Consider the following 53742-nt stretch of genomic DNA (forward strand, 5'->3'; position numbering starts at 1 on the left):
AGCCAATCGACCTGCATCTTCAGCCGCCCAATCTCGCCATACAGCTTGTCTTCCGGGCTGCTTTCATCGACTGGCTTGGGACCACGCTTGGCATCAAACAAGGCTGCCGCGTTGTCCAGGATTTCCTTCTTCCATTGGCCAACCAGGACTGGATGTACGCCGTACTCCTGCGCGATCTCCGTCACCGTCTTCACCCCGCGCACCGCCTCAAGGCCCACCTTGCCCTTGAACTCCGCCGTGTGCACTCGCCGCTTTTTACCTTCACTCATTTGCTGTCATCCTTTCACGGACCACAGCTTAAACCATCGTCTCAAATTCGGGATCCACTATATAGTTAGGCAAGATGCTATTTTAGGCTTCGTCTGCTTCATATGGTTAGAATCTGATAGTCGTTAAAGCGAAAATGTCCCCCTGGACTGCGATAGCTCTCCAATGTGCCCTTTTATGAGAATGAGTGGGGACTGGAATGATCGACGTGACACTACCTGGGAAAATTAGACGCTGGCACATTTGTGACCGGTATAGGCACACGGGCGGCTGGTGTTTCTTGGACGTGGTCGAAAAGAGGATGGTGGAGAGACGGCAGCGCCTGTCCACGATGGTGCGCATTAAATTGACTTGATATGGAATGTCGCCATTGCGGCGGGCATCTCGGAGGCGTTCGACAATTCGATTTCGTGGCCTAGTGCAGCAAGTTTTGCTTTTGCACGATCGAACAGCACCATGGCCTGCTGTGTCGGCAGATGGCGGGACATGTACAGGAAGCCATCGACCTGTTGTGGATTGTTGAAGACGGCCAGCGCCCATTTCTGAGTTAAGTTGTAATCGCCCGATCCACTCAGGCCGGCGTGACCACCCATGCGCTTGAGCAGCGGACCGGCGAGGTCCATCAGATCGAGCGTGCCGGTGAAGCGGTGCACCCAGCGCCGGTCAATTTCTGATTGGGCAATGGAGAATGCACCGCGAACCGGAGCGGTATCGTGCAGCAGCGATTCTGCAAGCGCAACGTCGAAAGAGAGGCCAAGGTAGCAGCATGTGTATTCCGGTGAACTGGTACGCCAGCCTGGCGCATCGAAACGGTTGCCGCCGCTGGCGCCGAAAAAGGGTTCGCCGGTCTGATGGCCTGAGATCCTGACGAGCTCGGGAATCGTCATTCGGACAACGGGGATGGTGCTGTCCGTCGCAAGGGTTTGGTCTGGTTTGGTCAGCCGTTTCGCTGCCAATTAGGCCTCCTTGAACGCTTTGGCGGCGGCCATGACATCCGCAAACTTCCCTTTGCGCAAAGCCTCGAGCGGATTTTTTTTACTCAGCGAAAGACGTGGTGTTGTAAAGAATTGCCATTTGCTCGTACCAGGCAGGTGATTGAGTTCCTTGCATACGCTTGCCAACTGGTCGCGTTCCAGTCCCTGGTCGGCAAAGAAGGCCGGGTACAGCTTGTTGCGGCCGCCGGCGTCCAATGAAAACATCCGCAGGTCCCCAACGGCCTTATAGACGGCTTGAGGGGTCACACCGAGGCGCTCTGCCAGCTGCCGGGACTTGACCAATTCCCCAGTTTCGGCCAAGCGCTTGATAGAGGCGTTCTCATTTCTTGCGAACTGAGTCAAAAACGCCCTGTTTGCTTCAGGGGGCGCATTGCGAGCAATGTCCTTTGATTGGGGCGCACTTTTTGTGGTCGTTCCCTTTGGCTGTGCACCAAGAGGCATGAACAGACTGAGGATGTGTGCGATTTCGTCGTTTGGAACTGGTTTGATGCCAGGTAGCTTTTGAGGTCGCATTGGCACCAGTGGCCGCTCGCGTTCCACCGGGGCAGCGGTGTCGCCTTTAATCTCGATCAAATAAAAACCGTTACCGATATTGACGCCGCGATTGGCGATACCCTTGAACGCGGTGTTCAGGGCTTTGACCGCCGAGCTATTGCCCTTTGCGGCCGCCGCCCCCTTCTTTACTAGCTTGCTCATGATTGCCTCCATGTTCAAGCCTCATTCTACTGCAAACAACTAAAACAACCGACCGGGACTAGTAGAAGGGGCAGACGGGACGCCGAGTCCCGATGGCGAGCCGCTGGTGCCTTGAATGCGCGGCATCATGGCCGGATCATAGTAGAATGCTGTATATAAACACAGTGATCGCCGCGCCATGTCCTCCCCATTCCAGCCGCCGCCGCCAGCGCAGGGCCTGCCGGCCTACGCCGAGCTGTTCTGCCTGTCGAACTTCTCCTTTTTGCAGGGCGCCTCGCACGCCGAGGAACTGGTCGCGCGCGCCGCCAAGCTCGACTACGCGGCGCTGGCGCTGACCGACGAGTGCTCGCTGGCCGGCGTGGTGCGCGCCCACGCCGAGGCCAAGCGCTGCGATCTGAAGCTGCTGATCGGCGCCCATTTCCACCTGAGCAACCCGGACGGCGGCCGCGCGCTGAGCCTGGTGGTGCTGGCGCAAAACCGCAACGGCTACGGCAACCTATCCGAGCTGGTGACGCTGGGGCGCACCCGCGCCGCCAAGGGCAGCTACCTGCTGACGCCGGACGACCTGGCCGCGCCGCCGGCCGAACTGGCCCACCTGCGCGGCCTGCCGGACTGCCTGCTGATCCTGCTGCCGGCCTATCCGGCCCACCAGGCGGGCGACATCGACCGGCTGCACCGGCAGGCCGCCTGGCTGGCCGCCGCCGCCCCCGGCCGCTGCTGGGTCGGCCTGAACCTGCTGCAGCGCGCGCTCGACGAGGCGCACCGCCTCAGCATCGAGGAGGTGGCCCTGCAGCACGGCATGCCGGTGGTGGCGCTGGGCCACGTCTGCATGCACGTGCGCTCGCGCAAGCCGCTGCACGACACCTTGTGCGCGGTGCGCATCGGCAAGCAGGTGGCCGACTGCGGCTACGCCCTGGCGCAGAACGCCGAGCAGCACCTGCGCGCGCGCCTGCGCCTGGCCAACCTGTACCCGCCGCAGGCGCTGGCCGAAACGCTGCGCATCGCCGACCTGTGCACCTTCTCGCTCGACGAGCTGCGCTACGAGTACCCGGACGAGCTGGTGCCGCCCGGCCACACGCCGGCCAGCTACCTGCGCCAGGAGACCTACATCGGCGCCCACCAGCGCTTCGCCGACGGCATCCCGGCCAAGGTGCAGCAGCAGATCGAGCACGAGCTCGAGCTGATCGCCGAGCTGCGCTACGAACCCTATTTCCTCACCGTCTACGACATCGTCCGTTTCGCCCGCTCGGTCGGCATCCTGTGCCAGGGGCGCGGCTCGGCGGCCAACTCGGCGGTGTGCTACTGCCTGCGCGTGACCGAGGTGGACCCGGCGCGCGGCAACCTGCTGGTCGAGCGCTTCATCTCGCGCGAGCGGGCCGAGCCGCCCGACATCGACGTCGACTTCGAGCACCAGCGGCGCGAGGAGGTGATCCAGTACATCTACGCCAAGTACGGCCGGGCGCGCGCCGCGCTGGCCGCCGTGGTGATCAGCTACCGGCCCAAGAGCGCGCTGCGCGACGCCGGCAAGGCGCTCGGCGTCGACCTGGCCATCGTCGAGAAGGTGGCCAAGGCGCACCACTGGTTCGACGGCAAGCGCGACCTGCTGAACCGGCTGGCCGAGTGCGGCCTCGACCCGGAGTCGCGGCTGGCGCGGCAGTGGGCCACCCTGGCGCAGAGCCTGCTGGGCTTTCCGCGCCACCTGTCGCAGCACCCGGGCGGCTTCGTCATTTCACAGGGCAAGTTGTCGCGCCTGGTGCCGATCGAGAACGCGACGATGGCCGAGCGCAGCGTGATCCAGTGGGACAAGGACGACCTCGAGGAGCTGGGCCTGCTGAAGGTCGACGTGCTGGCGCTGGGCATGCTGTCGGCGCTGCGCCGCGCCTTCGACCTGGTGGGCGAACGGCGCGGCACGGTGTTCTGCATGCAGGACGTGCCGGCCGAGGACGGCGCCACCTACGACATGATGTGCGAGGCCGACACCATCGGCGTGTTCCAGATCGAGTCGCGCGCGCAGATGAGCATGCTGCCCCGGCTGCGCCCGCGCTGCTTCTACGACCTGGTGATCGAGGTGGCGCTGGTGCGGCCCGGGCCGATCCAGGGCGGCATGGTGCATCCCTACCTGCAGCGGCGGCAGAACCCGGCGCTGATCGACTTCCCGCCCGGCTTGGAGGTGGCGCTGGGGCGCACCCTGGGCGTGCCGATCTTCCAGGAGCAGGTGATGCAGGTGGCCATCACGGCGGCCGGCTTCACGCCCGGCGAGGCCGACCAGCTACGGCGCGCCATGGCGGCCTGGAAGCGCAAGGGCGGCATGGACAAGTACCACGACAAGATCATCGCCGGCATGACCAACAACGGCTACCCGGCCGAGTTCGCCGAGGCCATCTGTTTGCAGATCCAGGGCTTCGGCGAATACGGCTTCCCCGAGTCGCACGCCGCCAGCTTCGCCCTGCTGACCTACGCCAGCTCCTGGCTCAAGCGCCACGAGCCGGCCGCCTTCCTGTGCGCCCTGCTCAACAGCCAGCCGATGGGCTTCTACGGCCCCTCGCAGCTGGTGCAGGACGCCAGGCGCCACGGCGTGAAGGTGCGCGAGGTCGACGTCGCCGTCAGCGGCTGGGACTCGGCGCTGGAGGAATTGGATGAGCTGGCCGAGGAGGGCGGGGCCGACTGGACGGGTGCTGCGGCCGGCCAGCCGGCCGTGCGGCTGGGCCTGTCGCTGCTGCGCGGCATGCGCGCCGAGGCCGCCGAGCGCATCGAGACGGCGCGCGCGGCGCGGCCCTTCGCCAGCGTCAGCGACCTGGCGCGGCGCGCCCAGCTGGACCGCCACGACCTGCAGGTGCTGGCCGCCGGCAACGCCCTGCTGAGTCTGGCCGGCAACCGCCGCCAGGCCCTGTGGCAGGCGGTCGGCGCGGTGCCGGACAAGGACCTGCTACGGCCGACCTCGGCGCAGCAGGGCGAGGCGGTGCCGCTGCTGCGCCCGCCGTCCGAGGGCGAGGAGATCCTCGGCGACTACCGCGCCCAGGGGCTGACCCTGGGCCGCCATCCGCTGGCGCTGCTGCGGCCCCGGCTGCTCGAGCAGCGCTTCCTGCCGGCCAGCACCCTCAACGGCTACAAGAACGGCCAGCTGGCGCGCGCCTGCGGCATCGTCACCGTGCGGCAGCGGCCGGGCACGGCCAAGGGCGTGTTGTTCATCACCATCGAGGACGAGACCGGCAACGTCAACGTGATCTGCTGGCCGGCGCTGGTCGAGCAGCAACGCCGCGAGGTGCTCGGCGCCGACCTGCTCGGCGTCTACGGCGTCTGGCAGCGCGAGGGCAGCGTGCGCCACCTGGTGGCCAAGCGCCTGGTCGACCTGTCGCACCTGCTGGGGCGCCTGCCGACCATCAGCCGCGATTTCTGTTGAGGCGCGCGCGCGGCCCCCGGTGGATTCTGGCAAAATGCACAACATGGAAAATTTCACATTGAGAACGGCGCTCGCCACCGACGCGCCCGCCATCGCCGAGCTGATCGCCGACCTGCTGCCCTTCATGACGCTGGCGCCGGACGGCGCCGGCGCCGAACCGTTCATCGCCACCATGCGCGCCGAGGCGCTGGCCGGCTGCGTGCGGGACGCGCGCTTCCGCTACCAGCTCGGCTTTGTCGACGGCGCGCTGGTCGGCGCCGTCGCCGTGCGCGACAACGGCCACCTGTACCACCTGTTCGTCGCCCGCGCTTGGCATGGCCGGGGACTGGGGCGGCGCCTGTGGCAGGCGGCGCGCGCCGCCGCCGAGGCGGCCGGCAACGTCGACGGCTTCACCGTCAACTCGTCCCAATTCGCCCTGCCGATGTACCAGCGCTTCGGCTTCGTCCCGACCGGCCCGCGCACCGAGCACGCCGGCATCGCCTACGTGCCCATGCGCCTGGACCCGGGCGGCGCGGCGGCCTAGGCGCGCTGCGGCCGCGCAACGCCCGCCCCGGCCGGGGCGGACCGCCGTCCCTTGGCGGCACGGGCGCGAACTGGCCTCGGCTTGCGCTTTGCCAACGCGTTCCCTGCGCCATTGCCTACGCTGTAGGGTCGAGTCCCGCTAGCCTGTTTGTTTTCCCCACTTTGTCATATTCCCTCAGGAGTCCGCCATGCGCCATGTTCGCCTTGTTGTCTTGATCGTTTCCCTTTGCGCGAGCGGCGCCGCCGCCGCCGCCGCCGCCGAGCCCGGCAGCGGCGTCGGCAGCGAGGCGGCCTGCGCCGCCCTGCCGAGCCCGCAGGCGGCGCGCACGCCGCAGGAGCGCCAGGCGCTGGTGATCTGCCGCGATATCGAGCTGGTGCGCCGCGTCGCCACCTTCATCCACCAGGGCTCGGCGCAGCTGGAGAAGGGCACGCCGTCGGACCGCGAGATCAGCGAGGTGGTGCGCAAGGAGCTGCTGGGCGTGCGCGACGACTTGCGCACCACGCGCGGCCTGCTGGAAAACATCAAGCTGCGCGACGGCGACGGCTTGCTGTTGACGCCGTCGCACTGGGTCCGCGACCTCAACGGCGACGGCCGCGTCGCCACCTGGGAGCGCAACTTCTTCGCCATCCCCAAGCGCCACGACGGGCCGTTGAAGGTCGGCCTGGCCTCCGACGATCCAGGCTACTACCGCGACGAGTACCTGGCCGACGCCAGCTTCAAGGTCGACCAGTCGGACCTGACCTGGGCGCTGGGCTACCACTATTTCGCCGAGGCGCTGGTCGAGATGGTGCTGTCCTATTCGCTCGAGGGCGAGAACTACAGCGCCGACGCTATCGTGCTGGTCGACACCGCCGCCGCCAAGCGCGCCCACGCACTGCTGGTGGCCGGCTTCAAGAGCACCGAGCGGCTGCGCCGCACCCTGCTGGCGGAGAAGGACGACGCCGCCGAGTGGATCGCCAACCCGCGCCAGCGCAACAGCGTGTTCCCGCTGCACTTGGACGAGGGCGACTTCGCCGTCTGGGGCGAAGTGCTCAAGCAGGTGATCCCGCTGATGGAGGGCAAGACCTTGCTGGTGCCGGCCGCCAAGCAGGGCGGCATGCTGGGCAGCCTGGCCGGCCTGTGCCCGGCCGGCCAGGGTCTGAACGTGGTGCGCCTGTTCCAGCAGCCGCCCCGCCGTTTGCTCAGCTGGGGCGGGGCGGAGCAGCAGGGCCGCATGTGCCAGCGGGTCGACGCCGGCCATCCCAAGTCGCCCCTGTTCGAGCTGCTGGCGAGCTACGAGCGGCGCGCCACCAATGACAGCATGGCGGGCATGCGCATGCTGCGGCAGTTGCTGTGGGTGAATTGATCAATCTGCCCCTGCTTGTCGGGCCGCACGCCGCTTGATCTTCGCGTGGCCGGTAGTTTGCGCTTCAACACTGCGGAGCCTGCAATATGGATACGCCAATGAGTTCCGGGCTAGTTTTATCAGAAAAACGTGCTATATTTTCTGACATGCGAACCATCATGAAAGTACCCGGCGAACCCCTCCCGGCAAAGCCAATTCCTGCGGAAAAGCCTGGCAGCGTGGATGCTGCCATCCGAGCCGTGCTGAGCGCGGCGGGTGCGGGGCGGGTGTTCAGCCCGGTGGATTTTGCGCACTTGGGAAGCCGGGCCGCTATCGACAAAGTATTGTCGCGGCTAACGGCCAGCGGAACGATCCGGCGCGTGGCACGGGGACTGTACGACGTCCCGCGTACGCATGCGACCATGGGGCGGCTGTTGCCATCGACCGAGGAGATCGCCAGTGCAATCGCCAATCGGGGAAGCCTACGGCTGCAGCCATCCGGTGCCTATGCCGCCAACCTGCTGGGCCTGACCGAACAGGTGCCGATCAAGCTGGCCTTTTTGACGGATGGCAACTCGCGCACCATCGCTATCGGTAGTCAGACCATCATTCTCAAGCACACAACGCCGCGCAACATGGCGACGGCCGGGCGTATCAGTGGCATGGCGATACAGGCGCTGCGTCATCTGGGGCGTATCCATGTCGACGCGCAGGTCATCGCCAGGCTCAAGAGGCGGCTGACGCCAGAGGACAGGGCAGTGTTGCAAGACGACGCGGCGCTGGCGCCGGCGTGGATCGCCGACATCATGCGCCACGTCGCACAAGACGATGGGTAATCGAAGTGAAATGTTTAGCATTGCCCCGCCGACGTTTGATCAAGTGCTGGCGCTGGTCGAGCAATTCCAAACAGCATTCAACTTTCCCTGAAACCAGAGCTTCTATACGAATCGGCATAGCATCGGCGCCGCCGCCGGCCCCACAATCTTGACATGGCTCGGGGGCGGCGCGGCGCAGGTGCCGCCGTGCTGGCCCTAGCTCTGGCCGGAACGCTGCTCGGCCGGGTGCTGGTAGTAGTCGTGCACCTGCGCCGACCAGGCCTGGTTGGCCATGTCGGGCCAGTGCTCCGGGTCGAAGCCGGGCGCGCTGGCGATGCGCTCGCGGTCGATGTTGAGGGTGAAGCGGCGGTTGGCGGCGTCCAGCGTCAGCGCCTCCCACGGCACGGCGAACAGCTTGCCGCCCAGCGTCAGCAGGCCGCCGTGGGCCATGACGGCGTAGGCGATTTTGCCGTTGCGCATGTCGAGCATGATCTCCTTGATCAGTCCCAGGTGCTCGCCCCTGAGGTTGTGGACGTGGTCGCCGATCAGGCTGCCGGCACCCATCAGGGCCGGTCCCGGCCCCTGCGGGCCGGCGTCGACGTAGACGCCGTCGGCGTCCAGGCTGTGGTAGCTCATGTTGTCCTCCCTGGTTGAAAAGGCCATCTTGGCGCGCGGCGCCGGCGCGGTCGGTGCGCTGCGCCACATTGCCCTTGGATAGTTAATTCCGGACAGAAATAGATTAAGTTTCTGACTATTTTTCCATGCCCCGATAAGGGAATTTTACGCCCGTTAGCGGTTTTATCCCGGCGCAATGCTGAAGAATTAGCCGTTTTAGGATATAATTTCAATTTCCCGCACGTGCCGTTCGGCACCATCTGCAATGACCAAATTTGTCTTCGTCACCGGCGGCGTCGTGTCTTCCCTTGGTAAAGGGATTGCCGCCGCCTCTCTCGCCGCGATCCTCGAATCGCGCGGCCTCAAAGTCACCATGCTCAAGCTCGACCCGTATATCAACGTCGATCCTGGCACGATGAGCCCTATGCAGCACGGTGAAGTGTTCGTCACCGACGACGGGGCCGAAACCGACCTCGACCTCGGCCACTACGAGCGCTTCATCTCGACCCGCATGAAAAAGGTCAACAACTTCACCACCGGCCAGATCTACGAATCGGTGATCCGCAAGGAACGCCGCGGCGAGTACCTGGGCAAGACGGTACAGGTCATCCCGCACATCACCAACGAGATCCAGGACTACATCCGTCGTGGCGCCGAGGGCTACGACGTGGCGCTGTGCGAAATCGGCGGCACCGTCGGCGACATCGAGTCCTTGCCCTTCCTGGAGGCGGCACGCCAGCTGAGCCTGCGCGCCGGCCGCAAGAACACCGCCTTCGTCCACCTGACGCTGGTGCCCTTCATCGCCTCCGCCGGCGAACTGAAGACCAAGCCGACCCAGCACTCGGTGCAGAAGCTGCGCGAGATCGGCATCTCGCCGAACGCGCTGCTGTGCCGCGCCGACCGGCCGATCCCGGACGACGAGCGCGCCAAGATCTCGCTGTTCTCCAACATCGAAGAGCATGCCGTGATCTCGGTGTGGGACGTCGACACCATCTACAAGGTGCCGCAGATGCTGCACGACCAGGGCCTGGACGCGATCATCTGCGAGGCGCTGGACCTGAACCCGGCGCCGGCCGACCTGTCGGTGTGGAGCCGCCTGATCTACACGCTCGAGCATCCGAAGTCGGAAGTGTCGATCGGCATGGTCGGCAAGTACGTCGACCTGACCGAGTCCTACAAGTCGCTCACCGAGGCGCTGCGCCACGCCGGCATCCACAACGAGAGCCGCGTCAACATCGAATACATCGACTCGGAAGAGCTCGAGACCATCGGCTGCGCCGGCCTGGCCAAGTTCGACGCCATCCTGGTGCCGGGCGGCTTCGGCAAGCGCGGCGTGGAAGGCAAGATCATGGCGGCCCAGTTCGCCCGCGAGAACAAGATCCCCTACCTGGGCATCTGCCTGGGCATGCAGGTCGCGCTGATCGAATACGCCCGCCACAAGGCCGGCCTGACGAACGCCAACTCGACCGAGTTCGACCTCGACACCGACCAACCCGTCGTCGCCCTGATCGACGAATGGCAGGGCCAGGACGGCAAGGTCGAAAAGCGCGACGAGAACTCCGACATGGGCGGCACCATGCGCCTGGGCGCGCAGACCTGCGCCGTCAAGCCGGGCACGCTGGCCTCGGAGATCTACGGCGGCGTGGTGACCGAGCGTCACCGCCACCGCTACGAGGCCAACAACCACTACCTGCCGCGCGTCGAAGCGGCCGGCCTGGTGGTGGCGGCGCGCACCCCGACCGAGGACCTGTGCGAGATCATGGAACTGCCGCGCACCGGCGACAACGCCCACCCTTGGTACATGGGCGTGCAGTACCACCCCGAGTTCAAGTCGACCCCGCGCGACGGCCACCCGCTGTTCACCTCCTTCATCAAGGCGGCGCTGGCGCACCAGTCGGCCAACGGCAAGCCGGCGCTGCACGTGGTCGCCGACACCCCATTGCAAGGAGACGCAGCATGAAATTGTGCGGATTTGACGTTGGCCTCGACCAGCCGTTCTTCCTGATCGCCGGCACCTGCGTGATCGAATCGCGCCAGATGGCCTTCGACACGGCCGGCGCGCTGAAGGAAATGACGGCCGAGCTGGGCATCCCCTTCATCTACAAGTCCTCGTTCGACAAGGCCAATCGTTCCTCCGGTAGCACCTACCGTGGTCCGGGCATGGACAAGGGCCTGGAGATCCTGGGCGACGTCAAGCGCGAGCTGGGCGTGCCGGTGCTGACCGACGTGCACACGATCGAAGAGATCGCCGCCGTCGCCTCGGTGGTCGACGTGCTGCAGACGCCGGCCTTCCTGTGCCGCCAGACCGATTTCATCATCGCCTGCGCCCAGTCGGGCAAGCCGGTCAACATCAAGAAGGGCCAGTTCCTGGCCCCCGGCGACATGAAGAACGTCATCGACAAGGCCCGCGCCGCCGCGCGCGACAAGGGTCTGCCGGAGGACGTCTTCATGGCCTGCGAGCGCGGTGTCTCGTTCGGCTACAACAACCTGGTGTCGGACATGCGTTCGCTCGCCATCATGCGCGAGACCGCCTGCCCGGTGGTGTTCGACGCCACCCACTCGGTGCAGCTGCCGGGCGGCCAGGGCACCTCGTCCGGCGGCCAGCGCGAGTTCGTGCCGGTGCTGGCGCGCGCCGCCGTGGCGGTCGGCGTGGCCGGCCTGTTCATGGAGACCCACCCGACGCCGGCCACCGCGCTGTCGGACGGCCCCAACGCCGTGCCGCTGGGCCGCATGAAGGAGTTGCTGTCGACCTTGATCGAGCTCGACCGCATCACCAAGAAGGCCGGCTTCCTGGAAGCCAGCTTCAACTAGTTTTTGCCCGTTCGACCGAATCCGGCGTGTCCCCACGCCGGATTTTGTTTGTCCTACCCCTGACCCGCAAGACGCGCAACAGACGCGGCGAGCGACTTCGTTTTTCACCCTTTGGAGAATGTTATGAGTGCTATTGTTGATATTATCGGCCGTGAAATCATTGACTCGCGCGGCAATCCGACCGTGGAATGCGACGTTCTGCTGGAATCGGGCGTGATGGGCCGCGCCGCCGTGCCGTCCGGCGCCTCGACCGGTTCGCGCGAAGCCATCGAGCTGCGCGACGGCGACATGAAGCGCTACTTCGGCAAGGGCGTGCTGCAAGCCTGCGAGAACATCAACACCGAAATCTCCGAAGCCATCATGGGCCTGGACGCCAATGAACAGGCCTTCCTCGACCGCACCCTGATCGACCTGGACGGCACCGAGAACAAGGGCCGCCTGGGCGCCAACGCCATGCTGGCCGTGTCGATGGCCGTGGCCAAGGCCGCCGCCGAGGAAGCCGGCCTGCCGCTGTACCGCTACTTCGGCGGTTCGGGCGCGATGCAACTGCCGGTGCCGATGATGAACGTGATCAACGGCGGCGCCCACGCCGACAACAACCTGGACATCCAGGAATTCATGATCATCCCGGTCGGCGCGCCTTCCTTCAAGGAAGCCGTGCGTTACGGCGCCGAAGTGTTCCACACGCTGAAAAAGATCCTGCACAAGAAGGGCCTGAGCACGGCGGTGGGCGACGAGGGTGGTTTCGCGCCGTCGCTGGCCAACCATGAAGAAGCGATCAAGCTGATCATCCAGGCGATCGAAGAAGCCGGCTACGAGCCGGGCACCCAGATCGCCCTGGGCTTGGACTGCGCCGCCTCCGAGTTCTACAAGGACGGCAAGTATGAACTGGAAGGCGAGGGCCTGAGCCTGACCGCCACCGAGTTCACCAACCTGCTGGCGACCTGGTGCGACAAGTACCCGATCATCTCGATCGAAGACGCGATGCACGAAGGCGACTGGGACGGCTGGGCGATCCTGACCAAGGAACTGGGCAAGAAGGTGCAACTGGTCGGCGACGACCTGTACGTCACCAACACCAAGATCCTCAAGGAAGGCATCTCGAAGGGCATCGCCAACTCGATCCTGATCAAGATCAACCAGATCGGCACCCTGACCGAGACCTTCGCCGCCATCGAAATGGCCAAGCGCGCCGGCTACACCGCCGTCATCTCGCACCGCTCGGGCGAGACCGAGGACTCGACCATCGCCGACATCGCCGTCGGCATGAACGCGCTGCAGATCAAGACCGGCTCGATGTCGCGTTCGGACCGCATGGCCAAGTACAACCAGCTGCTGCGCATCGAGGAAGACCTCGGCGACGTCGCCAGCTACCCAGGCCGTGACGCGTTCTACAACCTGAAGTAATGCTAAGATGCGGCCGGATTGATGTCCGGCCGCAGTTTTTCGGCCCGCCCGTCGGGCCATCTCCTTTTCCGCCATACCGATGCGCTTGATTACCCTCGCACTGGCAGCCCTGCTGCTGTTGATACAGTACCCGCTCTGGCTGGGGAAGGGGGGCTGGCTGCGCGTCGCCGATTTCGAGGGCCAGGTTGACGTGGCCCACAAGAAGAACGCGGAGCTGATCGCCCGCAACGCCAAGCTCGACTCCGAAGTGCGCGACCTGAAGGACGGCACCGGCGCCGTCGAGGAGCGCGCCCGCTACGAGCTGAGCATGATCAAACAGAACGAGATCTTCATCCAGATCGTCGGCAAGGGCCAGGCCGAGCCGACCGTGCCGGCCGCCGTCGCCGCCGCGCCGGTCGATATCGCCCAGTAAGGCGCGTCGCGCGGTTCCGCCACACGGTTCCGCTACGCGCTTGCGCCACGTGCTTGCGCCGCGCGCTTGCGCCACGCGCCACGGGCACCTCCCGCAATTCCCCACATTTCACACTCCACAAACGACGACGGCAAACCGTTGCCGGTTTGCCGTCGTTGTTGCTGCTGTCGCCGCCGCCGTCGCGGCATTGCGCCTCAGGCGGCCTTGCGCAAGGACTTGCGCGGGGCGATCGCGTTGAGCGCGTCGAGCGGCTGGTACATGACCTTGCTGACGTCGCGCCCCAGGCGGTTGCCGCCGATGCCGCCGTCGCGGTAGTTGTGGTCCAGCGCGATCTTCTGCTGCAGGTCCTCGGCGTAGCCCTCCGGATACTGCGCCTGCTCCTCGGCCGGCAGCTCGGAAAAGTGCGCCAGCACTTCCTGGAAGAAGCAGGTGATCTTGCCGCTGCGGTTGTACTCGGCGTTCATGTCGGCCAGCATGCCGGCGCGCCACAGTTCGTCCTGGCGGTGCGGGTCGATCTCGGCGGCGACGGCGGAATACAGGTTGGTGGGGTGCGTCATGGTGAGCTCCAAGTGTGGTTGCCACTGTGCAATATTGTAGATTACCATAAATTGCCTTGCGCGTAACGACATATTGCGGAAAAAATAACTCGGCTCATGTGCTATTCTTTCGGCCCGGCCCCTAATTAGAAAGAGCACCGAATGAACATGGACGATTTGGATGGCGAATATTTCGACCAATGCCGCAACCAGATGCTGGCCGAACAGAGCCAGTCGCTGGCCGACACCAGCAACTGGGCCCACGTGGACCGCAAGCAAACCCACGCCGACTGGGACAGCCTGTACCGCGAGATCGCGCCGCTGATCGACGACCTGCTGCCCGGCGACGAGGCGGTGCAGGAGCTGATGGCGCGCCACTACGAGATCGCCAGCCGCTTCTACAAGCCAAGCCGCGAGGCCTACATCGGCATGGGCCTGTTCTACATGGACAACCAGGACATGCGCGACTTCCACAACGCCTACCATCCGAAGATGGCCGAGTTCCTCGGCGACGCGGTGTTCATCTACGCCCGCAACAGCATTTGAGGCGGCGCGGTCCGCGCGGCTAGAACGGCCCCGAGTTGGGGCGGATGTCGACGTAGCGGTCCCTGTCGCGTTTGCGGCGGTGGAAGGGCCAGTCGCACGACGCGCAATCGGCGCACGAACCCAATGTCTCTCCCAGCGACAGTTCGCACGTGGGAATCTCGCAGGGGAGGTCGCAGAAGCCGGCCTGCAGGCCGTGGCGCGGCGCCGCGCGCCGTGGCGCCACGACGCCCGACGTCTGTTGGGGCCGGTGGCGGCGGTGCTGCGCGCCGCAGGCGGCCATGCGCCGCCCGAGCAGGGCCAGGCCGGTGCCCAGGCCGTAACGTTCGATCACCCGCTGGCCGTAGGCGGAGCAGCTGTCGCGGCCGGTGTGCACGCGATACGCGCAGGAAAACCCTTTTCTGGGCGACAGGTGTCGGCGGTACAGCGCGATGGCGGCGAGGGCGATGCTTCTCATAGGCGAGTCGGAGGTTTGCATGGTTGTGCCGGCGCGGGTTTCGTGCGAGCATTAACTATTGATCAATCAAGGCAATTCGATAACAATCCACTATGCCCACCTTTTGCATATCGGTCAACGACAAGGCCGTCGCCACGGTCAACACCGACGGCTACCAGATCCTCTCGATAGGCGTCGGCGCCAGCCTGGACCGCGAGGAGCTGGCCACGCTCGATGTCAGCGGCGGCAGTTTCCCGGCGGACGGCGCGTCGACCTATCTGACCTGGGTGCCCGAGCTGCCCTTGTTGGCCGGCCAGCGGGTCGTCGTCGAGATGCGCGAGCACGGCGCCAGCAGCCACGCCGGCAAGACCGCCGCCGAGTTGTTTCCGGACGAGCCGCCCTGCAGCATCACCGATTTCACACTGACCGACTCGATGTTTGAGGAGTTGGCGCGCCTTCCTCTTTTTCGCGATAAATTGGCCTTCGAGTGTCTGTCGGTGGACGGCGACACGCGCACCGGCCGCACCGTGGCGGACGAACGCAACGTACGCTTCAACGTGTTGTGGAATTGGCTGGAGCCGGAGTGTGCCCGTGTCGCCGTGCGCAGCTATTCACTGGCCGATCTGCGCGCGCGGCATCTGGGCACCTGCCATATGGAGGAGCAGCTGCGTTGCGGCGGCGCGGTGTCGATGGTTTTTCTGCCGGAATAGGCGCGCCGCGAGGGGCCGCCCGGCCGCGGTTTCGTGAATAATTTTTATGCGATGGAGTTGGAAATGGATGTCGACCTGGCAGTGCTCACGCTGTACCCGTCAAAGAAGAAAATGCTGTGGATGATGTTGACCAGTTTCGCCTTTTCGGTCGGCGGGATGTTCATCATTCAAGACGGCGACGTGCTCGGCTACGCCTGCTTCGGCTTCTTCGGGCTGTGCACCTTGGTCTCAGGTTTGATGTTGATGCCCGGTGCGAACTATCTGACAATCCGTCCCGACGGCTTCACCTCTTGCACGGTGTTTCGAACGATCGACGTCAATTGGTTGGACGTGCTGGAGTTCCGCGTCTTGACCGTCGCCGGCACCAGCACGGTTGGCTGGATCTACCAGCCGCACTACCAGCCGAAGGCGAGGGCGCGCAAGCTGGCCGCCGCCATGAGCGGCGTCGAGGAGTCGCTTCCCGCCAACTATAGCGTTCCGGCGCAACAACTGGTGGCCCTGCTCGACAAGCGCCGCCGCATCGCGCTGGAGGAGGGCACGGCGGTGCGCTGGGCGGCCGGCGGCATCGACCTGCCGTCGCGCTGGCCCGCCGCGCAAGCACCGGCCAAGGGGGAGTGACATGCCGAACATGGACAAGGGCGAAATGGAACTGCAAGAACAGCAGCTGGCCGCCGTCGAGGAGCAGTTGCGCCGCGCCATGCTGGCGTCGGACGTGGCGCAACTGGACGCGCTGATCGCCGACCAGCTGGTCTTTACCGACCACACCGGGCGGCGCTACAGCAAGCAGGACGATCTGGCCGCGCACCGCTCCGGCGTGCTGCGCTTCACGGCGCTGGAGCCGTCCGAGCAGTTGCTGCGCATCGACGGCCCGGTCGCCATCGTCTCCGTGCGCATGCGCTTGGCCGGCAGCTTCGCCACGGCGCCGTTCGCCGCCGACCTGCGCTACACGCGGCTGTGGCGCCGGACGGAGCAGGGCGGCTGGCGCATCATCGCCGGGCACAGCAGCGCGGTGGCGGCCTAGGCTGCCGGGCCGGCGTGGCGGCGATATCATACGGCCCGAACATTTCCACTTGTAAATGAGAATCATTATTGTTAAGATGCGCTGTTGCCAGCCATCTTTGCCGCTCCACGTGTCCACGTTGTGCATGAGCCAGCCGTTCCCCACTCTCACACTTGGATCACTATGGCTGCTACCCACCAGGGCGCCCGGCATTCGGCCGCGCATACCCTCGCGTTCTCCTCCTCCCGCCAGACCATTCGCCCGCGCCTGTTGGCCTTGGCCGTCCAATCCGCGCTGCTGAGTCTGCTCGGCGCGCCGCTGCTGCAGGCCCAGGCGCAGAGTTCCACCCCCGCTGCGGCCCCGGCCCAAGCGCCGGCCGCCCCGGCCAAGGCCGGCGACGGCGCCAAACCGCGCACCGCCGCCGAGTTGTCCGAGATCGTCGTCAAGGCCAAGGCCGACGAGGCCGCCAGCCGCGCCGGCACCAGCACCGTCATCGGCGCCAGGGAGCTGGGCGCGCGCAACGTCGCCGACATGGCCGACATGGCCCGCTACGCGCCGCTGATCAGCGTGCCGGGCGCGGCCAGCGGCTCGGGCAACATCTGGGACGGCGCCGGCAACACCGGCTTCAACATCCGCGGCGTCGAGGGCAACCGCATCAGCCTGGAGGTCGACGGCATCTCGCTGCCGGACGCCGCACCGAAACCGGACGGCACCACCCTGGCCGGCTTCGGCGTGGCGCGCGACTACTTCGACCCGCAAACCTTCCGCGAGGTGCGCATCGGCTCCGGCACCACGCCGGCCGGCGCCGGCGCGCCGGGCCTGGGCGGCTCGGTGCTGTTCGTCACCAAGTCGCCCGACGACTACCTGAGCGACAGCGTCAGCCGCTACGCCGACTACAGCTTCGGCTACAACTCGGCCAACGCCAGCAAGATGCACGCGCTGACCGGCGCCGCCCAGCTGGGGCCGCTGCGGGCGCTGGCCGTGCTGGTGCACCGCGACGGCGCGCAGGCCGACAGCAAGGGCAGCGTCAAGGTCAATCCGGACGACTGGCACTCCGACTCGCAGCTGATCAAGTTCAACTGGGCGCTGGCCACGGGCCACAAGCTCGGCTTCACCATCGACAACTTCGACACCAAGCACGCGCGCTCCTTCGACAACAAGCAGGGCGCCTCCTACCCGGACGGCGCCAAGCAGGATTCGCACACCAAGCGCACCCGCTACAGCGTCGAGCACCAGTACACGCCGAGCGGCTTCGCCCTGTTCGACACGCTCGACAGCCGCCTCTACACGCAGGATTCCAAGGTCGAGGACCAGACCCGCGCGCGCTACATCAGCCGTGGCCAGACGATGCTGCGCAACATACAGACCGGCTTCTACAACAAGAGCGACGGCCTGGCCCTGGACGCCAGCAAGCAGCTCAACGGCGCCGCGCTGCTGGCCTACGGCCTGAGCTGGGAGCAGCAGGACAGCCGCCGGCCGTGGCGCGAGGACAGCACCGTGGTCAGCACCGGCGCCCACCAGATCATGGTGAAGAACCGCATGGTCGACATGCGCACCGACCGCCTGGCCGCCTATCTGCGCGGCGAGCTCAGCTTCAACCTGGGCGGTCACAGCGCCGTGCTGGCGCCCGGCCTGCGCGGCGAGCGGCGCAAGCTCAGTCCGAACAATCTGCAGGGTTATGTGGTGGCGTTGCCCGGCGCGGCCAAGGAGATCGGCGACGAGAGCGACTTCTTCCTTACGCCCAGCCTGAGCCTGTCGGTCGAGCTGACGCCGAACTTCAACGCCTACGCCCAGTACAGCCGGGGCACCCGCCTGCCGACGGCGGCCGAGCGCAGTGGCACCTACGACTCGTTCAGCTACACTGGCAGCGGCGCCGGCTACGCCGTGCTGGGCAACGCCAACTTGAAAAAAGAGACCAGCAACGCCGTCGAGCTGGGCCTGAAGGGCGCGCCCGCCGCCGGCATCGAGCTGAGCGCCGCGCTGTTCCACACGCGCTACGACAACTTCATCGAATACGCCGCGCAAGAGCCCGACCCGGTCAACTATCCGACGCTGACGTACGGCCTGTTCCGTCCCGAGAACGTCGGCCAAGCCAGCACCTGGGGCGGCGAAGTGTCGGGCCGCTTCGCGCTGGGCCAGTGGTCGGCGCCGCTGAAGGGCTACAGCCTGCTGGCGGCGGCCGGCGTGCAGCGCAGCAGCGCGCGCAACACGCAGAGCGGCAAGCGCAGCGAGCTGGCCTCGACCCTGCCGTACAAGGCCAGCCTGAGCCTGGCCTACGACGACCCGGCGCTGCGCGGCGGCTTCTCGCTGAGCACGGTCCACGTGCGCGGCAAGCAGGCGCGCGAGGACGTGATCGGCGGCGTCAGCGCCGCGCGCTTCGCCATCCCCTCGTCGACGGTGCTGGACCTGGCGACCTACTGGAACCTCGGCAAGCATGCCAGCCTGCACGCCAGCATCAACAACCTGAGCGACCGCAAGTATTGGGACTACGCCTCGTCGCGCGCGCTGCCGGCCGGCACCAACGCGGCCACCCTGGCCGACATCGAGCGCCAGGTGCGCCCGGGGCGCAACTACGCGCTCAACCTGAAAGTCATTTATTAAACCCCACCAATCGATTGGAGACGACATGAAACACCACCACCGCTATGCCCTCGCGCTGACCGGCGCCCTGCTACTGATCAGCGTGCAGGCCGGCGCCGCCAGCCTGAGCGAACGCTGGGAGGCGCTGCGCGCCGAGCAGCCCAAGCTGCCGCTGCGCGACGCCGCCAAGACGCTCAACGTGTCCGAGGCCGAGCTGCTCGTCGTCGGCCTGGGCAAGACCGTCACCCGCCTGAAGGAGGGCGACAACGTGCCGCGCGAAATCATGCGCCGCGCGCTGGACCTGGGCAAGGTGATGGCGCTGACGCGCAACGAGAACGGCGTGCTCGAGCGCACCGGCGTGGCCACCAAGCTCAAGCCGCAGGAGGAGATCACCGGCCTCGACGCCGACAAGGAAAAGGAGCGCGAGGCGCGCATGCGCAACATCGCCGGCGGCTACCTGGGCGGCGAGATCGATCTGCGCTTCACCTTCAAACACTGGGCCTACGCCTTCGCCGTGGTGCAGCCGGGCCGCGACGGCGTGGTCTCGCGCAGCCTGCAGTTCTTCGACGAGCAGGGCAACGCCGCGCACAAGATCTTCGTCAAGAGCGAGGCCGGCAACGCCGTCTTCGACAAGCTGGTGGCCGACTTCCGCAACCCGGTGCAAAGCGCCACGCTGAAGCTGGCCGCCGCGCCGGTCAAGCCGGTCGAGAAGCCGGACAGCGCCATCGACGTCAAGGAGTTCCAGGCCGCCTGGGGCGAGCTGGGCGACGTGCACCAGTTCAACCGCCTGTTGACCGAGTTCGGCGTCTCGCGCGAGCAGGCCATGCGGCTGGCGCCGCCCGGCGCGGCGCAGCGCGTCACGCCGCAGGCGGTGCGCCAGTTGCTCAGCGAATCGGCCAAGCAGCAACTCGACATCATGGCGTTTTTGGGCAACGAGTCGGTGATCCAGATCTTCAGCGGCAAGGTCAACAAGGTGATGGAGGCGGGCGGCTACTTCAACGTGCTCGATCCCGAGTTCAACCTGCACCTGCGCGACAGCGCCTTCGCCAGCGGCTGGGTGATCAAGCGTGCCGGCGTCACCTCGGTCGAGTTCTTCGACAAGGGCGGCGAGCTGGTGGTCAGCTTCTTCGGCGTGCGCGAACGCGCCAAGCCGCAGCCGCAAAGCTGGGTCGACATGACCGCCGCCCTGCCGAAGGCCGTCGCCATGCCGGCCCTCGCCGCGAAGTAATCCCGCCGGCCTAAGCCCAAGCTCCCCCCCGGGGTCAGTGCCGACATTCGGACATTCACCGCGTGAATGTCCGAATGTCGGCACTGACCCCGCTTGCTTCTGCTGGCGCGGAGGGGGGGTGGAATGTTGTTAGAATAGCAGTGGTGACACACTCAACATTCGGAGGGGTAGTGGAAAAGATCGACCTGAAAAAGGATTGGAAGCAGTTGTACCAGCCGTCGGCCAAGGCGGTGGCGGAGGTGGATGTGCCGCCCCTTCACTATCTGATGGTCGACGGCCAGGGCGACCCGAACACCACGCCGGCCTATGCCGAGGCGGTCGAGGCGCTGTTCTCGGTGGCCTACACGGCCAAGTTCATGCTCAAAAAAGGACCGCGGCAGATCGACTACGCGGTCATGCCGCTGGAGGGGCTGTGGTGGGCCGACGATATGGCGGCCTTCGAGACGAACGACCGCAGCCAGTGGCACTGGACCATGATGATCCTGCAGCCGGACTTCGTCGGCGCCGACATCATCGACGCGGCCATGGCCGAGGTGCACAAGAAGAAAGCCTTGCCCGGCTTGGAGCGCCTGCGTTTCGAGAGTTTTACGGAGGGCCACTGCGCGCAGCTGCTGCACGTCGGCCCGTTCAGCGAGGAGAAGCCGAACATCGACCGCCTGCACGCCTACATCGACGAGCGCGGCGGCCGGCGCGGCAAACACCACGAAATCTATCTGAGCGATATCCGCCGCGCCGCGCCGGACAAGTGGAAGACCATCATTCGCCACCCCATGCAGGCCGGCTAGCCGGACTGCGCCGATGGCACATCAGGCGGCGCGTCCGCGCCGCCATTCCCTCATTGCCTCTTTGCTTCAGCTGCCGATGGCGGCCCGGCCCAGCGCCGGGTCGTCGGTGAAGAAGCCGTCGATGCCGGTCGCCAGGTAACGCTTGATCTCGGCGATCGAGCCGATCTCGTTGCGCGCGTTGTCGCCGCCGCCGTCGCGGAAGTCGGCCGCCAGGAAGCGGTTCTCCGGACGGAAGGTCCACGGCTCGACGCGCAGGCCGGCCTTGTGGGCGTCCTCGACCAGCGCGGTCGGCCGGCCCAGCTTGCCGTTCTTGTCGAGCGGGATCAGCGCGCGCGTCGGCGGGGCGACCACGTCGGCGTAGGTGGCGATCTCGCGCAGGCCGGCCGGCGTGCACATCTGCTCGAAGGTCAGCGTGCCGCCGGCGGCCGCCACGTCGCTCGGCCGCAGCGGGCCGCCGACCACCAGTTGCATCAGGCGCAGGTTGGCGCGGCGGCCCAGCTTGCCGCGCATGTATTTCAAGTTGGCCACCTCGAACGATTGGATCTCGACCGGGTTGCGCCGGGTGTACTCGTGCGCCGCCAAGCTGGCGAGGAAGCGGTCCTCCAGCGCCAGGCCGACGCCGGCGAAGTAGGTCGAGTGCTTGAGCTCGGGCACCAGGCCGATGGCGCGGCCCACGGTGGCGGACTCGGCCGCGACGAAGTCGATGATCTCCTCCCAGGTGGCGACCTGGAACATGCCGTTGTACTGGGCGCTGCCGGGACGCACCACCGGCAGGCGCTCGACGGCGCGCAGGGTCTTCAACTCGGCCAGCGTGAAGTCGTCGACGAACCAGCCCTCGTGGGTCTCGCCGTCGATGGTCTTCTTGGCGCGGCGGCTGGCGAACTCGGCGTGGCCGGCGACGTCGGTGGTCTCGGTCAGGTTGGCCTCGTGGCGCGCCACCAGCACGCCGTCCTTGGTGCTGACCAGGTCCGGCTCGATGTAGTCGGCGCCGTCGGCGATGGCCTTGGCGTAGGAGGCCAGCGTGTGCTCGGGACGCAGCGCGCTGGCGCCACGGTGGCCGAACACCAGCGGCCGCGCGGCGGCGGCCGCAGCCGCAGCCGGTGCCAGCGCAGCCTTGGCGGCGGCGGAGCCCGACGCGGCCGCCGCGAAGGCGCCCGGCGCCAGCAGCGCGGCGCCGCCGGCGACGGCTGCGGTGTGGATGAAACCGCGCCGCGACAAGCGGCCAGGCAGGATCAGTTTGCTCATCAGAAGTCCGCTGTGACGGTGAGGAAGCCCTGGCGCGGCGCGATAGGGAAGGTGTTGTAGGTCTTGTCGGCGGCGCCGACCACCACGTTCAGGCTGCCTTCGCGGTTCATCAGGTTGCTGACGTTGACGCGGTAGCGGGCGTTCTTGATGACGCCGCCGTTCATGAACGGCAGCTTGCCGGACACGCCCAGGCTGAGCAGGAAGTAGCTCGGCACGCTGAGGTCGTTGGTGTAGGTGGCGTAGCGCTTGCCGACGTAGTCGCCGATCAGTTGGAACTCGGTGTCGGCGAGGTTCAGCGTGGCGACGAACTTGTTCATCCATTCCGGGCTGCCCGGCACGTCCTTGCCTGCGGTGGGGACCACGCTCGCTCCGTTGCTGTAGTTGTCCGAGTATGTCGACCGATTGTACGACAGCGCGTCGTAGAACGAGAACATGCGGCCGAAGTGCAGCGTGCCGGACAGGTCGATGCCGTCGGTTTTCACACTACCGACGTTGGCCAGCACCGGGTTGCCGCCGATGATGGAGAGCAGCACCGGCGTCGGGCTGATCTGCAGCAGGCGGTCCTTGAAGTCGACGTGGTAGACGTTGACCTGGCCGTCGATGGCCGAGATCGGGCCGAACTCGACCTGGTGGTTGGAGCGCAGGCCCAGCTCGTAGGTGACCGAGGTTTCCGGCTTGGCGGTGGCCTTGAACAGGTCGAAGGCCGGCTGGCTGGCCAGGCTCCACGGCGAGGCGCCGCCGCCGCCGTAGGTGACGAACTGGCGCATGTTCTTTTGCACGTTGACGAACATTTGGTCGTGCGCGGTGATGTCCCAGCGCGCGCCGAGCTGCGGCAGGAACCATTTCTTGGTGGTGATGTCGCCCACCGGCAGGGCCAGCGAGCCGTTGGCGATGGCGCCCTTGGCCGGCTGCACGGGGAACTTGCCCTCGGCGAATTGCAGGCTGGACTTGAAGCCGGCCTGCAGCGACAGGTCGGGCCGCACGCGCCATTCGTCCTGCAGGTGGAACTGCACCACCTTGTTGTCGATCTCGCTGCCGTACTGGGTGATCAGCGGGTTGGTCGGACGGTCGTATGGCGAGCTCGGCTTGTTGACGTCCAGCGCGTACCAGCGGCGGTAGGCCGACGAACGGTTGCGCTCGAGCCAGACGCCGGTCTGCAGTTGGTGGTCGCCGATCTCGGTGCGCAGGGTCGACAGCAGGCCGCCGCGCTTGATCTCGTACTCGGTGGTGCGGGTGGCATAGCCGGAGCCGCCGAACACCTGCTTCAGATTTTGGTTCGGGTAGTAGACGCCGAACAGGGCCGGCAGGCCGGCCACGCCGATCGGGCCGGCGACGACGCCGACGCCGTCGTCGTTGTGGTAGTAGATCTGGTTCGACCAGGTGGTCGACTCGCCCAGGTTGGCCTCGTACTTCAGGTAGCCCAGGTAGTCGGTGCGCTGCGCGTCGCTGTAGTAGTTGCGGTAGTTGTTGCCGTCGGCGGCAGGGGTGGCGCCGGTCGGCGACAAATACTTCAGCGCGGCGGCGAAGTCGGGGAACAGGAAGGGGCGGGTGTAGGGCGCGCTGGTCTCGTTGGCGACGTGGACGGTGCTGTCCTCGTTCGGCTCGATCTTGTCGGACCAGTTGAAGAAGGCGGTCAGCTTGCCGGCCGCGCTCTGGTTGACGAACTTGGCGTTGACCTGGTCGCCGCCCTGGCGGCCGGCGAAGTCCCAGGCGCGCGCCTCGTGGTGCAGCGCCGACAGGTAGGCGCGGCTGCCTTCGCCGAACACGCCGCTGTCGAAGCGGGCGAAGGTGCGCGAGGTCTTGTGGCTGCCCACGGTCTGCTGCAGCGTGGCGCCGCGCTGCATGGCCGGCTCGCTGGAGAAGGTCTCGATGGTGCCGCCCAGGTTGCTGGTCGAGGCGGTGGCCAGGTCGCCGGCACCTGACGACAGGATGACGTTGCCGACGTTCTCGCTGATCACGGCGCGCTGCGGCGACAGGCCGTTGTAGTTGCCGTACTGCTGGTCGCCGAGCGGCACGCCGTCCATGGTGTAGCCGAGCTGCTGGCCGCTGAAGCCGTGCACGAACAGCGACAGGTTTTGTTCGTTGTTGCCCCACGGGTCGGCGGTCTGGAAGCTGACGCCGGGCAGGGTTTGCAGGGCCTTCAGCGGGTTGATGCCGGGCAGCATTTTCTGCATGTCGCTCTTGCTCAGGGCCACCGAGGAGCGGCTCTTGCGGGTGGTGATCTCGACCTTGGTGATCGGACCGGCGACGGCGCCGGCCAGGTCGGCGTTGGCGCCGGCGTCGGCCGGGGCGGCTGCGGCGGCGCTGTCGGCGGCCGGGGACGCCATCTCGGCCACGGCGGCGGCGACGTTGGCCGCCATCGCCATCATGGGGAAGCTCAGCGCGGCCGCCATGCAGACGGAGGCGGCGGAGATGGCCTTGATGCCGGTGGAGGAGGGCGCGCGCGCCGTGGTCGAGTGCTTGTTCATGGGATGGGCCTTGGATGACAGAGTTGTAACATGGGAGAAACTGCAACGTTGCGCATGGTAGGCCGGCCGTGTGACGGGGCGATGACGGGGCGATGACGTCTCGATGACGCGGCGGCGGCGGGGACTAGAGGAAGCGCTCGCTTTGCCGTTAGAATGGGGTTCCCAACCGAGGCCCATTTCCTATGCGTAAGCTTTCCCTCCTGATGTTGTTGGCGCTGGGCGCCTGCGCCAGCGTCGACCAGTACCCGTCGCCCGAGCTGGCGTCCTTTGTCAACGCGACGGTGCCGCTGGGCATGCCGAGCGAGCAGGCCCTGGTGCGCATGGAGGTGGAGGGTTTCGATTGCGACGGCCGGGCCGGCCTGCAACTGGTGACGTGCACGCGGCAGCAGTCGCGCGTGATGCGCGCGCCCTGCGTCGAGACGGTGCGCCTGACGCGCGGCGGCAAGGGCAAGAGCATCACGGCGCTGGACGTGGCGCCGAAGGTGTGCCCGCGCTGGTAGCCGCCGCTAATGCCGAGGGTCAGACCCTGAGGGTCTGACCCTGGATTTGTTGGCGCTGGTGGTGGGATTTAGTGCTTGACGTCGCCGAGCGGGATCAGCACCTCGGCCGGCACGTCGATGGCGAACAGCTGGGCGCAGTCGACCTTGTCGTACTCGTAGTGCTGGCCGCAGAAGTCGCAGTTGACGCCGACCGTGCCGAACTCGGCGAGCACGCCGTCGACCTCGGGCTGGCCCAGCATCTTCAACATGTTGCCGACCTTGTCGCGCGTGCAGCTGCAGTTGAACGAGGGGTGCAGCGGATCGAAGACGCGGATGGTCTCCTCCCAGAACAGGCGCTGCATCAGCACCTCGATGCCGGTCTCGAGCAGCTCCTGCTCCTTCAGCGTCGAGCCGAGGATGACGGCGCGGTTCCAGGTTTCCAGCGCCTCGTCCTGGCTCAGCGGCGCGGCCTCGGTCTTGCCGCCGTGGTAGGGCAGCTTTTGCAGCAGCAGGCCGCGCGAGACGCCGTCGTCGGCGGCCAACCACAGCTTGGTGTCGAGCTGTTCCGAGCGCAGCATGTAGTTCTCGATGACGGTGGCGACGTCGTCGCCGTCGAGCGGCACGATGCCCTGGTAGGCTTGCTGGCCGGGCATCTTGTCGGCCGGGTCGAGGGTGATGATGAAGCGGCCCTTGCCGTTCACGTTGAGCATGGCGGGCAGCAGGGCGTCGTCGGCGATGACCGCTTCCGGGTCGAGCTTGGCGGTGGCGCGCAGGCGCAGCTCGCCGTCGCACTCGACCACCAGCAGGCGCACCGGACCGTCGCCGTGGATCTGCATGATGATCGAGCCGTTGAACTTCAGGTTGGCCGACAGCAGGGCGGCGGCGGCGACCATCTCGCCGAGCAGCTTCTTGACGGCGCGCGGGTAGTCCTGGTGGTGCGACAGCACCTCGCGCCAGGTGGCCGAGATGTCGACGAACTCGCCGCGCACGGCGGCGTTGTCGAAGATGAACTTCTGCAGGGTGTCGGCGTCGGCGCCAACGATCTGCGTCGTGGTCGGGTTGTCGGTGCTAGTGGTCATGCTGATTATCCAATCTTTTTGAGTTGCTTCTTGAACAGCTGGCCGCGCTGGACGTAGTTGTCCGCGTTGCCTTGTAGTTTGACGATTTCCTCTTCGCTCAGCAGGCGCACGGCCTTGGCCGGCGTGCCGATGATCAGGCTGTGGTCGGGGAACTGCTTGCCCTCGGTGACCAGGGCGCCGGCGCCGACCAGGCAGCCCTTGCCGATCACGGCGCCGTTCAGCACCACCGCCTGGATGCCGATCAGCGCGCCGTCGCCGACTGTGCAGCCGTGCAACATGGCCTGGTGGCCGATGGTGACGTTCTTGCCCACGGTCAGCGGATAGCCCATGTCGGTGTGCATCACCGTGCCCTCCTGCACATTGCTGTTCTCGCCGATGGTGATGCGCTCGTTGTCGCCACGGATGGTGGTGCCGAACCAGACCGAGGCGTTGGCGTGCACGGTGACTTTACCGATCAGGTTGGCGCTGTCGGCGACGAAGGCGGATGCATCGATGTCGGGCGCGTTTTCGCCCAATTGGTAGATAGTCATGGAGAGCCTTGGTAAAGTGCTGAGGGATGGCGCTATTTTACGCCCTGGCGGCCGTTGCCTGCCGAAAAGTCCGGCGCCTGGGGCGGGGGAGGGATGCGGGATCTATCTCTCCGGCAATTTAAGAACGGTCGTGCTATTATCGTGTTTCTCGGCCAGCAATGAACCGATATTGCGCCGACGGCGCCAATTTCAAGCCAGCATTCCAGACTATCAAGGCAGCACGCCATGCAGACTCCAACACCCTCCCGCTCCGAATTTCTCACCGTGCGCGGCCTGCGCACCCACGTCCGCCACTGGGGCCGCGAGGGCGCGCCCAAGCTGTTCATGGTGCACGGCTGGATGGACGTGGCCGCCTCCTTCCAGTTCGTGGTCGACTGCCTCAAGGGCGACTGGCACGTGATCGCGCCGGACTGGCGCGGCTTCGGCCTGAGCGAGCGCTCCGGCGCCGACACCTACTGGTTCCCCGACTACCTGGCCGACCTCGACGCCATCCTGCGCCACTACGCGCCGGACGGCGCCGTCAACCTGCTCGGCCACAGCATGGGCGGCAACGTGGTCAACCTGTACGCCGGCGTGCGGCCCGGGCGCATCCGCAAGCTGGTCAACCTGGAGGGCTTCGGCATGCGCGCCACCGCGCCGGAGCAGGCGCCGGCGCGCTACGCCAAGTGGCTCGACGAGTTGTGCACGCCGCCGCAGATGCGCGGCTACCCGAACGTGGGCGCCGTGGCGGCGCGGCTGCAGAAGACCAACCCGCGCCTGACCGACGCGCGCGCCGCCTTCCTGGCGCAGCACTGGTCGGCGCCGAACGCGGCCGGGCAGTGGGAGATCCTGGGCGACCCGGTGCACAAGCAGGCCGGGCCGTTGCTGTACCACATCGACGAGGTGCTGGCCTGCTGGAAGGCGATCACCGCGCCGGTGTTGTGGATCGAGGCCGAGGACACCAATATGTGGCAATGGATGGGGCCGAAGGCCGAGGCGCGCGTCGAGATCGACCGCCGCCTGGGCTGCCTGGCCGACGTGCGCTGCCACATGATGGCCGACGCCGGCCACATGCTGCACCACGACCAGCCGGAGGAGCTGGCCCGCCTGCTGGAGGCGTTCCTGGCCGAGTGAGGCCAGGGCCGAGCGCGGCGCGGCGGCGCCCGGCGCAATGTTGCGTCCGCTCCGGCTTAGCGCGTGCAAGCAGCGTACAATGGAAGCTTCATTCCTGCCGTTGATGTAAGGGTTCGTTTTTGTATGTTAAAAGTTGATCTGCACTGCCATTCCACCGTGTCCGACGGGGTGCTGGCGCCGGCCGCCGTGGCGCAGCACGCGCGCAAGGCCGGCATCGACGTCTGGGCGCTGACCGACCATGACGAGGTGGGCGGCACCGCCGCCGCGCGCGCCGCCGCCATCGACCTGGGCATGCAGTTCGTTTCCGGCGTGGAAATTTCGATCACCTGGGCCAAGGAGACGGTGCACATCGTCGGCCTGCAGCTCGACGAGACCAACCCGGCCCTGTTGGCCGGCCTGGAGCGCACCCGCGCCGGCCGCGACAGCCGCGGCCGCGAGATCGCCCGCCAGTTGGCCGCCGTCGGCATCCCCGGCGCCTACGAGGGCGCGCTCAAGTATGTCGCCAACCCGGACCTGATGTCGCGCACCCACTTCGCCCGCTACCTGGTGGAAACCGGCGTGTGCGCCAACCTGCCCGAGGTGTTCCGCAAATACCTGACCGAGGGCAAGCCGGGCTACGTGCCGCACTGCTGGGCCAGCCTGGCGGACGCGGTCGGCTGGATCCGTGGCGCCGGCGGCATCGCCGTGGTCGCCCACCCGGGCCGCTACAAGTTCAGCCGCACCGCCGAGGGCGCGCTGTTCGACGAGTTCAAGCAGCTCGGCGGCACGGCCATCGAGGTGGTCACCGGCAGCCACACGCCGGACCAGTACGCCGAATACGCCCACCTGGCCAACCAGTACGGCTTCCTCGCCTCGCGCGGCACCGACTTCCACGCCCCGGGCGAGTCGCGCGTCGACTTCGCCCTGCTGCCGGCGCTGCCGGCCAGCGTCAAGCCGGTCTGGCACGACTGGTTCTGAGCGGCCGACCTCGTCCGTTTTGCGTCTGTGATCGGGCGCTGCCCCCCAACCCTGAGGCAGGGGTCTGACCCCGTCCGGGGTCAGACCCCTTTCAGCCGCGTTGCGGGGTGGCGGCCATCGTTAAGAGCAGCTTAATCGCTCCACCGCGCGCTTGCATTTGCCGGCGTCCGGCCGTATCTTATAAACTTGGCACTTGCGCCAGGGGAAACTATTTATGAAACGAATCATCCTTTTCATCGCCACCAACCTCGCCGTGATGCTGGTGTTGTCGCTGGTGTTGTCGCTGCTCGGCGTCGGCCGGCCCGGCACCGGCGCCGCCGCCGGCCTGAACATCGGCAGCCTGATGGTGTTCTCGCTGGTGGTCGGCTTCACCGGCGCCATCTTCTCGCTGCTGATCAGCAAGCCGATGGCCAAGTGGTCGACCGGCGCCCGCGTCATCGAGGCGCCGTCCTCGTCGACCGAGCTGTGGCTGGTCAACACCGTCAAGACCCTGTCCGAGCGGGCCGGCATCGCCATGCCCGAGGTCGCCATCTACCAGGGCGAGGCGAACGCCTTCGCCACCGGCGCGTTCAAGAACTCGGCGCTGGTGGCGGTGTCCACCGGCCTGCTCGAGAGCATGAACCGCGACGAGGTCGAGGCCGTGCTGGGCCACGAGATCGCCCACGTCGCCAACGGCGACATGGTGACGATGACCCTGATCCAGGGCGTGGTCAACACCTTCGTGGTGTTCCTGGCGCGGGTGGTCGGCTTCTTCGTCGACAAGGTGCTGCTCAAGAACAACGACGAGCGGCGCGGCCCCGGCATCGGCTACACCGTCACCGTGTTCGTCTGCGAGCTGCTGTTCGGCCTGGTCGCCTCGCTGATCGTCGCCTGGTTCTCGCGCCAGCGCGAGTTCCGCGCCGACGCCGGCTCGGCCAAGCTGCTCGGCAGCAGCGTGCCGATGCAGCACGCCCTGGCCCGCCTGGGCGGCATGGCGCCGGGCGAGCTGCCGCAGTCGATCGCGGCGGCCGGCATCACCAACACGGGCGGCTGGTCGGAGTTGTTCTCCACCCACCCGCCGTTGGAGCAGCGTATCGCCGCCCTGCGTGGCGTACAATTGTAAGCACTTCAACAAGCTGCGGCGTGCCCGTCACGCCGCCCACACCGCCACATGAGTCAATTCTTCCAGGTCCACCCGGATAACCCGCAGCAGCGCCTGATCAAGCAGGCGGCGCAGATCATCCACGGCGGCGGCATCGTCGCCGTGCCGACCGATTCCTGCTACGCGCTGGTGTGCCACCTGGACGACAAGGGCGCCGTCGAGCGGCTGCGGCGCATCCGCGGCATCGACGACAAGCACCATTTGACGCTGCTGTGCCGCGACCTGAGCGAGATCGGCGTCTACGCGCGGGTCGACAACCGCCAGTTCCGCCTGCTCAAGGCGGCCACGCCGGGGCCCTACACCTTCATCCTCGAGGCCACCAAGTGCGTGCCGCGCCGGCTGAGCCATCCATCGCGCAAGACCATCGGCCTGCGCGTGCCGGAGAACGTCATCGTGCAGGCGCTGCTGGCCGAGCTGCAGCAGCCGCTGCTGGGCACCACCTTGATCCTGCCCGGCGACGCCGACGCGCTGACCGACGCCGACAGCATCCGCGAGCGCATCGAGAAGCAGATCGAGCTGATCATCGACGGTGGTGCCTGCAGCCTGGAGCCGACCACGGTGATCGACCTGAGCGGGCCCGACGCCACGCTGCTGCGCCAGGGGCGCGGCGACGCCGCCATGTTCGGCCTGTAGGGGCCGCCTTGCCGCCGCCCGCCGCCGCGTTCGCCGCCGCGCCTGCCGTCGAGTTCCGTATCGTTTTTCCGCCGCGTCCCTGCCTCGACGCGCCCGACCATGCCCTTCGCCGCGCCCGGCCCAAGTCCGGCCGCGCGGCTCTGATAGAATCGCGTCCATGAACGACATCATGCAAACCATAGCGGTGTACGCACTGCCCGTCCTTTTTGCCATCACCCTGCACGAAGCCGCCCACGCCTACGCCGCCAAGTATTTCGGCGACAGCACCGCCTTCCTGGCCGGCCGCATGAGCATGAATCCGCTCAAGCACATCGACCTGCTGGGCACCATCGTGATTCCCATCGCGCTGTACATCGCCACCGAGGGCAAGTTCGTCTTCGGCTACGCCAAGCCGGTGCCGGTCGATTTCGGCAACCTGCGCAATCCAAAAAAACAAATGGCCTGGGTGGCGCTGGCCGGCCCGGCGTCGAACTTCGTCATGGCCTTCGGCTGGATGGTCGCGTCACTGCTGCTGGGCGCCGGCGGCGTGCAGGAGCCCTTCCTGTGGGAAATGGCCAAGGCCGGCGTGCTGGTCAACATCCTGATGTTCTCGTTCAACCTGGTGCCCATCCCGCCGCTCGACGGCGGCCGCATCGTCACCAGCCTGCTGCCGCACAAGCTGGCCTACCAGTTCGCCCGCATCGAACCGTATGGCTTCTTCATCGTGCTGGCCTTGATATACTTTAAGATCCTGAACTTCTGGGTGGTGCCGGTGGCGGTCTTGACCGAGACCCTGCTGCATCTGATCCTGAGTCCGCTTTCCTTCCTTTTGAACTGACCCACTATGTATCCCGATCGCGTAGTCTCCGGCATGCGGCCCACCGGCAGCATGCACCTCGGCCACTTCCACGGCGCGCTGAAGAACTGGATCAAGCTGCAGTCCGAGCTGCCCTGCCTGTTCTTCGTGGCCGACTGGCACGCCCTGACCACGCACTACGACGACCCGGGCATCATCGAGCGCAGCACCTGGGACATGCTGGTCGACTGGCTGGCGGCCGGCGTCGACCCGTCGCAGGCGACCCTGTTCATCCAGTCCAAGGTGCCCGAGCACGCCGAGCTGCACCTGCTGCTGTCGATGGCCACACCGCTCGGCTGGCTCGAGCGGGTGCCGACCTACAAGGACCAGATCGACAACCTGAGCAGCAAGGACCTGGCCACCTACGGCTTCCTCGGCTACCCGCTGCTGCAGGCGGCCGACGTGCTGATCTACCGCGCCAGCCAGGTGCCGGTGGGCGACGACCAGGTGCCGCACATCGAGATGATGCGCGAGATCGCGCGCCGCTTCAACCATCTGTACGGCAAGGAGAAGGGCTTCGAGGGGAAGGCGCAGGAGGCCGTCAAGAAGCTGGGCAGCAAGCGCGCCAAGCTGTACAACGAGCTGCGCACCGAATACCAGCAGGACGGCAAGGACGACGCGCTGGAGCAGGCCAAGGCCATGCTCGACGACGCCCAGAGCCTGTCGATGATCGACCGCGAGCGCCTGTTCGGCTACCTCGAGGGCAGCCGCAAGCTGATCCTGGTCGAGCCGCAGGCGCGCCTGACGGCGGCCTCGCGCCTGCCCGGCCTGGACGGGCGCAAGATGTCCAAGAGCTACGGCAACGCCATCGCCCTGCGCGAGGACAAGGACGTGGTCGCCAAGAAGGTGCGCACCATGCCGACCGACCCGGCGCGGGTGCGCCGCAGCGACGTGGGCGACCCGGCCAAGTGCCCGGTGTGGCAGTTCCACGAGGTGTATTCCGACGCCGCCACCAAGGAGTGGGTGGTGAAGGGCTGCAAGTCGGCCGGCATCGGCTGCCTCGAGTGCAAGCAGCCGGTGATCGACGCCATCGTCAAGGAGCAGGAGCCGATGCACGAGCGCGCCCAGCAATACCTGGACGACCCCTCGCTGGTGCGCGCCATCGTCGCCGACGGCAACGACGTGGCGCGCAAGCTGGCGCAGGAGACCATGCGCGACGTGCGCGAGGCGATGGGGCTGGCCTACTCATGAGCGGCGTCGACCTGGGCGGCGCGCACGAGGCGGCGCACAACGCGGCGCACAACGGCGGCCACGGCGGCGAGACCGTCTCGGCCTGGGTGCGCCGCTACGCCCCGTTGATGCCGGGCGGCGAGGCGCTCGACCTGGCCTGCGGCAGCGGCCGCCACGCGCGCCACCTGGCCGCGCTGGGCCACGCCGTGGTCGCCGTCGACCGCGACCCGGCCGCGCTGGCCGCCGCCGCCGGGCCGGGCATCGTCACCTCGCAGATCGAGCTGGAGGCGGCCGACGCCGCCTGGCCCTTCGGCCCGGGGCGCTTCGCCGGCATCGTCGTCACCAACTACCTGCACCGTCCGCTGCTGGCCGGCATGGTGGCCAGCCTGGCGCCGAACGGCATGTTGATCTATGAAACCTTCGCCGACGGCAACGCCCGTTTCGGCAAGCCCTCGAATCCCGACTTTTTGCTGCGGCCCGGCGAACTGTTGGCCTGGGCGCGCGACCACGAGTTGCGCGTGATCGCCTACGAGGACGGCGTGCTGGACGCGCCAAAAGCTGCGATGGTGCAACGAATCTGCGCCGTCAAGGCGGAATTCCCCCGCGAGGCGGCGTTATTGCCGTCATTTTGAACGCCGATTGTCGGCCGAGATGCTCCACATACTCGGGCTATGGTCTACAATCGTTGTTTTAATTCTTCACCCAATTGGTAATCTATGATTAAGGGCAGCATAGTAGCAATCGTCACCCCGATGCACGCAGACGGCAGTCTGGACTATCCGGGTTTGCAAAAATTGGTGGACTGGCACATCGCCGAGGGCACGGACAGCATCGTCATCGTCGGCACCACCGGCGAGTCGGCCACCGTCTCGGTCGAGGAGCACTGCGCGCTGATCAAGGCGACGGTGGGCTATGCCAAGGGCCGCATCCCGATCATCGCCGGCACCGGCGGCAACTCCACCGAGGAGGCCATCAAGCTGACCCGCTACGCCAAGGAAGCCGGCGCCGACGCCGCCTTGTCGGTGGTGCCGTACTACAACCGGCCGACCCAGGAGGGCATGTACCAGCACTTCAAGGCGATCGCCGAGGCGGTCGACCTGCCGATCATCCTGTACAACGTGCCGGGCCGCACCGTGGCCGACATGAGCAACGAGACCGTGCTGCGCTTGGCGGCGGTCCCCGGCATCGTCGGCATCAAGGACGCCACCGGCAACATCGGCCGCGGCTACGACCTGCTGCGCCTGGTGCCGAAGAGCTTCGCCGTCTACTCGGGCGACGATCCGAGCGCGCTGGCGCTGATGCTGGCCGGCGGCCAGGGCAACATCTCGGTCACCGCCAACGTGGCGCCGCGCGCCATGCACGAGATGTGCAAGGCGGCCATGGCCGGCGACATCGCCAATGCCGTCGAGATCAACAACAAGGTCTTCCCGCTGCACCAGAAACTCTTCATCGAACCGAACCCGGTGCCGGTCAAGTGGGCCCTGGCCGAGATGGGCATGATGCCCGCCGGCCTGCGCCTGCCGCTGGTGCCGCTGGCCGCCGAGTGCCACGACGCCGTCCGCGCCGCCCTGCGCGAAGCCGGCGTGATGCCGTAAGCAGCAACAAGCCCCGGCCACACCCGGCCGGGACCTCCGATACCAGCTGCATTCCAGCTACTTATCCAGTAACGACATGACTATTCGCAAGACAGCTTCTCTTTCCCCGCAGCGCGCCGTGGTAGTTGGCGCCCTGATGGCCAGTTTGACCGGTTGCGGCATGATCGGCTCCGTCATCGGAACCGACAAGGTGGACTACAAGTCCGCCAAGAAAGCCAGCACGCTGGACGTGCCGCCGGACCTGACGCAATTGCAGAAAGACAATCGCTATTCGCTGCCGGATTCGACCCTGGGCGTGGCCACCGCGTCCGGCTACAACGCGCAGAAGAACGGCGCCCCGGCCGGCGTCGCCGTCGGTGGCGGCCAGGCGGTCGCGCCGACCACCCTGAGCAGCATCAAGGTCGAGCGCGCGGGCAACCAGCGCTGGCTGGTGCTCAAGCAGACGCCGGAGCAGCTGTGGCCGCAGCTGAAGAGCTTCTGGGAGGAGTCCGGCTTCACGCTGGCGCTCGACATGCCGAGCGCCGGCATCATGGAAACCGAGTGGAACGAGAACCGCGCCAAGATCCCGCAGGACTTCATCCGCAACACGGTGGGCAAGGTGTTCGACTCGCTGTACTCGAGCGGCGAGCGCGACAAGTTCCGCACCCGCATCGAGCGCCTGGCGGACGGCTCGAGCGAGATCTACATCAGCCACCGCGGCGCCCAGGAGGTGATCACCGGCGCGCAGAAGGACGGCACGATGTGGACCGCGCGGCCCAACGATCCGGGCCTGGAGGCGCAGTTCCTGGCGCGCCTGATGACCAAGCTGGGCAGCAGCACCGACGAGGCGCAGGCGAAGACCGCCGTCGCCTCGGCCATCGTGCAGCCGCAGCACGCCAGCCTGGTCGGCGCCGGTGTCAGCCGCGCCGTCGAGGTCGACGAGGGCTTCGACCGCGCCTGGCGCCGGGTCGGCCTGGCGTTGGACCGCGCCGGCTTCACCGTCGAGGACCGCGACCGCACCCAGGGCGTCTACTTCGTCCGCTATGTCGACCAGGACAGCGGTCCGACCAAGGGCTTCTTCAGCAAGCTGTTCAGCTGGGGCTCGTCGGAGTCGGACAAGGAGGCGCAACGCTACCGCATCGCGGTCAAGGCCGGCGCCGGCAGCAACAGCCTGGTCACCGTGCTGAGCAACGAAGGCAAGGGCGACCAGAGCGCCACCGCCGAGAAGATCCTGACCCTGCTGCACGAGCAACTGAAGTAATCCGAAGTTAATTCGGTCCCGTCGCCGCCCCGGCGGCGGCGGGACGTAAAAAAACCGGCTACGCGCCGGTTTTTTCTTGCCTGCTTACGCACGGCGCCCCCCCCCCCGTTTTCCTGCGCGGCATAGCCGGCGGCGGCGGATTGGGGTCAGACCCCCGCGGGGGGCTGACCCCGGGTTGCCGGGGTTGTCCTGCCTTTTGCAAAAGCGACAGGCGAAAAAAAACCGACCCGAAGGTCGGTTTTTTTCATCGAGCTGATTACTTCGAAGCAGCAGGAGCGGCCGAAGCGGCTGGAGCAGCAGCAGCGTCCGAAGCAGCAGGAGCAGCAGCGGCCGAAGCAGCAGGAGCAGCAGCAGCGTCAGCAGCTGGAGCGGCAGCAGGAGCGGCGGCTTCTGGAGCAGCTACTGGAGCTGGAGCAGCAGGAGCTTCTTCTTTTTTCGAGCAAGCAGCCAGAGCAACGGTCAACAGGGAGATGATCAGCAGGGATTTTTTCATGGGGTTTTCCTCAATTAATTCAAAATTAAAAACAACAATGTTGCGATGAATAATTACCGGTAATTATCGCTCATTAGGGCGTCTTCGAAGGCTTTTCGTACCATAGGGTGCCTGCCAGACAACGGAAACTTCCTAACCGAATATTATAGCGATTTTTGGTGCGTCGCAATAGCCGCGACAGCCGTTTTCACAACTATTTTGCGATATCGCAACTTTTCGGTTCCCACCACGTCGGACGGAGTGGTCACCTTCACCAGTTTTCAAGTCGAACAAGCGCATTCTACCTTGATCTTGCTCATAATCCAGCTGTACTTGCGTGCAAACCGGGCAAGGATTCGCTCCATATTGATTCAAATCGATCCGACGCTAACTTTATGGCATCGGAATCGGCGAAAACCGCCTCGCCGCGCAGATGGTCGCAATGGAAACGGCGCACCAGCATGGCGCCGTCGGCCAGGCAGAAGGAGTCGCTCAGCTGGCGCAGGCCGGCCGGCGTCTGGCGGCATTCGACGGCGTGGCCGAAATCGGCCAGCAAACGCAGGAAACGGGGCGCCATGCGCTGCAGGTGCGCGTTGCTGTGCGCCACCAGGCGCAGCCGGCCGTGGCCGGCCAGGAAGCGGCGCAGTTCGGCGTCCAGCGCCGAGTGGCCCAGGTTCCAGAGCGAGAAGTCGGGGTCGAACAGGTCCAGGCTGTGTTCGGCCCGCGCCAGGCAGCCGCGCAGCTGCTGTTCGAATTCCATCCGGCTAGAAAACGGCTGCGACGACTGCTCCATGGGGCCTCCTGGGGTGGGTTGCGCGTGTTAGGCCAGTTCGATCCAGCCGTCCTGGTACCAGGTGTAGAGCGCGTCCATGACGTCCTGCGAGGCCTTGGCCAGGGCGGCGCCGTCGAGGGCGCGGGCGTTGGCCAGGGCCTCCAGCGTGGCCTTGTCGGCGCGGCCGATGGCGAAGGACTCGCCGTTGATGAAGACGTGCTTGCCACGGTACAGCATCAAGGTCTTGCGCGACAGCGCCAGGCCGCGCTTGGCGGCCGCCTCGGCGAACTTGCCGACGTTGAGCGGGCGCGCCGGACCCTTGAAGAACACATTGTGCTTCGGCTCGGACAGGTGCTCGCCGAGGAAGATGGTGACGTCGTCCTCGGTGAAGCGCACCTTGTTGAGCTCGTCGGCGACGGTGCTCAGCATGTGGCGCGGGATCTCGGCCGGCTTGTTGCTGGCCTCCAGCTCCGGGTCGGCGTAGCGGCCGGGCAGGTCGATCGAGTCGGCCATGAACTGCAGGAAGGCCTCGCCCAGCTCCTGGAACGAGGGCGAGCGGAAGCCGATCGAATAGGTCTGGCAGTCGCCGATGGCGACGCCGTCGTGGGCGTAGTGGGGCGGCAGGTAGAGCATGTCGCCCGGTTCGAGGATGAACTCCTCGTTGGGCTTGAAGTTGGCCAGGATCTTCAGCGGCAGGCCGTCGATCACGCTCAGGTCCTTTTGCGGGCCGATGCGCCAGCGGCGCTGGCCGTGGGCCTGCAGCAGGAACACGTCGTAGGAGTCGAAGTGCGGGCCGACGCCGCCGCCGTCGGTGGCGAAGCTGACCATCAGGTCGTCCAGGCGGGCGTCCGGCAGGAAGCGGAACTGGCGCAGCAGCGCGTCGGCGCGGGCGTCGTGCAGGTTGACGCCCTGCACCAGCAGCGACCATTCCTTCTGCGTGCGCGGCGGCAGCGCCGTCAGCGGGCCGTGCTGCATGGCCCACTGGCCGCCGCTGGCGCTGACCAGGCGCGCTTCGACGTGGTCCTGGGCGGCCAGCGCGGCCAGCGCGTCGACGCTGAGCAGGGGCTTGAAATTGGGGATGGCCTGGCGGATCAGCAGGGGCTTCTTGTGCCAGTAGTCGCGCAGGAATTGCGCCGGCGTGATGTCGCCGAGGAGGGGTAATTTTTTCATACGACATTATAACCATCGGCGTCGCGCCGCTGCAGGGATTTGCGCCGCCGCGGCGCCAGCGGCGGGCGCAGGCAGGGTATAATCGCGGGGATTATCTACAGAAAGGAAATACAATGAAGATTGCCAAGAACACCGTCGTGACCGTGAATTACAAGCTGTCCGATGCCCAGGACAATCTGATCGAAGACGGTAGCCAGCCGATGGTCTACCTGCACGGTGGCTACGAGAACACGCTGCCGAAAATTGAAGAGGAACTGGACGGCAAGGAAGTCGGCTATTCGTCGATCATCCAGGTCGAGCCGGACGACGCCTTCGGCGAGTACGACTCGTCGCTGGTCAAGGTCGAGCCGCGCAGCCGCCTGCCCGAGCCGCTGGAAGTGGGCATGCAGTTCGAAGGCATGCCCGACAGCGAGGACGACGAGGAAGCGATGATCTTCACCGTGACCGACATCGCCGACGACAAGGTTGTGCTCGACGGCAACCATCCGCTGGCCGGCATCGCCCTGCGCTTCTCGCTCAACGTGGTCGACGTGCGCGCCGCCACCGACGAAGAGATGGCCCACGGCCACGTGCACGGCGCCCATGGCCACCACCATGGCGACGAGGATGACGAAGGCGAAGCGGGCGACCACGTCGCCATTCACCCGATCCACTAAGCACCCGCAACACCGCAGCGGCGGGACGCCCGAGGGCGCACCCGCTACTGCGCGGCGTCGGCGCCGCCGCCCTTGACAGTGAAGAGGGCGGCGGCGCCGGGGCTGACGCGCAGCTCGGCCCATTCGGCGGCCAGGCTCAACTGCCCCAGATTGCCGCGCCAGACAATGGCCGGTTCGCCGCCCGTCGCGGCCGCGCTTGCCGCGTTTCCATTCCCATTGCCATTCCCCGCCGTATTGCCGTTCTCCGCCTGCGCGCCGCCCTGCGCGTCGACCAGCAGCACCTTGCCATTGAATTTTTCCGCCAGCGCCTTGAGCTGGCGGCGCGGTTCGGCGAAGCCGTCCTGCTTGCTTGGCTTCGACTGGAAGCCGGCCAGCAGCGAGAAGCCCGCGTCGGCCTGCAGGCCGGGGTCGCCGTCGCAGAACAGCACGACGCCGGCCAGGCGTTTGCGCGCGGCCAGGGTGAACAGGCGCTGCAGCCAGGCGCGGTTGGCCACCAGGCGGTCCTCGAACTCGCTGTTGCGGCCCGCCTCGGGCAGGAAGTGGTTGTTCCTGGCCGGCAGATTGAGGGTGGCGAACAGCACGTTGCCGTATTCCCAGTGGGCGTTCTCGGCGTAGCTGCGGAACTTGGCGCTGGCCGACTGGCGCGTCAGCGCCAGGCGGCGCTCGCCGAGCGATTGGGCGTCGGCGAAGTACAGCTCGCGCAGGCGGTTGAGGCGCTCGATGGCGTTGGAGCGGCCGGCCGAGTTCTTGCAACCGGTCCAGTCGCTGCCGGCCAGCGAGACGATCATCGGCTTGTCGGCGGCGTCGAACATGGCGCGGCGCTGGCCGTACAGCTTGTCGCTGCACGGCTCGCCGGCCGCCTTGATGCCGGTGGCGACGACGAAGGCGGCGTTGCCGGCGCTGGCCTCGGCGATGGCCCGGCGCAGCACGGCGGCGTCGGCACCGGCCTTGAAGGAGTGGCCGATGACGCCGAACTGGAAGCCCTTGGCCGGCGCCGCGCCGGCCTGCGCCGCCGCCAGCGCCAGCGCCAAGGCTAGGGCCGCGCGCGGCATCATGCGAGCGCCGGCCGCGCCAGGCGTTTCAGTTCGTATAGCTGGGCCAGCGCCTCGCGCGGCGTCAGCGCGTCCGGGTCGAGCTCGCCGAGGGCGTCGAGCAGCTCGTCGAAGGCCGGGTTGGCCGCCGCCGCCGGCGCGGCGACGGCCTCGTCGTCGGCGTCGGCCGCCGGCATGGCGAACAGGTCGAGCTGCGGCGTGGCGTCGAGCGCCTGCGCCTCGAGCCGCGCCAGGTGCTTGCGCGCCGCCTTGATGACGCCCTGCGGCACGCCGGCCAGCTGGGCCACCTGCAGGCCGTAGCTCTGCGAGGCCGGGCCCTCCTGCACGGCGTGCAGGAAGACGATGGAGTCCTTGTGCTCGACCGCCGACAGGTGCACGTTGGCCGCGCTGGGGTGGCTCTCGGGCAGCTGGGTCAGCTCGAAGTAGTGGGTGGCGAACAGGGTGAAGCTGCGGCTGCTGTCGATCAGGTGGCGGGCGATGGCCCAGGCCAGCGCCAGGCCGTCGAAGGTCGAGGTGCCACGCCCCACCTCGTCCATCAGCACCAGCGAGTGCTCGGTGGCGGCGTTGAGGATGCCGGCCGACTCGGTCATCTCGACCATGAAGGTGGAGCGGCCGCCGGCCAGGTCGTCGGTGGCGCCGATGCGGGTGAAGATGCGGTCGATCGGGCCGATCACGGCGCTGGCCGCCGGCACGTAGCTGCCAACGTAGGCCAGCAGGGTGATCAGCGCGACCTGGCGCATGAAGGTCGACTTACCGCCCATGTTCGGGCCGGTGATCAGCAGCAGGCGGCGTTCGCCCGCGAATTTGCAGTCGTTGGCGATGAAGCGCTCGATCTGGTTTTCCACCACCGGGTGGCGGCCCTCGGCGATGTCGACGCAGGAGTGCTCGACCAGCTGCGGCGCGCACCAGTTGTGGCGCAGCGCGTGGTCGGCCAGCGCGGTCAGGGTGTCGAGCTGGGCCAGGCCCTGGGCGATGGTCTGCAGCACGCCGATGTGCGGCGCCAGGTCGGCCAGCAGCTGCTCGTACAGCATCTTCTCGCGCGCCAGCGCCTTGTCCTGCGCCGACAGGGCCTTGTCCTCGAAGGCCTTCAGCTCGGGCGTGATGTAGCGCTCGGCGTTCTTCAGGGTCTGGCGCCGGCGGTAGTCGTCCGGCACCTTGTCGGCCTGGCCGTTGGTGACCTCGATGTAGAAGCCGTGCACGCGGTTGTACTCGACGCGCAGGTTGGCGATGCCGGTGCGGGCCCGCTCGCGCGTTTCCAGGTCGACGAGGAACTGGCCGGCGTTCTCGGACAGGCCGCGCAGCTCGTCGAGTTCGGCGTCGAAGCCGGCCGCGAAGACGCCGCCGTCGCGCACCATCGCCGCCGGCTCGGCGGCCACGGCGCGTGTCAACAGGTCGAGGCAGTCGGCCGGCGTGGCCAGCGCCTGGTGGATCGCCGCCAGCAGCGCGCTGTCGCCGGCCGGGCCGCCGGCCAGGCTGCGCAGCATGGCCTGGCGCAGCAGGGGCAGCTGGCCCAGGCCGTCGCGCAGGCTGGCCAGGTCGCGCGGACGCGCCGACAACAGGGCGATGCGGGTGGTGATGCGTTCGATGTCGGGCACCTGGCCGAGCGTGGCGGCCAGCGCGCCGGTGGCGTCGCTGGCGCCCAGCGCGCCGATGGCGACGTGGCGCGCGCGCGCCACCTGCTGGTCGCGGCGGGCGTGGTGCAGCCAGTGGCGCAGCAGGCGCGAGCCCATCGCCGTGCGGCAGTGGTCGAGCAGCGAGAATAGCGTCGGCGACTCCTGGCCGCGGATCGTCTCGGTCAGCTCGAGGTTGCGGCGGGTGGCCGCGTCCAGGCCGATGAACTCGGTCTCGGTCTCGGTGCTCAGGCTGCGCACGTGCTGCAGGCCGCGCCCTTGCGTGGACTGGGCGTAGCGCAGCAGCGCGCCGGCCGCGCCGAAGGCGGCGCCCAGGCCGTCGGCGCCGAAGCCGGTCAGGGTGGCCACGGCCAGCTGGTCGAGCAGGGCCTTGTGGCCGCCGACCACGTCGAAGTGCCAGTCCGGCACGCGGCTGGTGTTGGCGCCGGGGTTGTGCTCGAACAGGTCGGCGCTGTCGCCGCGCAGGATCTCGGCCGGGGCGATGCGCTCGAGCTCCTGCTGCATGCGCGCGGCGACGGTCTTGGCGTCGCCGGAGAACTCCATCAGCTTGAGCGCGCCGCTGGCCAGCGACAGCCAGGCCAGGCCGGCGGTGACCACCTTGCGCTGGCTGACGGTGCACAGCGCCAGCAGCGGCCGCTCGGCCTTTTCCGGCAGCAGGTCGGCGTCGGTCAGGGTGCCCGGCGTGACCACCCGCATCACCTTGCGCTCGACCGGCCCCTTGCTGGTGGCCGGGTCGCCGATCTGCTCGCAGATGGCGACCGACTCGCCCAGCTTGACCAGCTTGGCCAGGTAGCCGTCGAGCGAGTGGAAGGGCACGCCGCACATCTTGATCGGATTGCCGCCCGAGGTGCCGCGCGCCGTCAGCGTGATGCCGAGCAGGCGCGCGGCCTTCTCGGCGTCCTCGTGGAACAGCTCGTAGAAATCGCCCATCCGGTAGAACAGCAGCATGGTCGGGTGGTCGGCCTTCAGGCGCAGGTACTGCTGCATCATGGGCGTGACTTTTTCGGCGGGGCTGTGCTTGACTGCGGCGGCGTTGATTTCGTTCGGGACGGTGGTCATTGGTTCTTTTTCGGCGGTGCGTTGGCGTGGCGATGGGCCGGGCGCGCGGCGCGGGATGGCGGCGAGGCGCGGCGCTGGCTCATGCGTTAAGGGCGCCATTTTACCGCTTTCGGCGCGGCGCTTGCGGGGGAAGTGCGGGGGAGGGGATTTTCAAGAACGGGGACGGGCGCGATGGCGCCATGATGAGCTGATCGGCGCTAGCTTGGTCCATTTGGCGTTGTCGTCAATTCCTCGGTAGGTTCCCAGTACTTCCGGCTTTCCCGGCCGAGATTGCCAGTTGGCGCTTATGGCGGCCAGCGAGATACTAGGATGCTTTAATGCATCATTTTATTTAAAATGATGCATCTATGTGACATTTTATGTATTTTTAAGTGTTGATCGTTCAAGACGATGATCATATGATGTATCGATACATCAAAATACTAAAAAAGTTGGATATATGCGACATAATTTCGATTTTGCAACGATTGCAGTTACCGATGTCGCGATACGGTTAGGCGAGCGACTGCGTCTTGCAAGAAAGGCGCAACGGCTGACTCTTTCAGACTTGGAAAGAATGTGTCGTATTCATCGAACGACGCTGGGCCGACTGGAGCGGGGGGATTTGGGTGTTTCGCTTGGCTTGCTACTCAGCGTGCTCGAGGCACTCGGGGAGCTCGCGGACGTCGAGCTTTTGCTTAGTCAGCCGAGCAAGCTGAAGCACCAACGAACACCTAGCGCGCCCATCCTTGAGCAGGAGTTCTGATGGTACTCGCATGCACAGTTTTTGACTGTTCCAATCCTGTCGAGCCGTTGCCAGTCGGCAGCTTCGCTGTGGACGAGGCTGGGGACGGTCATTTCGCATATGGTCGTCACTATATAAACAGACCTCAATCCTTTGACTTGGACCCAATACATCTAAGGCGGTCGGCGGAAGTGCAATTGTTGGCGCGCAGACACGACGGGACGTATGGCGTCTTATCTGACGCAGGACCGAATGCATGGGGCGTAAAGCTGACTGCGAGCGTTTTAACAAGGAAAAATGAACCATTACCTTCGAATCCGGTGGAGTGGCTGCTCAACTCTTGGCACTATGGATCCGGTTGCCTTGGATTTTCCAGGCATCACACCGAAAAGCCTGGACTGGGCATAGACGCTGCCAGGACGGAGGAGTTGTCAGGGAAACTCTTGCGGGTAGTTGACGCGCTGGCCGTAAACGAAGATGTGGACTTGACTGATTCAGACATACGCCTACTCGCACCTGGCAGCAGCTTGGGTGGTGTCCGTCCGAAAACGATAGTTACTCACGATGGCACGGAACATATTGCAAAATTTTCTCGGCCGGATGACATTTTTGACGTTCCCAAGGTCGAGTATGCAACGATGTGCTTAGCCCACAAAGCGGGCATTGATACCCCCGATTTCGAGTTGATAGATGTCGCTGGCCGGTCCGTCTTCCTGGTTGAGCGTTTTGATCGAACCAAAGGTGGGCGACGTAAACACTATATCAGCGCGCATAGTCTGCTGAATCCCTCTGCCCTTAGCACCGACGGGCGGGAATACAAGACTTCGTTTTCGTATGCCGGCATAGTCGAGGCGATGAGGCCGTTCAACATCAGGGGGCAGCTGGATAGCCGTGAGCTTTTCCGAAGAATGGTGTTTAATATTTTCGTAGGCAATGTTGACGATCACTTGCGCAATCACGCTTTGCTCATGGAGTCGCCCGGGCGATATGTGTTATCGCCTGCTTTCGATATTGTTCCCCACATCTCTGCTTCGAGCCACCCTCAATCTATTGGTGTGGGGGCCCTGGGTGCGGCCAGCACGGTAGAGAACGCGTTGTCACAATGCGGCCGATTTCTACTCAAGCCTGAGGAGGCAAAGGAAATCGTGGCATCGGTGAGGAACGCGGTTTCTGGGTGGGTCGTTAGCTTTAAGGAGGCCGGAGTTCGAAAAAATGACATCGCGGTTCTGGCGAACTGCATCTCGTTAGATCGATAGGTAAGCGCCACGGGATCATTGGCCTATTTCACATCGCCTTGAACTGGGTGGTCCGTTCGTCGCCCGACAGGCACCCCAGCCCATGCAGCGTGGTGCGCACCGCTTGCTCCAGCGGCGTGTCCGGCTCGGCGCCGAGCACCTCGAGCAGGCGGCGGTTGCTCAGCCGCACCGGCTGGCGCCACAGGTTTCAGGGTTTCCAAAGCTAGCTTCCCGCAGATGAGGCGACGGCCGAACGGTATGTCAAGGGCAGCCAAGAGCTGCTTGATGAAAAAGGCCATTACGCGATGATCTTGCCGCTGAAAATGAATTCCTTGGCGATTTTGGCAAAGTGCTGCATCAGCGCCTTATCCTGCGGTGTGGACATCTTTGCCGTCCTGTGCGCCTCGGGATCATCGATGATCGAGATCAAAAGAAAATCGATTTTCCTCGAGTACTTGTTCTCGGACTGGCTGTAGATGAGTGCCTTGTCGCTTGTCCTCTTTCTCGGAGGAGTCTGATTCCACGCCCAGTTCCACAACGTCATCGCGGATGGGTTTGATAGCGGCGCCAAATGCGCATGCCGCAACTCATAGTGCTGGCATATTGGAGGCTTGTATGCCGCATCTTTGCCAAAGATGTAGCTATAGTTTTCGCCTGCTGCGCCCAGGGATTTCCATTCAGCGAAGTCGGCGAGCAAGTTCTCGAGCTCGGCTGCGGCAAGCGAGTTCTGAAGGTACGCAGTTGCCTGGACAGAAATTCTGGACGGCAAAATGAATCCCCTTCACTTTGCCTCGCGCGGTTTTTTAGCAACGAGGACTTGGTATTGAGCTTCTTTGGTTAATTTTTCGTTGTCGTAAATCTTGCGATAGCTCTCCAACACTTCCGGGTGTTTGCCAGCCGAGATTTCCCGTTGGCGCTTGTGGTAGGCCGCGAGGTCCGGGGATTGCCCAGGTGACTCGATGACGTTGCTGGTGGGGACATCAAGAACTGGCTTTAGGCGATGCATGGCATGCTCCGGTGACGTGCTCATTTTTCAATAGTCTAGCACGGTGAACGGGCTAGGAATCATCGACTCCCTACGCGTCGCGCGCCGCTATCGAGAAGGAAACGCCCGCTGCTTTGAACGGGCACAAGCAGTTTATACGGTAAGCGCTACGGGATCATTGGCCTATTTCACATCGCCTTGAGCAGGGCGGCCAGATCGTCGCCCGGCAAGCACCCCAGCCCCTGCAGCGTGGCGCGCACCGCCTGCTCCAGCGGCGTATGCGGCTCGGCGCCGAGCACCTCGAGCAGGCGGCGGTTGCTCAACCGCACCGGCTGGCGCCACAGGTAGCGCATCTCGCGCATTTCGCGCAGCGTCGGCACGAAGGGCGCGGCCAGCGTCAGCAGCCACCAGGGCAGCGGCTTGACGGCGACCCGGCCGGCGCCGGCCCCGGCGGCGACATGGGCCACGGTGGCCGCCATCCGCGTGCCGTCGGTGTCCCAGTGGCCGTCCATGTGGAAGCGGGCGAAGTCGTCCAGCCGCTGCTCGATGGCGACCAGGCGGCAGATGGTCTCGGCCACGTCGGGCAGGTAGGCCCACTGGTGGCCGACGCCGGCGCGGCCCGGGTTGTTGACGACGCGCAGCGGCCGGCCCGGCTTGACCAGCCCCTGCGAGAGCCAGTTGTTGGCGGCGCCGGGGCCGAAGAAGTCGCCGGCACGAACGATCAGGCTGCGCACGCCGTCGGCGGCGGCCAGCTCGAGCCGGCGCTCCAGTTCGACGCGGATGGCGCCCTTGCGCGTGAGCGGGCGCTGCGCGGCGTCGACGCCGATGTCCGGGAAGGCGTCGGGGCCGTAGTTGTAGACGGTGCCGGGCAGCACGATGCGGGCGCCGCGGCGGCGCGCGGCGGCGATGCTGTTGTCCATCATCGGCAGCACCAGCTTGTCCCAGTCGCGGTAGCCGGGCGGGTTGACGGCGTGGACGATCAGCGCGACGCCGTCGGCGGCGCGCAGCACGTCGTCGCGCCGCATGGCGTCGCCGGCGATCCAGCTGAAATTCCGCCCCAGCGGCGCGCGGCCGGCCGGTGCCCGGTGCAGCGCCTTGACCTGCCAGCCGGCCGCCAGCAGGCGCCGGGCGACGGCGCCGCCGATGCCGCCGGTGGCACCGAGCACCAGCGCGCTGCGGCCGGCCGGCAGGGGCGGGCTGCCGGCCGGGGCCGGCACTGGCGCCGCTTGGCGGGCGGCGTCGTGGGCGGCGCCGGCGGTCGGGGGGATGGCTGGGCTCGATGGGGTGGTGGTGGTGGTCATGTGCGTCTCCTCGGGGCGGTTGGCTTGATGAACACATTCTGCGCGCCCTTCGATCAAAACGAAATTGACTAGATTAGAATGGTATCTATACATTTTTGAATACGGTGGCGGCGATGGAGGCGAACTGGGAGTGGTATCGGTCGCTGCTGGGCGTGCTGGACAACGGTTCGCTGTCGGCCGCCGCGCGCGCCCTCGGCATGGCGCAACCGACGGTGGGCCGGCACATCGAGGGGCTGGAGCAGGCGCTGGGCCTGAAGCTGTTCACCCGCTCGCACGACGGCTACGCGCCGACCGAGGCGGCGCTGGCGCTGCGGCCGTACGCGGCGGCGTTGGCGGCCAGCGCCGCCGCGCTGCGCCGGGTGGCCAGCAGCCAGGGCGACGGCGTGCGCGGCACGGTGCGCATCAGCGCCAGCGAGGTGGTCGGGGTCGAGGTGCTGCCGCCCATCCTGGCGCGGCTGCGCGCCGCCTGGCCCGAGCTGACCGTCGAGCTGCTGCTGTCGAACCGGGTCGACGACCTGCTGCTGCGCGAGGCCGACATCGCCGTGCGCATGCTGCGGCCGAGCCAGGACGCGCTGGTGGCGCGCCGCGTCGGGGCGGTGGCGTTGGGCCTGCACGCCCACCGCGACTATCTGCAGCGGCACGGCGCGCCGGCCACGCTGGACGACCTGGCCGGCCACAGCCTGATCGGCTACGACCAAGAGACCGAGTTCCTGCGGCGGCTGCGCGAGCGCTTCCCGGCCGTGTCGCGCGAGCGGTTCAGCTTCCGCAGCGACAGCGACCTGGCCCAGCTGGCGCTGCTGCGCGCCGGCTACGGCATCGGCGTGTGTCAGGTGGCGCTGGCGGCGCGCGCGCCGGAGCTGCGGCGGGTGCTGGCGGCCGAGTTCAACATCGAGCTCGACACCTGGGTGGCGATGCACGAGGACCTGCGCGACAGTCCGCGCTGCGCCGTCACCTTCGCCGCGCTGGTGGCGGGTTTGACGGACTACCTCGCGGCACTAGATTAAACCCGCCGCGTGGTTTTGGCCATGGCAGGCCGCCGTCGGCGGCGAGCGACGCCGGGGGCGGGCGAGCGGGCTGGCGCCCGACTAACGCTCCACGAATCCGGCGGCCGTCGCCATCACGGCTTGGAGGTCGCCCCGCTGCTGGGCCAGCAGCGGGGTGGCGCCGCCGAGGGAGGCCTTGGGCGTGGTGAGGAACTGCCACTTGCTCGACGCCGGGATGTCGCCGAGCGCCCGCGTCACCGTCTCCAGAACCCGCCGGGACACCTCGCCGTCGGAGTAGAAGGCCGGATACAGGGGGCGGCCGCCGCTTCCCTCCAGCGCAAACAGCCGGCCGGCCTTGAGGGCCTTGCTCACGGCCTGCGGAGACACCTCCAGACGGTCGGCCAGGTCCTGGGCGCCGATCAGCGCGCCGCTCTCGGCCAACTCGGTGCGCCGCGCCCGTTCCTGGCTGGCCATGTTGCGCATGAACGCTTCGTTTTTGACCGGCCGCTTGCGCAAATCCTCGACGCCCGCCAGCGTGCCGCCGCGCTGGAGCGCCGTGACAAGGCGTTCGCGCGTCATGACAGGTATTGTCGTTTGGAAAGCTTGGTTTGCGATGTGGCCGCGCCGAGTCGGCGGATTGCGCAGTTTGACAATGACGTAGCCGGCGCCCAAGTCTGCGGCCTGTTCGATATTGGCGGGTGCGAGCGCCTCCACCCGGGCGGGGCGCGCATGCCATGCGTCTGTGCTTTGATCGGCGGTGGCGTTCTTCAATGCCGAGATTTTGGTGGACATGGTTCATCCCTTTGGAGTTTTCATTGTACTCCGACGTCCGTTTCAATTAACCAAATCAACCAGCGCCGGCGAACTGGGCGGACCTGTACGAATGCCGCTGCCACCCTTTCCGCACGTGGCGCCCGGCGGTCGGCCACACGTTACGTCGAAGTATCGCGCCTTGGGGCTCCGCCCGCGCACGTCCCGCGCTTCGGCAACCCGGTATCGCCCAGGTCGAAGTGGGTGATGTTTTGTTCGCCTCGGGCAAACTGCGGCAGGAGGTCAGCTTGCGGGCCGTGGTGACGAAGGGGTGCCGCCAGCGGTGCATCTACCCGACCAACCACGATCTGATCGCGGCATTGGAAGACTATCTGGCGCTGCGCGTCGAGCGGCGATGGCGAACGAGCGACGAGCCAAAGCGCTACCGTGGCCTGCGGCCAGATAGCAAGCTCGTGCTGACGTTCAAGGGCTTCAAGTATTCAATGAACTGCAAGCGCCGGATCAGTTTCGCGGGCGATCAAGTCGATTACGCGGCCTGTGACGCCTTGCAATCCCATGTGACCAAGCTGTATCGGGGCGCGGGGATTAAGGGCGGCTCAAGCCATTCTGGCGCGGCGCACGATGGCATCGCGGCTGCTGGCTCAGGGTCACGACCTTGATACGATTCAGCTCATGCTTGGGCACGCTGATCTGGAATGCGTCGATCCGTATTTGGAAGTGTCGGACGAAACTCTTAGACAAGCGTTTGCCGATGTAATATGATGGTACACACTGTGTACATAAACTACTATTCATGACAGAACTATCGCAACAGGAGCTTCTGCTAGCTCTTAAAGACGCGCTTGGCACGACGTGGGATGACGTTGCCGCGAAAACCGGCATCACGCCACGGGCTTTGAAAAGCTATCGATTACCCGTGTCGTCGAAAGGGACTCGTGGCATGGATAAATTCGTGCGTGAAGCTGTCGAAAAGTCACTTTCGCAGACGCAAAAGAAGATAAAAAAGATCACCTGATTAGGTACGCATTGTGTACCATGATTCTCTGCATGGACATGCAATTCAGCACCCAGTTACCGGAGACATTTATGGCAGCAGTCCCGTTTGATACGTTGAAAATGGTGGAGCGCTTTGAGAGCGCAGGTTTCTCGATGGCCCAAGCAAAGATGCAAGCGGCCGTGCTGGCCGAGGTAATCAGTGCGGAGTATTCCAGTATTGCTGAGCGGTTTTCGAGCAAGCAAGACGTGTCGCAAGAGTTGGTGGCGATCAAGGCATCCTTGGATACGATCAATGCCAAGATCGACAAAAGCGCCGCCGAGGTGAAAGGCGAGCTGATTCGTTGGGTCGTGTCGGTCGGCCTGCTGCAAATGGCCCTGATCGCCGGTCTTGTTCTCAAGCTCGTTCACTGAAACACAAGGAAATCGGACATGCTCGCAAATCGCAGTACAGTGTTCAAGGCCGGCGCTCAGGTGTTCGACTCGGTGGCCGGCCAGTTCGGTATGGCCGACTATGCCAATCGAGATTTCATCTGCTTTCCGAGTCCAATCGCGGCGCCGCCGGCTACTACTTGGCATGCGAGGAATGGGCAGAACGTATTGCGCAGCGCGGTTACGAAACGCTGTTAGTGTACGAGTCGACCGAATGCCGTATCTTGCCGACTGCCAACTGAGTCAAAGGAAAACGTATGACGTACGACTTCAACAGGCCGCTCATTGATCGATCGGATCTGCCCTTGTACGTTGCAGTGGACGAAGCTGTAGCATCAGACTTTGGAGCGAAGGTTCGCGCGGTGGACATGAGCAATGCGGAGTACGACGTGCGGTACAGAAAAAAGGCGGCGAGCTCAACGATGAAGCCGCCGCCTAGCCACCATCGAATCTTTCCTGGCTATCTTGTCGTCCGCAAGCTTGGGACGCCAGATGAATACGAAACATGGATGCCGGACCATGTCTTTGATGACTTGTATGCGTCCGGCAATAACGTATAGGAATTCAACATGCCACAAAAGGCCAGTGCACAAATGCTCATCGGGTCGCCGGAATGGAACTCGGCTGTTCAGGACGGAAAGCGGATCGAAGAAGATAATCTGCAACGCGAGCAACGTCGCGCAGCTGAGGACGAAGCGCAGGAAATTGGGAAAGACATTCCGCGCTTGCCGATTGGTCCTCGCCGACCACGGCCGTTTTAAAGGAAAATTTGCACATGTTTTTACTCAAGACCCGTGTTGGAACTTTCATGATTTGCACCCACTCGGACGGAGGGTGCGAACTAACGCTTGATGGTGAGGGTCTCGGGAAGTATCAAGACCAACAAGAGGCAGCGGATGCACTTGCCGACGGATCAGTGTTCCAACCACGCTATCAAAATATTGACTTTGATGAAATCGAAGCACCCCGCAACTTAGCGGAGTGGGAATACATCTACAGCTAGCTAGATCGGATGGATATTGGAAATTGATTTTAACATTCTGTGGGACATCGGCAAGATGGCTGGAGCAGGACTTGTAGCGGGGCTCTTTACGGCATTTATTGGTATCAAAGACCACCGCTTCAAGAAATGGTGGGAGTTAAGAGTAAGCGCCTACCAGTCAGTAATTGAGGCGCTTTCCGATCTTACCTACGCCTATAGCGTGCGGTATAAGGCCGAAATCGAGTACAGGAGCCTTTCTGATGAAAGGTCTTCTGAACTGTCTAAACTGACAACCGAGGCTTATACACGCGTCCGTAAAGCGGCAGATTCAGGCGCATTTTTATTCTCGGAGGAAGCAAACGCCGCATTGGATCGCGTGCGTGTCGAGTGGAGCACTGATTACGAGATGTACGTGGAATCAATTGGAGGGATGCAGCAGGCAGCGAGCCAGTGCTTGAAGCGGATCGTAGAACTATCTAAAAATGATCTCAAGCTGGAGCAGCACATCTTTATCTGGAAATAGGGGAAATCGCCCAGAGCTGCACCCACGGCCCGCACGACGGGCCTGGTGCATTGAGAAGGTCGGCGCGGTGCCGTCCAGCGAGGAACTAAAATGATTTCTGTACAAATCGACTTCACCAATGCAACACCAGAAGAACAAGCGGCTTTCAATGCCATCCCAGGAATGAAGGAAGTTTTGGAAGCCTTGAACGTGCGCGGACGCCAATTTAACACGGTCCTGAATGTGATCGAGGACTCTGATGAAGCAGCACCAGTTCGCGAAGGTTTGCTCGAACTGATGCGTACCTCAAATGCCCAAATCGGCCATTCCCTCAACGGTAAGGCGGTTCAATTCCAGCTGGTGCCGACGCTCAACCAGAAGCAGAAGACTTTACTCCTACCGGCCGCTGATCAACTTGCGGCTCAAGGCATTTTTGAGAAGCGCGGCGCCGACTATCTTCTGACTGCGGCTGGCTACGAATTCATCTACCGCTAACCTCGGAAAATACCGTATAAACGGTTTATGAGGAAATGTATGGATCAGAAAGCAATTGAAGATGCGGCACGCGCTGCGGCCGCTGCCGGTTTCCATGTCGGCCATGTGTTCGTTCGTCATGATGGTGATGACATGCACATCAAATGCACTTCCTGCGGTGCCGAAGAAATTGTTAAGGAATACAGCAACGGCAAGCATCCTCAAAAGTTCGTGTATCAGCCGACCCGAATGGATGGGCGGGAGTATGTCAAATGCGAGTCGTGCCGCCGCGAGCATGCTCACGTTGTTCCATTCGCGCGTTAAGAGACCCGAGAAGTAGTGATGAGCTTATTAAAAACTAGAGTTACCTGCATGGCCGCGAGCTGCTTCGTATTGTCGGTTTCGACAAGTTCGATCGCAGCGCCTTTCGCGGTAGGCGCAGCACCGAAGGGGAATGCCTTGGCGGTAGCAAGTAAGATCATCAAGTACAACTTCCCCACATGCAAAAAAGTAGAGGATGCAAAGCGCAAGGCGGACGGGTCTATTACAGCAACATGTAATGGGGCTGATTTTTTGGTTTTCACCGTTTTCAATCCCAAAGAGGGTCGCTCTATCGAGCTTGCCATGAATTGCACCGCAGCCAAGCAGCGCTTGGATATTTCGTGCAGATAAGGTCGAGGAAAACGCATGAAAAGAAGTTTTGCTGTCGTATTAATCGAAGGCGCCGAAATTCAGTTTCTGCCGACGCTAGCTGCGCATTTGCGAAAGGGAGAGAACGGTTGCTACTTCCTGGCCAAGGAAGTCGAACCGAACGGGGTGTACATGCACATGACGTTAGCACCTGAAGGAGATTCGTCGGGTCAGCGCGGCATCGAGCTGCATCTCCCCCACCATGTGATTCGCTACGTACTCGCTGCGGAAGATGTGAGCCAGGTCGGCTTTTGACCCTCGGGATAGGAAAAGATGCTGCGCGTGCAGAAGCCATGTTGGCGCTGCACGGAATATAAAACAAAAAAATGCCTACGGCAAAGTTCATGGAGGTGTCTTGACGCAATGCTGTCAAGCCTCGGCCGCCGCCGCGCGCAGCCAGTCGTAGGCCAGTTGCACGGCCGGCGTGCGCGGCGCCAGTTTCGATTGGGTCAGCCACAGCGGCGCCAGCGCCACCGTCGGCAGCTGTGCCAGCGCGCACAGGCTGCCGCGCCTGAGCGCGCCGTCCACGCTCAGGCGCGACAGCATGGCGATGCCCAGCTCGTCCTGCGCGGCGGCAAGGCGCAGGCGGGCGTCGTCGACGGTCAGCGCGCGCGTGGTCGGCAGCGCCAGCGCCGGCAGCCACGGCGCCCACTCGGGGTGGTGCTCGTCGATCAGCAGCGGCGCCGCCAGCAGCACCTCGGCCAGGGCCAGGCCGGCCAGGCGGCGCGCCGTGGCCGGCCCGCAGACGGCCAGCGCGTGGTCGGCCAGCAGCGGCACGGACTGCATCTGCTCGCTGTGCAACTGCCGCGTCGAGACGATCAGGTCGACGTCGATGCGGTCGATCTCGCTCAGCTCGTCCTGGGTGATCAACCATACCTCCAGCGCCGGGTGGCGCGCGCGCAAATCGGCCAGGCGCGGCGTCAGCCAGCCGGCGGCGAAGTCGGCGCCGCAGGCCAGCAGCACCGAGTCGGGATTGCGGTAGGGCTCGATGCGGGCGCGGCCCTCGCGCAGCGTCTGCAGGGCGTCGGCGACGGTGCCGGCGAACAGCTCGCCGGCCGAGGTCAGCTTGACGCCACGGCCGTGGCGGCTGAACAGCGCCTGGCCGACCCAGACCTCCAGATTCTGGATCTGGTGGCTGATGGCCGACTGGGTCAGCGCCAGCTCGGCCGCCGCGCGCGAAAAGCTGCCCAACCGGGCGCTCGCCTCGAAGGCCAGCAGGCTTTGCAGCGGGGGCAGGCGTTTATCCATGCGGTATAAAAAAATCTAATGGGTTGAGCAATATCGATCATT

Annotated in this window: 62 protein-coding genes; 41 read left to right on the forward strand and 21 right to left on the reverse strand. The window is 65.5% G+C overall.

Going from position 1 to position 53742, the window contains the following annotated elements:
- The 3 genes from BM252_RS12010 to BM252_RS30045 form a co-directional block, all read right to left on the reverse strand.
- Nucleotides 1–269 (reverse strand): transposase (locus tag BM252_RS12010; RefSeq protein WP_139236437.1); only part of this gene is annotated, 269 nt, incomplete at its 3' end.
- A 339-nt stretch (nt 270–608) separates the two neighbouring features.
- Complete coding sequence (locus tag BM252_RS12015) at nt 609–1223, reverse strand: RES family NAD+ phosphorylase (protein WP_139236439.1); 615 nt, start codon at nt 1221–1223, stop codon at nt 609–611.
- A complete protein-coding gene (locus BM252_RS30045; RefSeq protein ID WP_174900510.1) occupies nt 1224–1958 on the reverse strand; it encodes a helix-turn-helix domain-containing protein in 735 nt (244 codons plus the stop codon). It abuts the gene before it with no gap.
- Nucleotides 1959–2136: 178 nt separating this feature from the next.
- Between BM252_RS30045 and BM252_RS12025 the strand changes: the two genes are divergently transcribed.
- The 4 genes from BM252_RS12025 (at nt 2137) to BM252_RS12040 (ending at nt 8041) form a co-directional block, all read left to right on the forward strand.
- Nucleotides 2137–5358, forward strand: coding sequence for an error-prone DNA polymerase (locus BM252_RS12025; protein WP_093387747.1), 3222 nt, complete (start codon nt 2137–2139; stop codon nt 5356–5358).
- A gap of 43 nt (nt 5359–5401) precedes the next feature.
- Nucleotides 5402–5881 carry a GNAT family N-acetyltransferase gene (locus BM252_RS12030; protein WP_245774218.1) on the forward strand — a complete coding sequence of 160 codons (480 nt, stop codon included), beginning with the start codon at nt 5402–5404 and terminating at the stop codon, nt 5879–5881.
- Between the two features lie 187 nt (nt 5882–6068).
- A complete protein-coding gene (locus tag BM252_RS12035) occupies nt 6069–7226 on the forward strand; it encodes a hypothetical protein (protein ID WP_139236443.1) in 1158 nt (385 codons plus the stop codon).
- Nucleotides 7227–7384: 158 nt separating this feature from the next.
- The gene (locus tag BM252_RS12040) at nt 7385–8041 is read left to right on the forward strand and encodes a DUF6088 family protein (protein ID WP_093388078.1); all 657 of its coding nucleotides are present in this window, start codon (nt 7385–7387) and stop codon (nt 8039–8041) included.
- A gap of 195 nt (nt 8042–8236) precedes the next feature.
- Here the strand turns inward: BM252_RS12040 and BM252_RS12045 are convergent, their stop codons facing one another.
- Nucleotides 8237–8656, reverse strand: a complete 420-nt coding sequence (locus tag BM252_RS12045) for a PRC-barrel domain-containing protein (RefSeq protein ID WP_093388080.1) — start codon at nt 8654–8656, stop codon at nt 8237–8239.
- Between the two features lie 244 nt (nt 8657–8900).
- Between BM252_RS12045 and BM252_RS12050 the strand changes: the two genes are divergently transcribed.
- The 4 genes from BM252_RS12050 to ftsB all read left to right on the forward strand — a co-directional run bounded on the left by BM252_RS12050 (nt 8901) and on the right by ftsB (nt 13265).
- Nucleotides 8901–10595: a CTP synthase gene (locus BM252_RS12050; RefSeq protein ID WP_093387749.1), complete on the forward strand. Its 1695-nt coding sequence runs from the start codon at nt 8901–8903 to the stop codon at nt 10593–10595.
- Entirely contained in the window at nt 10592–11446 is an 855-nt protein-coding gene (gene kdsA, locus BM252_RS12055) for a 3-deoxy-8-phosphooctulonate synthase (protein WP_093387750.1), read from the forward strand. Before BM252_RS12050 ends, kdsA begins: the two co-directional genes overlap by 4 nt.
- Before the next feature lie 123 nt (nt 11447–11569).
- Entirely contained in the window at nt 11570–12853 is a 1284-nt protein-coding gene (gene eno / locus BM252_RS12060) for a phosphopyruvate hydratase (protein ID WP_093387751.1), read from the forward strand.
- Between the two features lie 79 nt (nt 12854–12932).
- Entirely contained in the window at nt 12933–13265 is a 333-nt protein-coding gene (ftsB, locus tag BM252_RS12065) for a cell division protein FtsB (protein WP_093387752.1), read from the forward strand.
- Nucleotides 13266–13459: 194 nt separating this feature from the next.
- Here the strand turns inward: ftsB and BM252_RS12070 are convergent, their stop codons facing one another.
- Complete coding sequence (locus tag BM252_RS12070) at nt 13460–13822, reverse strand: hypothetical protein (protein WP_139236445.1); 363 nt, start codon at nt 13820–13822, stop codon at nt 13460–13462.
- Between the two features lie 141 nt (nt 13823–13963).
- Here BM252_RS12070 and BM252_RS12075 point away from each other — a divergent pair, with 141 nt between their 5' ends.
- Nucleotides 13964–14347 (forward strand): TipAS antibiotic-recognition domain-containing protein, encoded by a 384-nt coding sequence (locus tag BM252_RS12075; RefSeq protein ID WP_093387754.1) that lies wholly within the window; start codon nt 13964–13966, stop codon nt 14345–14347.
- 19 nt (nt 14348–14366) lie between these two features.
- Here the strand turns inward: BM252_RS12075 and yidD are convergent, their stop codons facing one another.
- Entirely contained in the window at nt 14367–14801 is a 435-nt protein-coding gene (yidD, locus tag BM252_RS12080; RefSeq protein ID WP_093387755.1) for a membrane protein insertion efficiency factor YidD, read from the reverse strand.
- Nucleotides 14802–14893: 92 nt separating this feature from the next.
- Between yidD and BM252_RS12085 the strand changes: the two genes are divergently transcribed.
- The 6 genes from BM252_RS12085 (at nt 14894) to BM252_RS12110 (ending at nt 21083) form a co-directional block, all read left to right on the forward strand.
- Entirely contained in the window at nt 14894–15490 is a 597-nt protein-coding gene (locus BM252_RS12085) for a hypothetical protein (protein ID WP_093387756.1), read from the forward strand.
- 63 nt (nt 15491–15553) lie between these two features.
- Nucleotides 15554–16108, forward strand: coding sequence for a hypothetical protein (locus BM252_RS12090; protein WP_093387757.1), 555 nt, complete (start codon nt 15554–15556; stop codon nt 16106–16108).
- Nucleotide 16109: 1 nt separating this feature from the next.
- Nucleotides 16110–16511, forward strand: coding sequence for a nuclear transport factor 2 family protein (locus BM252_RS12095; RefSeq protein ID WP_217429906.1), 402 nt, complete (start codon nt 16110–16112; stop codon nt 16509–16511).
- 162 nt (nt 16512–16673) lie between these two features.
- Complete coding sequence (locus tag BM252_RS12100; RefSeq protein ID WP_093387758.1) at nt 16674–19091, forward strand: TonB-dependent receptor domain-containing protein; 2418 nt, start codon at nt 16674–16676, stop codon at nt 19089–19091.
- 25 nt (nt 19092–19116) lie between these two features.
- The gene (locus BM252_RS12105) at nt 19117–20298 is read left to right on the forward strand and encodes a hemin-degrading factor (RefSeq protein WP_093387759.1); all 1182 of its coding nucleotides are present in this window, start codon (nt 19117–19119) and stop codon (nt 20296–20298) included.
- Nucleotides 20299–20468: 170 nt separating this feature from the next.
- Complete coding sequence (locus tag BM252_RS12110) at nt 20469–21083, forward strand: GyrI-like domain-containing protein (RefSeq protein ID WP_093387760.1); 615 nt, start codon at nt 20469–20471, stop codon at nt 21081–21083.
- A gap of 66 nt (nt 21084–21149) precedes the next feature.
- Here the strand turns inward: BM252_RS12110 and BM252_RS12115 are convergent, their stop codons facing one another.
- Both BM252_RS12115 and BM252_RS12120 read right to left on the reverse strand, forming a co-directional pair.
- Nucleotides 21150–22328, reverse strand: coding sequence for a glycerophosphodiester phosphodiesterase (locus BM252_RS12115; protein WP_093387761.1), 1179 nt, complete (start codon nt 22326–22328; stop codon nt 21150–21152).
- The gene (locus tag BM252_RS12120) at nt 22328–24796 is read right to left on the reverse strand and encodes a TonB-dependent receptor (protein ID WP_245774219.1); all 2469 of its coding nucleotides are present in this window, start codon (nt 24794–24796) and stop codon (nt 22328–22330) included. The genes BM252_RS12115 and BM252_RS12120 overlap by 1 nt, the downstream gene beginning before the upstream one ends.
- A gap of 182 nt (nt 24797–24978) precedes the next feature.
- Between BM252_RS12120 and BM252_RS12125 the strand changes: the two genes are divergently transcribed.
- Nucleotides 24979–25296: a hypothetical protein gene (locus BM252_RS12125; RefSeq protein ID WP_139236447.1), complete on the forward strand. Its 318-nt coding sequence runs from the start codon at nt 24979–24981 to the stop codon at nt 25294–25296.
- Nucleotides 25297–25364: 68 nt separating this feature from the next.
- On the opposite strand, the gene hslO is transcribed toward BM252_RS12125, so the two are convergent.
- Together hslO and BM252_RS12135 are read right to left on the reverse strand one after the other, a co-directional pair.
- Entirely contained in the window at nt 25365–26354 is a 990-nt protein-coding gene (hslO, locus tag BM252_RS12130) for an Hsp33 family molecular chaperone HslO (protein ID WP_093387763.1), read from the reverse strand.
- 5 nt (nt 26355–26359) lie between these two features.
- Nucleotides 26360–26884 (reverse strand): gamma carbonic anhydrase family protein, encoded by a 525-nt coding sequence (locus BM252_RS12135; RefSeq protein WP_093387764.1) that lies wholly within the window; start codon nt 26882–26884, stop codon nt 26360–26362.
- 225 nt (nt 26885–27109) lie between these two features.
- On the opposite strand from BM252_RS12135, the gene BM252_RS12140 reads away from it, so the two are divergent.
- The 9 genes from BM252_RS12140 to bamC all read left to right on the forward strand — a co-directional run bounded on the left by BM252_RS12140 (nt 27110) and on the right by bamC (nt 35568).
- The gene (locus BM252_RS12140) at nt 27110–27997 is read left to right on the forward strand and encodes an alpha/beta fold hydrolase (protein ID WP_093387765.1); all 888 of its coding nucleotides are present in this window, start codon (nt 27110–27112) and stop codon (nt 27995–27997) included.
- Between the two features lie 123 nt (nt 27998–28120).
- Nucleotides 28121–28954 carry a 3',5'-nucleoside bisphosphate phosphatase gene (locus BM252_RS12145; protein ID WP_093387766.1) on the forward strand — a complete coding sequence of 278 codons (834 nt, stop codon included), beginning with the start codon at nt 28121–28123 and terminating at the stop codon, nt 28952–28954.
- A gap of 214 nt (nt 28955–29168) precedes the next feature.
- Nucleotides 29169–30056: a protease HtpX gene (gene htpX / locus BM252_RS12150; protein ID WP_093387767.1), complete on the forward strand. Its 888-nt coding sequence runs from the start codon at nt 29169–29171 to the stop codon at nt 30054–30056.
- Nucleotides 30057–30104: 48 nt separating this feature from the next.
- Nucleotides 30105–30728, forward strand: coding sequence for an L-threonylcarbamoyladenylate synthase (locus BM252_RS12155; protein ID WP_093387768.1), 624 nt, complete (start codon nt 30105–30107; stop codon nt 30726–30728).
- A 157-nt stretch (nt 30729–30885) separates the two neighbouring features.
- Nucleotides 30886–31545 (forward strand): site-2 protease family protein, encoded by a 660-nt coding sequence (locus BM252_RS12160; RefSeq protein WP_093387769.1) that lies wholly within the window; start codon nt 30886–30888, stop codon nt 31543–31545.
- A gap of 6 nt (nt 31546–31551) precedes the next feature.
- Complete coding sequence (locus BM252_RS12165) at nt 31552–32754, forward strand: tryptophan--tRNA ligase (protein ID WP_093387770.1); 1203 nt, start codon at nt 31552–31554, stop codon at nt 32752–32754.
- Nucleotides 32755–32861: 107 nt separating this feature from the next.
- Complete coding sequence (locus BM252_RS12170) at nt 32862–33365, forward strand: class I SAM-dependent methyltransferase (RefSeq protein ID WP_245774237.1); 504 nt, start codon at nt 32862–32864, stop codon at nt 33363–33365.
- Between the two features lie 84 nt (nt 33366–33449).
- The gene (gene dapA, locus BM252_RS12175; RefSeq protein WP_093387772.1) at nt 33450–34328 is read left to right on the forward strand and encodes a 4-hydroxy-tetrahydrodipicolinate synthase; all 879 of its coding nucleotides are present in this window, start codon (nt 33450–33452) and stop codon (nt 34326–34328) included.
- Nucleotides 34329–34464: 136 nt separating this feature from the next.
- The gene (gene bamC, locus BM252_RS12180; protein ID WP_093387773.1) at nt 34465–35568 is read left to right on the forward strand and encodes an outer membrane protein assembly factor BamC; all 1104 of its coding nucleotides are present in this window, start codon (nt 34465–34467) and stop codon (nt 35566–35568) included.
- 256 nt (nt 35569–35824) lie between these two features.
- On the opposite strand, the gene BM252_RS12185 is transcribed toward bamC, so the two are convergent.
- The 3 genes from BM252_RS12185 to BM252_RS12195 all read right to left on the reverse strand — a co-directional run bounded on the left by BM252_RS12185 (nt 35825) and on the right by BM252_RS12195 (nt 37982).
- The gene (locus BM252_RS12185; protein ID WP_093387775.1) at nt 35825–36061 is read right to left on the reverse strand and encodes a hypothetical protein; all 237 of its coding nucleotides are present in this window, start codon (nt 36059–36061) and stop codon (nt 35825–35827) included.
- 295 nt (nt 36062–36356) lie between these two features.
- Nucleotides 36357–36833 carry a DUF7931 domain-containing protein gene (locus tag BM252_RS12190; RefSeq protein WP_174900511.1) on the reverse strand — a complete coding sequence of 159 codons (477 nt, stop codon included), beginning with the start codon at nt 36831–36833 and terminating at the stop codon, nt 36357–36359.
- Between the two features lie 27 nt (nt 36834–36860).
- Nucleotides 36861–37982 (reverse strand): cupin domain-containing protein, encoded by a 1122-nt coding sequence (locus BM252_RS12195; protein ID WP_093387776.1) that lies wholly within the window; start codon nt 37980–37982, stop codon nt 36861–36863.
- A 113-nt stretch (nt 37983–38095) separates the two neighbouring features.
- Here BM252_RS12195 and BM252_RS12200 point away from each other — a divergent pair, with 113 nt between their 5' ends.
- Nucleotides 38096–38638, forward strand: coding sequence for an FKBP-type peptidyl-prolyl cis-trans isomerase (locus BM252_RS12200; RefSeq protein WP_093387778.1), 543 nt, complete (start codon nt 38096–38098; stop codon nt 38636–38638).
- Nucleotides 38639–38682: 44 nt separating this feature from the next.
- Here the strand turns inward: BM252_RS12200 and BM252_RS12205 are convergent, their stop codons facing one another.
- Nucleotides 38683–39693, reverse strand: a complete 1011-nt coding sequence (locus BM252_RS12205; protein ID WP_093387779.1) for a hypothetical protein — start codon at nt 39691–39693, stop codon at nt 38683–38685.
- Entirely contained in the window at nt 39690–42380 is a 2691-nt protein-coding gene (gene mutS, locus BM252_RS12210) for a DNA mismatch repair protein MutS (protein WP_093387781.1), read from the reverse strand. The genes BM252_RS12205 and mutS overlap by 4 nt, the downstream gene beginning before the upstream one ends.
- Before the next feature lie 439 nt (nt 42381–42819).
- Here mutS and BM252_RS12215 point away from each other — a divergent pair, with 439 nt between their 5' ends.
- On the forward strand, nt 42820–43125 hold the full coding sequence (locus tag BM252_RS12215; RefSeq protein ID WP_093387782.1) for a helix-turn-helix domain-containing protein: 306 nt from the start codon (nt 42820–42822) through the stop codon (nt 43123–43125).
- Complete coding sequence (locus tag BM252_RS32210) at nt 43125–44360, forward strand: type II toxin-antitoxin system HipA family toxin (RefSeq protein WP_093387784.1); 1236 nt, start codon at nt 43125–43127, stop codon at nt 44358–44360. Before BM252_RS12215 ends, BM252_RS32210 begins: the two co-directional genes overlap by 1 nt.
- Nucleotides 44361–44388: 28 nt before the next feature.
- On the opposite strand, the gene BM252_RS30995 is transcribed toward BM252_RS32210, so the two are convergent.
- From BM252_RS30995 to BM252_RS12230, 4 genes are all read right to left on the reverse strand, one after another.
- On the reverse strand, nt 44389–44529 hold the full coding sequence (locus BM252_RS30995; protein WP_174900512.1) for a hypothetical protein: 141 nt from the start codon (nt 44527–44529) through the stop codon (nt 44389–44391).
- A gap of 108 nt (nt 44530–44637) precedes the next feature.
- Nucleotides 44638–45036: a type II toxin-antitoxin system YafO family toxin gene (locus tag BM252_RS12225; protein ID WP_174900513.1), complete on the reverse strand. Its 399-nt coding sequence runs from the start codon at nt 45034–45036 to the stop codon at nt 44638–44640.
- Nucleotides 45037–45120: 84 nt separating this feature from the next.
- The gene (locus tag BM252_RS30050; RefSeq protein ID WP_139236449.1) at nt 45121–45345 is read right to left on the reverse strand and encodes a hypothetical protein; all 225 of its coding nucleotides are present in this window, start codon (nt 45343–45345) and stop codon (nt 45121–45123) included.
- A 167-nt stretch (nt 45346–45512) separates the two neighbouring features.
- Nucleotides 45513–46625, reverse strand: coding sequence for an NAD(P)H-binding protein (locus BM252_RS12230; RefSeq protein WP_093387787.1), 1113 nt, complete (start codon nt 46623–46625; stop codon nt 45513–45515).
- 113 nt (nt 46626–46738) lie between these two features.
- Here BM252_RS12230 and BM252_RS12235 point away from each other — a divergent pair, with 113 nt between their 5' ends.
- Entirely contained in the window at nt 46739–47629 is an 891-nt protein-coding gene (locus tag BM252_RS12235; protein ID WP_093387788.1) for a LysR family transcriptional regulator, read from the forward strand.
- A gap of 81 nt (nt 47630–47710) precedes the next feature.
- On the opposite strand, the gene BM252_RS12240 is transcribed toward BM252_RS12235, so the two are convergent.
- Complete coding sequence (locus BM252_RS12240; protein ID WP_139236451.1) at nt 47711–48400, reverse strand: hypothetical protein; 690 nt, start codon at nt 48398–48400, stop codon at nt 47711–47713.
- A 230-nt stretch (nt 48401–48630) separates the two neighbouring features.
- On the opposite strand from BM252_RS12240, the gene BM252_RS31645 reads away from it, so the two are divergent.
- The 12 genes from BM252_RS31645 (at nt 48631) to BM252_RS12270 (ending at nt 52707) form a co-directional block, all read left to right on the forward strand.
- Nucleotides 48631–49038, forward strand: a complete 408-nt coding sequence (locus tag BM252_RS31645; RefSeq protein WP_245774221.1) for a hypothetical protein — start codon at nt 48631–48633, stop codon at nt 49036–49038.
- Nucleotides 49001–49141, forward strand: a complete 141-nt coding sequence (locus tag BM252_RS31650; protein ID WP_245774222.1) for a hypothetical protein — start codon at nt 49001–49003, stop codon at nt 49139–49141. Before BM252_RS31645 ends, BM252_RS31650 begins: the two co-directional genes overlap by 38 nt.
- Nucleotides 49142–49172: 31 nt before the next feature.
- Nucleotides 49173–49394: a hypothetical protein gene (locus BM252_RS30055; protein WP_139236453.1), complete on the forward strand. Its 222-nt coding sequence runs from the start codon at nt 49173–49175 to the stop codon at nt 49392–49394.
- A 32-nt stretch (nt 49395–49426) separates the two neighbouring features.
- Complete coding sequence (locus tag BM252_RS12250) at nt 49427–49786, forward strand: coiled-coil domain-containing protein (RefSeq protein WP_245774223.1); 360 nt, start codon at nt 49427–49429, stop codon at nt 49784–49786.
- A gap of 275 nt (nt 49787–50061) precedes the next feature.
- Nucleotides 50062–50364 (forward strand): hypothetical protein, encoded by a 303-nt coding sequence (locus tag BM252_RS12255; protein WP_093387791.1) that lies wholly within the window; start codon nt 50062–50064, stop codon nt 50362–50364.
- A gap of 9 nt (nt 50365–50373) precedes the next feature.
- A complete protein-coding gene (locus BM252_RS30060; RefSeq protein ID WP_139236455.1) occupies nt 50374–50565 on the forward strand; it encodes a hypothetical protein in 192 nt (63 codons plus the stop codon).
- Nucleotides 50566–50579: 14 nt separating this feature from the next.
- Entirely contained in the window at nt 50580–50807 is a 228-nt protein-coding gene (locus BM252_RS30065) for a hypothetical protein (RefSeq protein WP_139236457.1), read from the forward strand.
- Nucleotides 50808–50823: 16 nt separating this feature from the next.
- The gene (locus BM252_RS30070; RefSeq protein WP_139236459.1) at nt 50824–51309 is read left to right on the forward strand and encodes a hypothetical protein; all 486 of its coding nucleotides are present in this window, start codon (nt 50824–50826) and stop codon (nt 51307–51309) included.
- 90 nt (nt 51310–51399) lie between these two features.
- On the forward strand, nt 51400–51783 hold the full coding sequence (locus tag BM252_RS12260) for a hypothetical protein (protein WP_139236461.1): 384 nt from the start codon (nt 51400–51402) through the stop codon (nt 51781–51783).
- A 39-nt stretch (nt 51784–51822) separates the two neighbouring features.
- Complete coding sequence (locus BM252_RS30075; protein WP_139236463.1) at nt 51823–52086, forward strand: hypothetical protein; 264 nt, start codon at nt 51823–51825, stop codon at nt 52084–52086.
- A gap of 18 nt (nt 52087–52104) precedes the next feature.
- Entirely contained in the window at nt 52105–52434 is a 330-nt protein-coding gene (locus tag BM252_RS30080) for a hypothetical protein (RefSeq protein WP_139236465.1), read from the forward strand.
- Between the two features lie 15 nt (nt 52435–52449).
- Nucleotides 52450–52707, forward strand: coding sequence for a hypothetical protein (locus BM252_RS12270; RefSeq protein ID WP_093387796.1), 258 nt, complete (start codon nt 52450–52452; stop codon nt 52705–52707).
- A 114-nt stretch (nt 52708–52821) separates the two neighbouring features.
- On the opposite strand, the gene BM252_RS12275 is transcribed toward BM252_RS12270, so the two are convergent.
- Nucleotides 52822–53700, reverse strand: coding sequence for a LysR family transcriptional regulator (locus BM252_RS12275; protein ID WP_093387798.1), 879 nt, complete (start codon nt 53698–53700; stop codon nt 52822–52824).
- Nucleotides 53701–53742 lie beyond the last annotated feature (42 nt).

The organism is Rugamonas rubra (genome assembly GCF_900114705.1).
Classification (GTDB): Bacteria; Pseudomonadota; Gammaproteobacteria; order Burkholderiales; family Burkholderiaceae_D; genus Rugamonas; species Rugamonas rubra.

Bases quoted from the DNA above. Each gene is read 5' to 3' on its own strand.
- BM252_RS30045 (WP_174900510.1), bottom strand. From the start codon at position 1,958: ATGAGCAAGCTAGTAAAGAAGGGGGCGGCGGCCGCAAAGGGCAATAGC.
- BM252_RS12025 (WP_093387747.1), top strand. From the start codon at position 2,137: ATGTCCTCCCCATTCCAGCCGCCGCCGCCAGCGCAGGGCCTGCCGGCC.
- BM252_RS12030 (WP_245774218.1), top strand. From the start codon at position 5,402: ATGGAAAATTTCACATTGAGAACGGCGCTCGCCACCGACGCGCCCGCC.
- BM252_RS12035 (WP_139236443.1), top strand. From the start codon at position 6,069: ATGCGCCATGTTCGCCTTGTTGTCTTGATCGTTTCCCTTTGCGCGAGC.
- BM252_RS12040 (WP_093388078.1), top strand. From the start codon at position 7,385: ATGAAAGTACCCGGCGAACCCCTCCCGGCAAAGCCAATTCCTGCGGAA.
- BM252_RS12045 (WP_093388080.1), bottom strand. From the start codon at position 8,656: ATGAGCTACCACAGCCTGGACGCCGACGGCGTCTACGTCGACGCCGGC.
- BM252_RS12050 (WP_093387749.1), top strand. From the start codon at position 8,901: ATGACCAAATTTGTCTTCGTCACCGGCGGCGTCGTGTCTTCCCTTGGT.
- kdsA (WP_093387750.1), top strand. From the start codon at position 10,592: ATGAAATTGTGCGGATTTGACGTTGGCCTCGACCAGCCGTTCTTCCTG.
- eno (WP_093387751.1), top strand. From the start codon at position 11,570: ATGAGTGCTATTGTTGATATTATCGGCCGTGAAATCATTGACTCGCGC.
- ftsB (WP_093387752.1), top strand. From the start codon at position 12,933: ATGCGCTTGATTACCCTCGCACTGGCAGCCCTGCTGCTGTTGATACAG.
- BM252_RS12070 (WP_139236445.1), bottom strand. From the start codon at position 13,822: ATGACGCACCCCACCAACCTGTATTCCGCCGTCGCCGCCGAGATCGAC.
- BM252_RS12075 (WP_093387754.1), top strand. From the start codon at position 13,964: ATGAACATGGACGATTTGGATGGCGAATATTTCGACCAATGCCGCAAC.
- yidD (WP_093387755.1), bottom strand. From the start codon at position 14,801: ATGAGAAGCATCGCCCTCGCCGCCATCGCGCTGTACCGCCGACACCTG.
- BM252_RS12085 (WP_093387756.1), top strand. From the start codon at position 14,894: ATGCCCACCTTTTGCATATCGGTCAACGACAAGGCCGTCGCCACGGTC.
- BM252_RS12090 (WP_093387757.1), top strand. From the start codon at position 15,554: ATGGATGTCGACCTGGCAGTGCTCACGCTGTACCCGTCAAAGAAGAAA.
- BM252_RS12095 (WP_217429906.1), top strand. From the start codon at position 16,110: ATGCCGAACATGGACAAGGGCGAAATGGAACTGCAAGAACAGCAGCTG.
- BM252_RS12100 (WP_093387758.1), top strand. From the start codon at position 16,674: ATGGCTGCTACCCACCAGGGCGCCCGGCATTCGGCCGCGCATACCCTC.
- BM252_RS12105 (WP_093387759.1), top strand. From the start codon at position 19,117: ATGAAACACCACCACCGCTATGCCCTCGCGCTGACCGGCGCCCTGCTA.
- BM252_RS12115 (WP_093387761.1), bottom strand. From the start codon at position 22,328: ATGAGCAAACTGATCCTGCCTGGCCGCTTGTCGCGGCGCGGTTTCATC.
- BM252_RS12120 (WP_245774219.1), bottom strand. From the start codon at position 24,796: ATGAACAAGCACTCGACCACGGCGCGCGCGCCCTCCTCCACCGGCATC.
- BM252_RS12125 (WP_139236447.1), top strand. From the start codon at position 24,979: ATGCGTAAGCTTTCCCTCCTGATGTTGTTGGCGCTGGGCGCCTGCGCC.
- hslO (WP_093387763.1), bottom strand. From the start codon at position 26,354: ATGACCACTAGCACCGACAACCCGACCACGACGCAGATCGTTGGCGCC.
- BM252_RS12135 (WP_093387764.1), bottom strand. From the start codon at position 26,884: ATGACTATCTACCAATTGGGCGAAAACGCGCCCGACATCGATGCATCC.
- BM252_RS12140 (WP_093387765.1), top strand. From the start codon at position 27,110: ATGCAGACTCCAACACCCTCCCGCTCCGAATTTCTCACCGTGCGCGGC.
- BM252_RS12145 (WP_093387766.1), top strand. From the start codon at position 28,121: ATGTTAAAAGTTGATCTGCACTGCCATTCCACCGTGTCCGACGGGGTG.
- htpX (WP_093387767.1), top strand. From the start codon at position 29,169: ATGAAACGAATCATCCTTTTCATCGCCACCAACCTCGCCGTGATGCTG.
- BM252_RS12155 (WP_093387768.1), top strand. From the start codon at position 30,105: ATGAGTCAATTCTTCCAGGTCCACCCGGATAACCCGCAGCAGCGCCTG.
- BM252_RS12160 (WP_093387769.1), top strand. From the start codon at position 30,886: ATGAACGACATCATGCAAACCATAGCGGTGTACGCACTGCCCGTCCTT.
- BM252_RS12165 (WP_093387770.1), top strand. From the start codon at position 31,552: ATGTATCCCGATCGCGTAGTCTCCGGCATGCGGCCCACCGGCAGCATG.
- BM252_RS12170 (WP_245774237.1), top strand. From the start codon at position 32,862: ATGCCGGGCGGCGAGGCGCTCGACCTGGCCTGCGGCAGCGGCCGCCAC.
- dapA (WP_093387772.1), top strand. From the start codon at position 33,450: ATGATTAAGGGCAGCATAGTAGCAATCGTCACCCCGATGCACGCAGAC.
- bamC (WP_093387773.1), top strand. From the start codon at position 34,465: ATGGCCAGTTTGACCGGTTGCGGCATGATCGGCTCCGTCATCGGAACC.
- BM252_RS12185 (WP_093387775.1), bottom strand. From the start codon at position 36,061: ATGAAAAAATCCCTGCTGATCATCTCCCTGTTGACCGTTGCTCTGGCT.
- BM252_RS12190 (WP_174900511.1), bottom strand. From the start codon at position 36,833: ATGGAGCAGTCGTCGCAGCCGTTTTCTAGCCGGATGGAATTCGAACAG.
- BM252_RS12195 (WP_093387776.1), bottom strand. From the start codon at position 37,982: ATGAAAAAATTACCCCTCCTCGGCGACATCACGCCGGCGCAATTCCTG.
- BM252_RS12200 (WP_093387778.1), top strand. From the start codon at position 38,096: ATGAAGATTGCCAAGAACACCGTCGTGACCGTGAATTACAAGCTGTCC.
- BM252_RS12205 (WP_093387779.1), bottom strand. From the start codon at position 39,693: ATGATGCCGCGCGCGGCCCTAGCCTTGGCGCTGGCGCTGGCGGCGGCG.
- mutS (WP_093387781.1), bottom strand. From the start codon at position 42,380: ATGACCACCGTCCCGAACGAAATCAACGCCGCCGCAGTCAAGCACAGC.
- BM252_RS12215 (WP_093387782.1), top strand. From the start codon at position 42,820: ATGCGACATAATTTCGATTTTGCAACGATTGCAGTTACCGATGTCGCG.
- BM252_RS32210 (WP_093387784.1), top strand. From the start codon at position 43,125: ATGGTACTCGCATGCACAGTTTTTGACTGTTCCAATCCTGTCGAGCCG.
- BM252_RS30050 (WP_139236449.1), bottom strand. From the start codon at position 45,345: ATGCATCGCCTAAAGCCAGTTCTTGATGTCCCCACCAGCAACGTCATC.
- BM252_RS12230 (WP_093387787.1), bottom strand. From the start codon at position 46,625: ATGACCACCACCACCACCCCATCGAGCCCAGCCATCCCCCCGACCGCC.
- BM252_RS12235 (WP_093387788.1), top strand. From the start codon at position 46,739: ATGGAGGCGAACTGGGAGTGGTATCGGTCGCTGCTGGGCGTGCTGGAC.
- BM252_RS12240 (WP_139236451.1), bottom strand. From the start codon at position 48,400: ATGTCCACCAAAATCTCGGCATTGAAGAACGCCACCGCCGATCAAAGC.
- BM252_RS31650 (WP_245774222.1), top strand. From the start codon at position 49,001: ATGGCATCGCGGCTGCTGGCTCAGGGTCACGACCTTGATACGATTCAG.
- BM252_RS30055 (WP_139236453.1), top strand. From the start codon at position 49,173: ATGACAGAACTATCGCAACAGGAGCTTCTGCTAGCTCTTAAAGACGCG.
- BM252_RS12250 (WP_245774223.1), top strand. From the start codon at position 49,427: ATGGACATGCAATTCAGCACCCAGTTACCGGAGACATTTATGGCAGCA.
- BM252_RS12255 (WP_093387791.1), top strand. From the start codon at position 50,062: ATGACGTACGACTTCAACAGGCCGCTCATTGATCGATCGGATCTGCCC.
- BM252_RS30060 (WP_139236455.1), top strand. From the start codon at position 50,374: ATGCCACAAAAGGCCAGTGCACAAATGCTCATCGGGTCGCCGGAATGG.
- BM252_RS30065 (WP_139236457.1), top strand. From the start codon at position 50,580: ATGTTTTTACTCAAGACCCGTGTTGGAACTTTCATGATTTGCACCCAC.
- BM252_RS12260 (WP_139236461.1), top strand. From the start codon at position 51,400: ATGATTTCTGTACAAATCGACTTCACCAATGCAACACCAGAAGAACAA.
- BM252_RS30075 (WP_139236463.1), top strand. From the start codon at position 51,823: ATGGATCAGAAAGCAATTGAAGATGCGGCACGCGCTGCGGCCGCTGCC.
- BM252_RS30080 (WP_139236465.1), top strand. From the start codon at position 52,105: ATGAGCTTATTAAAAACTAGAGTTACCTGCATGGCCGCGAGCTGCTTC.
- BM252_RS12270 (WP_093387796.1), top strand. From the start codon at position 52,450: ATGAAAAGAAGTTTTGCTGTCGTATTAATCGAAGGCGCCGAAATTCAG.
- BM252_RS12275 (WP_093387798.1), bottom strand. From the start codon at position 53,700: ATGGATAAACGCCTGCCCCCGCTGCAAAGCCTGCTGGCCTTCGAGGCG.